This is a genomic window from Burkholderia sp. Bp9140, assembly GCF_003853425.1.
GTDB lineage: Bacteria > Pseudomonadota > Gammaproteobacteria > Burkholderiales > Burkholderiaceae > Burkholderia.
This window is the reverse complement of sequence record NZ_QTPQ01000026.1, coordinates 54,453-112,123: the sequence shown is the minus strand read 5'-3', so window position 1 is coordinate 112,123 and position 57,671 is coordinate 54,453. Positions and strand designations below refer to the sequence as shown.

General features: G+C 65.8%; 48 protein-coding genes (1 of these 48 only partly in view). 10 read left to right on the top strand and 38 right to left on the bottom strand.

Features of this window, described 5'->3' with window-relative positions; genetic code table 11:
* The 3 genes in view from DIE21_RS22035 to DIE21_RS22025 are tightly spaced (at most 4 nt apart) and all read left to right on the top strand, a layout consistent with a single transcriptional unit that may run on beyond the window.
* On the top strand, nt 1-87 hold the 3' end of the coding sequence (locus DIE21_RS22035; RefSeq protein ID WP_124499700.1) for a hypothetical protein. Its footprint begins 459 nt before the window's first position; 87 of the gene's 546 nt are visible here — the last part of the coding sequence; its start codon lies beyond the left edge, outside the window; it ends in the stop codon at nt 85-87.
* Nucleotides 88-91: 4 nt separating this feature from the next.
* A complete protein-coding gene (locus DIE21_RS22030) occupies nt 92-760 on the top strand; it encodes a M35 family metallo-endopeptidase (RefSeq protein WP_124499699.1) in 669 nt (222 codons plus the stop codon).
* Nucleotides 753-1,163 carry a hypothetical protein gene (locus tag DIE21_RS22025; protein ID WP_124499698.1) on the top strand — a complete coding sequence of 137 codons (411 nt, stop codon included), beginning with the start codon at nt 753-755 and terminating at the stop codon, nt 1,161-1,163. The genes DIE21_RS22030 and DIE21_RS22025 overlap by 8 nt, the downstream gene beginning before the upstream one ends.
* 208 nt (nt 1,164-1,371) lie before the next feature.
* On the opposite strand, the gene DIE21_RS22020 is transcribed toward DIE21_RS22025, so the two are convergent.
* The 4 genes from DIE21_RS22020 to hemE all read right to left on the bottom strand — a co-directional run bounded on the left by DIE21_RS22020 (nt 1,372) and on the right by hemE (nt 10,713).
* Nucleotides 1,372-2,511, bottom strand: coding sequence for a branched-chain amino acid ABC transporter substrate-binding protein (locus DIE21_RS22020; RefSeq protein ID WP_124499697.1), 1,140 nt, complete (start codon nt 2,509-2,511; stop codon nt 1,372-1,374).
* Between the two features lie 84 nt (nt 2,512-2,595).
* A complete protein-coding gene (gene putA / locus DIE21_RS22015; protein ID WP_124499696.1) occupies nt 2,596-6,528 on the bottom strand; it encodes a trifunctional transcriptional regulator/proline dehydrogenase/L-glutamate gamma-semialdehyde dehydrogenase in 3,933 nt (1,310 codons plus the stop codon).
* 380 nt (nt 6,529-6,908) lie between these two features.
* Complete coding sequence (locus DIE21_RS22010) at nt 6,909-9,170, bottom strand: primosomal protein N' (RefSeq protein ID WP_124499695.1); 2,262 nt, start codon at nt 9,168-9,170, stop codon at nt 6,909-6,911.
* Nucleotides 9,171-9,618: 448 nt separating this feature from the next.
* On the bottom strand, nt 9,619-10,713 hold the full coding sequence (hemE, locus tag DIE21_RS22000) for a uroporphyrinogen decarboxylase (RefSeq protein ID WP_311767461.1): 1,095 nt from the start codon (nt 10,711-10,713) through the stop codon (nt 9,619-9,621).
* A gap of 149 nt (nt 10,714-10,862) precedes the next feature.
* Here hemE and DIE21_RS21995 point away from each other — a divergent pair, with 149 nt between their 5' ends.
* Entirely contained in the window at nt 10,863-11,663 is an 801-nt protein-coding gene (locus DIE21_RS21995) for a transporter substrate-binding domain-containing protein (RefSeq protein ID WP_124499693.1), read from the top strand.
* A gap of 726 nt (nt 11,664-12,389) precedes the next feature.
* Here the strand turns inward: DIE21_RS21995 and DIE21_RS21985 are convergent.
* From DIE21_RS21985 to DIE21_RS21860, 25 genes are all read right to left on the bottom strand, one after another.
* On the bottom strand, nt 12,390-14,117 hold the full coding sequence (locus DIE21_RS21985) for an AMP-binding protein (protein ID WP_124499692.1): 1,728 nt from the start codon (nt 14,115-14,117) through the stop codon (nt 12,390-12,392).
* Nucleotides 14,118-14,376: 259 nt separating this feature from the next.
* The gene (locus tag DIE21_RS21980; protein ID WP_006477288.1) at nt 14,377-14,802 is read right to left on the bottom strand and encodes a F0F1 ATP synthase subunit epsilon; all 426 of its coding nucleotides are present in this window, start codon (nt 14,800-14,802) and stop codon (nt 14,377-14,379) included.
* Between the two features lie 242 nt (nt 14,803-15,044).
* Nucleotides 15,045-16,439, bottom strand: coding sequence for a F0F1 ATP synthase subunit beta (gene atpD / locus DIE21_RS21975; RefSeq protein ID WP_021160446.1), 1,395 nt, complete (start codon nt 16,437-16,439; stop codon nt 15,045-15,047).
* A 66-nt stretch (nt 16,440-16,505) separates the two neighbouring features.
* Nucleotides 16,506-17,381, bottom strand: coding sequence for a F0F1 ATP synthase subunit gamma (gene atpG / locus DIE21_RS21970; protein WP_124499691.1), 876 nt, complete (start codon nt 17,379-17,381; stop codon nt 16,506-16,508).
* Nucleotides 17,382-17,450: 69 nt separating this feature from the next.
* Nucleotides 17,451-18,992 carry a F0F1 ATP synthase subunit alpha gene (atpA, locus tag DIE21_RS21965; protein WP_006756467.1) on the bottom strand — a complete coding sequence of 514 codons (1,542 nt, stop codon included), beginning with the start codon at nt 18,990-18,992 and terminating at the stop codon, nt 17,451-17,453.
* Between the two features lie 44 nt (nt 18,993-19,036).
* The gene (locus tag DIE21_RS21960) at nt 19,037-19,576 is read right to left on the bottom strand and encodes a F0F1 ATP synthase subunit delta (RefSeq protein ID WP_014895498.1); all 540 of its coding nucleotides are present in this window, start codon (nt 19,574-19,576) and stop codon (nt 19,037-19,039) included.
* 2 nt (nt 19,577-19,578) lie between these two features.
* On the bottom strand, nt 19,579-20,049 hold the full coding sequence (locus tag DIE21_RS21955; RefSeq protein ID WP_006751767.1) for a F0F1 ATP synthase subunit B: 471 nt from the start codon (nt 20,047-20,049) through the stop codon (nt 19,579-19,581).
* Nucleotides 20,050-20,178: 129 nt separating this feature from the next.
* Nucleotides 20,179-20,451, bottom strand: coding sequence for a F0F1 ATP synthase subunit C (atpE, locus tag DIE21_RS21950; RefSeq protein ID WP_021160442.1), 273 nt, complete (start codon nt 20,449-20,451; stop codon nt 20,179-20,181).
* 75 nt (nt 20,452-20,526) lie between these two features.
* The gene (gene atpB, locus DIE21_RS21945) at nt 20,527-21,378 is read right to left on the bottom strand and encodes a F0F1 ATP synthase subunit A (protein ID WP_124499690.1); all 852 of its coding nucleotides are present in this window, start codon (nt 21,376-21,378) and stop codon (nt 20,527-20,529) included.
* A 110-nt stretch (nt 21,379-21,488) separates the two neighbouring features.
* A complete protein-coding gene (locus DIE21_RS21940; RefSeq protein WP_124499689.1) occupies nt 21,489-22,016 on the bottom strand; it encodes an ATP synthase subunit I in 528 nt (175 codons plus the stop codon).
* Nucleotides 22,017-22,589: 573 nt separating this feature from the next.
* On the bottom strand, nt 22,590-23,720 hold the full coding sequence (locus DIE21_RS21935) for an SLC13 family permease (protein WP_124499688.1): 1,131 nt from the start codon (nt 23,718-23,720) through the stop codon (nt 22,590-22,592).
* Nucleotides 23,721-23,733: 13 nt separating this feature from the next.
* Entirely contained in the window at nt 23,734-24,627 is an 894-nt protein-coding gene (locus DIE21_RS21930; RefSeq protein ID WP_124499687.1) for a ParB/RepB/Spo0J family partition protein, read from the bottom strand.
* A gap of 31 nt (nt 24,628-24,658) precedes the next feature.
* Entirely contained in the window at nt 24,659-25,438 is a 780-nt protein-coding gene (locus DIE21_RS21925) for a ParA family protein (protein ID WP_124499686.1), read from the bottom strand.
* Between the two features lie 51 nt (nt 25,439-25,489).
* Nucleotides 25,490-26,176 carry a 16S rRNA (guanine(527)-N(7))-methyltransferase RsmG gene (rsmG, locus tag DIE21_RS21920; RefSeq protein WP_124499685.1) on the bottom strand — a complete coding sequence of 229 codons (687 nt, stop codon included), beginning with the start codon at nt 26,174-26,176 and terminating at the stop codon, nt 25,490-25,492.
* Nucleotides 26,173-28,143 carry a tRNA uridine-5-carboxymethylaminomethyl(34) synthesis enzyme MnmG gene (gene mnmG, locus DIE21_RS21915; RefSeq protein WP_124499684.1) on the bottom strand — a complete coding sequence of 657 codons (1,971 nt, stop codon included), beginning with the start codon at nt 28,141-28,143 and terminating at the stop codon, nt 26,173-26,175. Before mnmG ends, rsmG begins: the two co-directional genes overlap by 4 nt.
* A gap of 522 nt (nt 28,144-28,665) precedes the next feature.
* Complete coding sequence (locus tag DIE21_RS21910) at nt 28,666-29,421, bottom strand: ABC transporter ATP-binding protein (RefSeq protein WP_124499683.1); 756 nt, start codon at nt 29,419-29,421, stop codon at nt 28,666-28,668.
* Nucleotides 29,421-31,205 (bottom strand): ATP-binding cassette domain-containing protein, encoded by a 1,785-nt coding sequence (locus tag DIE21_RS21905; RefSeq protein WP_124499682.1) that lies wholly within the window; start codon nt 31,203-31,205, stop codon nt 29,421-29,423. The genes DIE21_RS21910 and DIE21_RS21905 overlap by 1 nt, the downstream gene beginning before the upstream one ends.
* A 4-nt stretch (nt 31,206-31,209) precedes the next feature.
* A complete protein-coding gene (locus DIE21_RS21900) occupies nt 31,210-32,265 on the bottom strand; it encodes a branched-chain amino acid ABC transporter permease (protein ID WP_124499681.1) in 1,056 nt (351 codons plus the stop codon).
* 198 nt (nt 32,266-32,463) lie between these two features.
* Nucleotides 32,464-33,621 (bottom strand): ABC transporter substrate-binding protein, encoded by a 1,158-nt coding sequence (locus DIE21_RS21895; RefSeq protein WP_124499680.1) that lies wholly within the window; start codon nt 33,619-33,621, stop codon nt 32,464-32,466.
* Nucleotides 33,622-34,757: 1,136 nt separating this feature from the next.
* On the bottom strand, nt 34,758-35,732 hold the full coding sequence (locus DIE21_RS21885) for a branched-chain amino acid ABC transporter permease (protein ID WP_185640665.1): 975 nt from the start codon (nt 35,730-35,732) through the stop codon (nt 34,758-34,760).
* On the bottom strand, nt 35,732-36,616 hold the full coding sequence (locus DIE21_RS21880; protein WP_124499677.1) for a branched-chain amino acid ABC transporter permease: 885 nt from the start codon (nt 36,614-36,616) through the stop codon (nt 35,732-35,734). The genes DIE21_RS21885 and DIE21_RS21880 overlap by 1 nt, the downstream gene beginning before the upstream one ends.
* 133 nt (nt 36,617-36,749) lie before the next feature.
* Entirely contained in the window at nt 36,750-37,949 is a 1,200-nt protein-coding gene (locus DIE21_RS21875; RefSeq protein ID WP_124499676.1) for an ABC transporter substrate-binding protein, read from the bottom strand.
* Nucleotides 37,950-38,025: 76 nt separating this feature from the next.
* Complete coding sequence (locus DIE21_RS21870) at nt 38,026-38,781, bottom strand: ABC transporter ATP-binding protein (protein ID WP_124499675.1); 756 nt, start codon at nt 38,779-38,781, stop codon at nt 38,026-38,028.
* On the bottom strand, nt 38,778-39,557 hold the full coding sequence (locus DIE21_RS21865) for an ABC transporter ATP-binding protein (protein WP_040142748.1): 780 nt from the start codon (nt 39,555-39,557) through the stop codon (nt 38,778-38,780). The genes DIE21_RS21870 and DIE21_RS21865 overlap by 4 nt, the downstream gene beginning before the upstream one ends.
* Before the next feature lie 495 nt (nt 39,558-40,052).
* The gene (locus DIE21_RS21860) at nt 40,053-41,738 is read right to left on the bottom strand and encodes a GMC family oxidoreductase (RefSeq protein WP_124499674.1); all 1,686 of its coding nucleotides are present in this window, start codon (nt 41,736-41,738) and stop codon (nt 40,053-40,055) included.
* Nucleotides 41,739-42,007: 269 nt separating this feature from the next.
* On the opposite strand from DIE21_RS21860, the gene DIE21_RS21855 reads away from it, so the two are divergent.
* Both DIE21_RS21855 and DIE21_RS21850 read left to right on the top strand, forming a co-directional pair.
* Nucleotides 42,008-42,907, top strand: coding sequence for a LysR family transcriptional regulator (locus DIE21_RS21855; RefSeq protein WP_124499673.1), 900 nt, complete (start codon nt 42,008-42,010; stop codon nt 42,905-42,907).
* A gap of 108 nt (nt 42,908-43,015) precedes the next feature.
* A complete protein-coding gene (locus tag DIE21_RS21850; protein WP_124499672.1) occupies nt 43,016-43,549 on the top strand; it encodes a class IV adenylate cyclase in 534 nt (177 codons plus the stop codon).
* Between the two features lie 42 nt (nt 43,550-43,591).
* On the opposite strand, the gene DIE21_RS21845 is transcribed toward DIE21_RS21850, so the two are convergent.
* The gene (locus DIE21_RS21845; RefSeq protein ID WP_006408082.1) at nt 43,592-44,077 is read right to left on the bottom strand and encodes an Lrp/AsnC family transcriptional regulator; all 486 of its coding nucleotides are present in this window, start codon (nt 44,075-44,077) and stop codon (nt 43,592-43,594) included.
* 106 nt (nt 44,078-44,183) lie between these two features.
* On the opposite strand from DIE21_RS21845, the gene phhA reads away from it, so the two are divergent.
* Together phhA and DIE21_RS21835 are read left to right on the top strand one after the other, a co-directional pair.
* Nucleotides 44,184-45,110, top strand: a complete 927-nt coding sequence (gene phhA, locus DIE21_RS21840; protein WP_124499671.1) for a phenylalanine 4-monooxygenase — start codon at nt 44,184-44,186, stop codon at nt 45,108-45,110.
* A gap of 157 nt (nt 45,111-45,267) precedes the next feature.
* Nucleotides 45,268-45,576, top strand: a complete 309-nt coding sequence (locus DIE21_RS21835; RefSeq protein WP_124499670.1) for a 4a-hydroxytetrahydrobiopterin dehydratase — start codon at nt 45,268-45,270, stop codon at nt 45,574-45,576.
* A gap of 92 nt (nt 45,577-45,668) precedes the next feature.
* Here DIE21_RS21835 and DIE21_RS21830 read toward each other — a convergent pair whose 3' ends face one another.
* On the bottom strand, nt 45,669-45,899 hold the full coding sequence (locus DIE21_RS21830; RefSeq protein ID WP_059682648.1) for a DUF3717 domain-containing protein: 231 nt from the start codon (nt 45,897-45,899) through the stop codon (nt 45,669-45,671).
* A gap of 122 nt (nt 45,900-46,021) precedes the next feature.
* On the opposite strand from DIE21_RS21830, the gene DIE21_RS21825 reads away from it, so the two are divergent.
* Together DIE21_RS21825 and DIE21_RS21820 are read left to right on the top strand one after the other, a co-directional pair.
* Nucleotides 46,022-46,714, top strand: a complete 693-nt coding sequence (locus tag DIE21_RS21825; RefSeq protein ID WP_006401494.1) for a response regulator transcription factor — start codon at nt 46,022-46,024, stop codon at nt 46,712-46,714.
* Between the two features lie 105 nt (nt 46,715-46,819).
* The gene (locus DIE21_RS21820) at nt 46,820-48,304 is read left to right on the top strand and encodes a sensor histidine kinase (protein WP_124499669.1); all 1,485 of its coding nucleotides are present in this window, start codon (nt 46,820-46,822) and stop codon (nt 48,302-48,304) included.
* A 107-nt stretch (nt 48,305-48,411) separates the two neighbouring features.
* Here DIE21_RS21820 and DIE21_RS21815 read toward each other — a convergent pair whose 3' ends face one another.
* From DIE21_RS21815 to mnmC, 7 genes are all read right to left on the bottom strand, one after another.
* Nucleotides 48,412-48,933: an SET domain-containing protein gene (locus DIE21_RS21815; protein WP_124499668.1), complete on the bottom strand. Its 522-nt coding sequence runs from the start codon at nt 48,931-48,933 to the stop codon at nt 48,412-48,414.
* A gap of 180 nt (nt 48,934-49,113) precedes the next feature.
* On the bottom strand, nt 49,114-50,226 hold the full coding sequence (locus DIE21_RS21810; RefSeq protein ID WP_124499667.1) for an NADH:flavin oxidoreductase/NADH oxidase: 1,113 nt from the start codon (nt 50,224-50,226) through the stop codon (nt 49,114-49,116).
* Between the two features lie 208 nt (nt 50,227-50,434).
* A complete protein-coding gene (locus tag DIE21_RS21805) occupies nt 50,435-51,145 on the bottom strand; it encodes a glutamine amidotransferase (RefSeq protein ID WP_124499718.1) in 711 nt (236 codons plus the stop codon).
* Nucleotides 51,146-51,173: 28 nt separating this feature from the next.
* Nucleotides 51,174-51,812, bottom strand: a complete 639-nt coding sequence (locus tag DIE21_RS21800; protein WP_124499666.1) for a MarR family winged helix-turn-helix transcriptional regulator — start codon at nt 51,810-51,812, stop codon at nt 51,174-51,176.
* Between the two features lie 505 nt (nt 51,813-52,317).
* Nucleotides 52,318-53,433 (bottom strand): YbdK family carboxylate-amine ligase, encoded by a 1,116-nt coding sequence (locus tag DIE21_RS21790; protein ID WP_124499665.1) that lies wholly within the window; start codon nt 53,431-53,433, stop codon nt 52,318-52,320.
* Between the two features lie 14 nt (nt 53,434-53,447).
* Entirely contained in the window at nt 53,448-54,662 is a 1,215-nt protein-coding gene (locus DIE21_RS21785; protein ID WP_124499664.1) for a cation:proton antiporter, read from the bottom strand.
* A gap of 674 nt (nt 54,663-55,336) precedes the next feature.
* Complete coding sequence (mnmC, locus tag DIE21_RS21770; RefSeq protein WP_124499662.1) at nt 55,337-57,295, bottom strand: bifunctional tRNA (5-methylaminomethyl-2-thiouridine)(34)-methyltransferase MnmD/FAD-dependent 5-carboxymethylaminomethyl-2-thiouridine(34) oxidoreductase MnmC; 1,959 nt, start codon at nt 57,293-57,295, stop codon at nt 55,337-55,339.
* Nucleotides 57,296-57,671: the final 376 nt, after the last annotated feature.

Below are 57,671 nucleotides of genomic sequence, written 5' to 3'. Positions count from 1 at the left end.
ACGGGCACCACGGACGCGGCCGGGCAAACACATCGAATCGCCACCGACGCCTCGGCAACCCTGAAAATCTATACGACGGAACATTGAGGCAATGAAAAATTTTGATATGAATGACGGCGGAGAATGGTTCCTCGTACACTCAGGCGCAGTCACCAATACCAATCCTGGGTCGATGGTGGAAGTAACGATCAATACCGAAAAAATATGTCACAACATGACAAACAAGGAATTTCGAGAAATGGTCTTGAGTAAGCGCGATCGGGCCGTTTCTCTCGTCGAAAAAAGAATCGAGGATTTGCACCGCTGGTCCTATGCTGATAAGGCACGCGTATTACAATGGTTCGGCAGAACCGATGACGGCACTCGCATAGCGCTATCAACAGGCCTGACTGCAATCGCTCGAGTACTAAAGTCACTCACAGGCTACAATTTCACGCGATGGGATAGCGAGCGATTCAAACACATTGGATGCGTGCCAAATCCAAACAGATCGGGAGTCGCAGCATCAGTGTGCTCACCCGATACCGCAACTCATACGATTGCAATACATCCTGATTTTTGCACAATGCGAGATTTCTCATGGGAAAAGGATTCCGTGGTTTCCACGCTGATTCATGAGGTGAGTCATTTCGACGACACAATGGGCACCAAGGATCACCGATATTTCATGGAGGAGTGTTTGACGTTGGGATCCGAAAGCCCGAATCAAGCAATCAACAATGCCGACAGTATTGCGGGATACGTCATCTACAATGCTTAAGTTTATTCTTGGCCTAAGCCTTCTTACCTCCAATCCGGTATTCGCATGCATTGCCAGCGAGAACGTCGACATCTACTTTTCGAGAGATAGCGCGTACATATCGAATTCGGAGATCGTCCGCATTGCAAAATGGGTAGCCGACCAAAAACTCAATTATGCAAATCACCTGACCAAAGAAACGACACTGATCAGCGGTCATGCCGAGGAAAGTGAACCGACAGCACTGGCCCTTGCGCAATCAAGATTGCAAGCCGCGTATGTGCTGTTGGAGCAACTCGGCTTTTTACGCGGCATCGTCAAGAAGAGCGCCCGCGTCTATTCGCATGGCGACGTGGACAATGGGCGGCGTGTGGAAATTTCCTTCCTGCCCGATTGCCCTAACAAGTGCTGCGACGGCAAGTAACGTCACACCGCCGCCGATCATGGCGATGCGGTCTCGACATACGCACGCGGCGCCCCTGCTGCCCCCCGCCTGCAAGATCCCTATGCCCTGCTGGCCGTGTCCCACCAAAGAAAAAACCACCGGACCCGACGGACCCGGTGGCTTTTTTTGCGTGAGGCGCGGGACGACGCATCGCGCCGCCGCCCGCTCTCCACGTCACATCAGGCTCTTACTTGCCGCCGATGCTCTTCAGCGGCTTCCACTCGCCCTTCTCGACCTTGTACATCGTGATGCCGCCGTTCCTCAGGTCGCCCTTCGCGTCATACGCGACGTGCGACGACGTGACGCCGGCCATGTCGGTCTTCGCGAGCACCGGCAGGTACTTCGCCGGATCGGTCGAATCAGCCTTCTTCATCGCGTTGAGCAACGCCATCGCGCCGTCGTACGCATACGGCGAGTAGGTCTGCACGTCCTCGCCGAAGCGCTTCTTGTACTTGTCCGCATAGGTCTTGCCGCCCGGCATTTCTTCCAGCGGGAGGCCTGCCAGCGATGCGATCGTGCCGTCGGCCGCGTTGCCCGCGATCTTCAGGAACGTCGGCGTCTTCACCATTTCGCCGCTCATCAGCGGTGCGGTGATGCCGAGCGTCTTCATCTGCTTGACCATCGGCGCTGCCTGCGAATCCGCGCCGCCGTAGTAGACGAGGTCCGGCTTCGCCGCCTTCAGCTTGGTCAGGATCGCCTTGAAGTCGACGGCCTTGTCGTTCGTGAATTCACGGTCGACGATCGTCGCGCCGCCGGCCTTCGCGGCCTTCTCGAACTGGTCGGCGAGGCCCTGGCCGTAGGCCGTGCGGTCGTCGACGATCGCGATCTTCTTCATGCCGAGATCCTTCGACGCGAAGGTGCCCGCCACCGAGCCCTGCTGCGTGTCGGACGTCATCATGCGGAAGGTCGTCTTGTAACCCTGCTGCGTATATTCCGGTGCCGTCGCCATCGCGATCTGCGGAATGCCGGCGTTCGCGTAGATGCGCGAGGCCGGGATCGTCGTGCCCGAGTTGAAGTGGCCGAGCATGCCCTTGATGCCGTCGTCGACGAGCTTCTGCGCGACCGTCGTGCCGGTGCGCGGGTCAGCCTGGTCGTCCTGCGTCTCGAGCACGAACTTCACCGGCTTGCCGCCGATCTTCGGGTTGGTCGCGTTGAAGTCTTCCAGCGCGAGCGCGATCCCGTTCTGCATATCCTTGCCGTAGTGAGCCTGAGCGCCCGTCATCGGCCCCGCGTAACCGATCTTCACGTCGTCCGCATGAGCCGTCCCCGCCAGCGACATGACAGCGACGAACGTCGCGCCTGCCAGCTTTTTCATCGTGTGTTGCATAGCATCTCCTTGGTACCAGGGTAAATGGAGCGGCTTCGGGATCGCCTTGCCGCTTCCTTTGTTTGATCCGAACGGCAAGGATGGTCAGCCGATCGTCATCAAATTCGCATTGCCGCCCGCCGCGGCCGTGTTCACGCTCACCGAGCGCTCGGTCAGCAGCCGCTCGAGCGCGTAATCTTCCGCGTCGCCGTTCTCGAACGCGCCCGCCGACACGCCCTGCACCGACACGATCGGGCCCGGCCGCTGCGCGACGTCCTTCACGAGCGTCTGCAGTTCGTCGCTGTCGCCTTCGAACAGCACCGCGTCGAACGGCGCGTCGGCCTGCTTGCGCACGGCCGCATGCGCCTTCAGCGCAGCCGGCAGCGCCGCGACCAGCGCCTCGCCCGCCGCACCGGCGAACAAGGCGCGGTTGCCCGTCGCCAGCACCGCCGCGAACTGCGCGCGCGCACCGCCCGGCGTCGCCGCGACACACAGCACCGTGCCGCGCGGGCCGAGTGTATACGTGTTTCGCTCGCCCGTCGGCCCGGTCAGCACCGCGGTCGCACCGGCCGGCACCTGCGCCAGATAGCCGTCGCAGCGTGCGGCCAGCGCCGGCTCGCGCTGCTCGATCAGCCAGTCGCGCAGCGCGGTGAGCGCCGCCGCCGGCTTGCCGTGCTGTTCGCCTTCGACCGCGCCATCCGGAATCAGCGTCTGCGCGAGCGAACGCGGCAGGCCCGACGGACGCGTCGCGAGCAGGCGCTGCAGGTACAGCGCGCCGCCGGCCTTCGGGCCCGTGCCCGACAGCCCTTCGCCGCCGAACGGCTGCACGCCGACCACCGCGCCGATCACGTTGCGGTTCACGTAGATGTTGCCGACGTGCGCGTTCGAGATCACGTGCGCGATCGTCTCGTCGATCCGCGTATGGATCCCGAGCGTCAGGCCGTAGCCCGTCGCGCGGATCTGCTCGAGCAGCTTGTCGAGCTGGCTGCGGCGGTAGCGCACGACGTGCAGCACGGGGCCGAACACTTCACGCTTGAGCTCGTCGATGCTGCCGATCTCGACCAGCGTCGGCGGCACGAACGTGCCGTGCGCACAGGCTTCCGGCGACGGCAGCTGCGTGACCGTGTGGCCCTTGTCCTTCATCGTCGCGACGTGCGTGTCGATCGTCTGCTTCGCTTCGGCGTCGATCACCGGGCCGACGTCGGTCGACAGGCGGTCCGGGTTGCCGAGCGCCAGCTCGTGCATCGCCCCCTTGAGCATCGTCAGCGTGCGGTCCGCGACATCGTCCTGCAGACACAGAACGCGCAGCGCCGAACAGCGTTGACCGGCCGAGTCGAACGACGACTGCATCACGTCCGCGACCACCTGCTCCGCGAGCGCCGACGAGTCGACGATCATCGCGTTCTGGCCGCCCGTTTCGGCGATCAGCGGGATCGGCTTGCCGTCCGGGTCGAGGCGCGCGGACAGCGTCTTGTTGATCAGGCGCGCGACTTCCGTCGAGCCGGTGAACATCACCGCACGCGTGCGCGGATCGGCGACCAGCGCCGCACCGACGGTCTCGCCGGTGCCCGGCAGCAGTTGCACCGCGCCGGCCGGCACGCCGGCCTCGCGCAGCAGGCGCACGGCCTGCGCGGCGATCAGCGGCGTCTGTTCGGCCGGTTTCGCGAGCACCGTGTTGCCGGCCGCCAGGGCGGCTGCCACCTGGCCCATGAAGATCGCGAGCGGGAAGTTCCACGGGCTGATGCAGACCACGGGGCCAAGCGGACGGTGCGTGTCGTTCGAGAATTCGTCGCGGATCTGCGCCGCGTAGTAGCGCAGGAAGTCGACGGCTTCGCGGATTTCGGCGATCGCGTTCGGCAGCGACTTGCCGGCTTCGCGCACGATCAGGCCCATCAGCGTGTGCATCTGCGCTTCGAGCAGGTCGGCCGCGCGCACCAGGCAGTCGGCGCGCGCATCGACCGGCGTCGCCTGCCAGATCGGCGCGGCAGCCACCGCGTGCGCGAGCGCCGCGCTCACGTGTTCGGCCGTCGCCTCGCTGACCGTGCCGACCACGTCGCGCTGGTCCGCCGGGTTGCGCACGTCGCGCACCGGGGCATCGGCGAGCGCGTCGTCGGCGAGCATCGGCGCCGCGCGCCACGGATGATGCGCGCTCGCGAGCAGCGCGGACGACAGCGACGCGAGACGGTGTTCGTTCGACAGGTCGAGGCCCATCGAGTTGGGACGCTCGTCGCCGTACAGGTTGCGCGGCAGCGGGATCTTCGCGTGCGGCGCGCCGAGCGGCACGACCTTCGACGCTTCGTCGACCGGATCGGCGACCAGCTCCTTCACCGACACGGTTTTATCGGCGATGCGGTTCACGAACGACGTGTTCGCGCCGTTTTCCAGCAGGCGGCGCACGAGGTACGCGAGCAGCGTTTCATGCGTGCCGACCGGCGCATACACGCGGCACGGACGGTTCAGCTTGTCGCGGCCCGTGACTTCCTCGTACAGCGGCTCGCCCATCCCGTGCAGGCACTGGAATTCGTACTGGCCCGGGTAGTAGTTCTGGCCGGCCAGGTGATAGATCGCGGCCAGCGTGTACGCGTTGTGCGTCGCGAACTGCGGGTAGACGGCGTCGGGCGCCGCGAGCAGCTTCTTCGCGCACGCGAGGTACGACACGTCCGTGTAGATCTTGCGCGTGTAGACCGGATAGCCTTCGAGGCCGTCGACCTGCGCACGCTTGATTTCGGTGTCCCAGTACGCGCCCTTGACCAGGCGGATCATCAGGCGGTGGCGGCTGCGGCGCGCGAGGTCGATCAGGTAGTCGATCACGAACGGGCAGCGCTTCTGGTAGCCCTGCACGACGAAGCCGATGCCGTTCCAGCCCGCGAGCTCCGGATCGAAGCACAGCGCCTCGAGCAGGTCGAGCGACAGTTCGAGACGGTCGGCTTCTTCCGCGTCGATGTTCAGGCCGATGTCGTAGCGGCGCGCGAGCAGCGCCAGCGCGCGCACGCGCGGCAGCAGCTCGCTCATCGTGCGGTCCTGCTGCGAGCGCGAGTAGCGCGCGTGCAGTGCCGACAGCTTGATCGAGATGCCCGGGCCTTCGTAGATGCCGCGGCCGCCGGCCGCCTTGCCGATCGCGTTGATCGCCTGCTCGTACGACGCGTAGTAGCGCTGCGCGTCCTCTTCGGTCGTCGCCGCTTCGCCGAGCATGTCGTACGAGTAGCGGAAGCCGCGCGCTTCGTACTTGCGGCTGTTCGCGAGCGCTTCGGAAATCGTCTCGCCGGTGACGAACTGCTCGCCCATCAGGCGCATCGCCATGTCGACGCCCTTGCGGATCAGCGGCTCGCCGCCGCGGCCGATCAGGCGCGTGAGCGCCGACGACAGGCCCGCTTCGCTGTTGGTCGTCACGAGCTTGCCGGTGATCATCAGCCCCCAGGTCGCCGCGTTCACGAACAGCGACGGCGCGTGGCCGACGTGCGAGCGCCAGTCGCCCTTGCTGATCTTGTCGCGGATCAGCGCGTCGCGCGTCGCGCGATCGGGAATGCGCAGCAGCGCTTCGGCGAGGCACATCAGCGCGACGCCTTCCTGGCTCGACAGCGAGAACTCGTGGATCAGCCCTTCGACGCCGCCGCCCGAGCTCTTCTCGCGCAGCGCCTCGACGAGCGTCGTCGCGAGCGTTTGCGCGTCGGCCTGCAGGTTCGCCGGCAGGCGCGCCTGGCCCAGCAGGAACGGCACGCACTCCGGCTCGGGGCGGCGATACGCGGCCGTGATCGCCGCGCGCAGCACCGACTGCGGCTGCACGTTCTGCGCGAACTCGAGGAACGGATGCGGCGAGTTGTCGTCGTCGCCATCCGCCGCCTGGCCGTCGGCGAGCTCCGTCACACCGCTGCTGCCCGACAGCTCGGGCGGCAGCTGGCCGTGCTCGATCCGCTCGAGATACGCGAAGATCGCCTGCTTGATCAGCCAGTGGGGAGTGCGCTCGAGACGCGCGGCCGCGTCTTTCAGGCGCGAGCGGAGAAGGTCGTCGACTTTGACGCCGAGAGTCGTGCTTGCCATGGTGGGTTCGTGCGCCGGTGCGAGCCCGGCAATGTGGTGTGAGAGGATGCGCGAAATCCTACGGCACGCAATAAAAAGGTGCAACCGAATTACGAGATTGGTTGCACCCTCAAGTTAGTCAATATAATCAGCCACTTAGATGGTTGCAACCTAGGGGTTGCCCGTGGTCCGCAGATCGGTGTTTTCCCTGATCGGACCGATTCGGCGCTCGTGTGCAACCCTCGGCGTGCAGGACGGAGGGGGAAAAGCGGGTTGCACTGGGCAGGCTGGCGGGTGCCGCAGACAGGTGCGGAACGGGCCCCGCCAGCGAGGATCGCGCGCGGCCCGGCGGGCTCGAAGCCAGGCAGCGGCGCACGGCACGACGACCGGGCCCGCGCCGCTCAGATATCCAGCGGATCGACCTCGACGCTCCACCGGAGCACGCCCTTCAGCGCGCGCAGCTCCGGCTGCCATGCGCGCAGCGCATGCTGCAGTGCCGCCCGCGACGCGCTTTCGAGCAACAGCTGCGCGCGGTGGACGTTCGCGACCTTCACGATCGTCATCGGCACCGCGTCGTAGACGGTCACGCGATCGGCGCCCGGCAGCCCCGGCAATGCGGCCGCGGCCTGCAGCAGGAACGCGAGCGCCGCATCGAGCGTGCGTCCTTCGGCGCGCAGCAGCGCCTGGTAGACGAACGGCGGCAGGTGCGCGTCGCGGCGCTCGCCGAGCGTCGAATTCGCGAAGCCGACGTAATCCTGCCGGCCGAGCGCGTGATACAGCGCGTGACGCGGATAACGCGTCTGCACGAGCACCTCCCCCGGCAGCCCGGCGCGCCCCGCACGGCCGCTCACCTGCATGAGCTGCGCGAACAGCCGCTCGCTCGCGCGGAAATCGTGCGAGAACAGCGCGGTGTCGGCATTGAGCACGCCGACGAGCGACACGCGCTGGAAGTCGTGCCCCTTCGCGATCATCTGCGTGCCGACCAGGACGTCGACCTCGCCGGCGTGCACGTCCGAGAACAGCGCCTGCGCGCTGCCCTTGCGCCGCGTGCTGTCCGCGTCGATACGCAGTATCCGTGCGCCGGGCACGGCCTCGGCGAGCGCCTCCTCGATGCGCTGCGTGCCGCGCCCGAGCGGCGCGATATCGACGTTCCCGCATTCCGGGCACGACCGCGGAATGCGTGCTTCCCAGCCGCAGTGATGGCAGCGCAGCGCATGCTCGGGCTTGTGCAGCACGACATAGGCGCTGCAGCGCGGGCATCCGGCGACCCAGCCGCACGCGTCGCAGGCGAGCTGTGGCGCGTAACCACGCCGGTTCAGGAACACGAGGCTCTGTTCGCCGCGCTCGAGCCGCGCCTTCAGCGCCGCGACGAGCGGCCCCGACAGCCCGCCCAGCGACGCGCGCCCGCGCCGCCGCTCCTCCTCGAGATCGATCAGCCGCACGGTCGGCAGCGTCGCGTCGGCCACCGCGCGGCGCGACAGCGTGAGCCGCGTGTAGCGCCCCTGCTCGGCCTGCCACCAGCTCTCGAGCGACGGCGTCGCCGAACCGAGCACGACCGGAATGCCGAGATGCTTCGCGCGCCACACCGCGAGATCGCGTGCCGAATAGCGCAGCCCTTCCTGCTGCTTGTACGCGGGCTCGTGTTCCTCGTCGACGACGATCAGCGCGAGCGCCGGCAGCGACGCGAGCACCGCGAGCCGCGTGCCGAGCACGATCCGCGCGCGGCCCGTATGCGCGGCGAGCCAGTTGCGCGCACGCTCGCCCTCGGCGAGTCCGCTGTGCAGCGTGACGATCGCGTCGTCGGCGAGCGTGCCCGCGAAGCGCGCGCGAAACGCGGCCTCGAACTGCGGCGTCAGGTTGATTTCGGGCACGAGCACGAGCGCCTGCGCGTCGGGCCGCGCATCGAGCAGCGCGGCGAGCGCATGCAGATAGACCTCGGTCTTGCCGCTGCCCGTCACGCCGTGCAGCAGGAACGGCGCGAAACCCTGCGCGGCGCGGATCGCGTCGAATGCCTCGGCCTGCTGGTCAGTGAGCGCCGGCGGCACAGCTCGTCCACCGGTTGTCGACAGGTTATCCACAGCTTTGGGCACAGGCGCATCGGCCCAGCCGATTTCCTCGACGGCGGCCCAGCCGCGCGCCGCCCAATCGTCGAGCGTGGCGGCCGCCTTCGGGTGCAGCGCGCGCGCATCGGACAACGCCAGCGAATCGGTGCCGGCGAGCGCCTGCGCGAGCCGCCGCAGCGCGGCCCCGCGCGCGGGCAGTGCGTCGGGAAGCGCGGCGCGGCCGGCTTCGCTCAGCCGGTAGCGCACCTCCGGCGCCAGCAGACGCCCCCAGCGCGGCGCGTCGCGCAGCGCCTGCGGCAGCGCCGGCAGCGCGACTTCGCCGCGACCGCGCTGGTAGTAGTCAGCCGCGAACGACACGAGTGCCAGCCAGTCCGGCGCCAGCGGCGGCAGTTCGGTACAGATTGCGTCGATCGCCCGCAACCGGGACGGCGGCACGTCGGTGTGAGTCGTTACTTCGCAGACGAGCCCGACGACCTGCCGCTTGCCGAACGGCACCTGGACGAGCGTGCCGGGCGCCGGCGCCGGCTGGACGTCGCAGCGGTAGTCGAACAGGGTGGCGAGCGGATGGTCGAGCGCGACGCGCAGGTAGGTATCGCCCATCACCGCGCTCCGGCGGCGGCGCGGGCCGCGCGAACGGCTGGCACCCGCGTCCGCGTCAAGGTGGCGAACTTAAAGTAAAACTTCAGATTCGGCGCTAAGTTTTGGATTCGCATTAGGAATCGCCGTATACCCTGACCAGCCTGTGGATAACTTTGTTGAGAACTCGGCGTTCAACCGCCGCAAAGCGCGCGGGGCCGTGCTTTCCGCTGATTTTGCCGGCCGCCCACCGCGCCCCGCGGAGCCTTATTCCATAAGGCTGCTATTCAAATTCCCGAACCATAGCGAGACAATTCGACCGATACAGGGCTCTACCGCGCTGCAACGTGGAAAATGTGCATAAGTCAAGTCTTGACAAGCCATGAATCGGCAACCGGTGCGGGGTTGCGCCCTGTTTAGCACCGACAGCGAAACACTGTCACCCCGCAGTGCAGCATGACAGCGCTGGCGCTCAGCCCGCCGCTCCGCTACGGATCTTGCGGCTGTGGCTGTGCACTTCGTCGACGAGTTCGGCGACGTGGTCAGGCGACGTGAACTGCGAAATGCCGTGGCCGAGATTGAATACGTGGCCCGGATGATTGCCGTAGCTGTCGAGTACCGCGCGTGCCTGCTCGCGCACCGCGGCCGGCGGCGCAAACAGGATCGTCGGGTCGAGGTTGCCCTGCAGCGCGACGCGCCCCGCGACGCGCTCGCGCGCAACGCCGAGGTTGACGGTCCAGTCGAGCCCGACCGCGTCGACGCCGGTCGCGGCGATTTCCTCGAGCCACAGCCCGCCGCCCTTCGTGAACGTGATCACCGGCACGCGCTCGCCGTCGTGCTCGCGCTTGAGCTGCGCGACCACGCGGCGGATGTAGTCCAGCGAGAAGCGCTGGTACGCGCCGTCCGCCAGCGCGCCGCCCCATGTGTCGAAGATCATCACGGCCTGCGCGCCGGCTTCGATCTGCGCGTTCAGGTACGCGGCCACGGCCTGCGCGTTCACGTCGAGGATCCGGTGCATCAGGTCGGGGCGCGAATACGCCATCGACTTCACCGTGCGGAAATCGTCCGATCCGCCGCCTTCGACCATGTAGCACGCGAGTGTCCACGGGCTGCCCGAGAAGCCGATCAGCGGCACGCGCTGGCGGCCCTGCCCGTCGGTCAGCGCACGGCGGATCTCGCGCACGGCGCCCGTCACGTAGCCGAGCGTCGCGTCGATGTCCGGCACCGCGAGCTTCGCGACGTCGGCCTCGGTGCGCACCGGATGCGCGAACTTCGGCCCTTCGCCGACCTGGAAGTCGAGGCCAAGGCCCATTGCGTCGGGAATCGTCAGGATGTCCGAGAACAGGATCGCGGCGTCGAGCGGGAAGCGCTCGAGCGGTTGCAGCGTCACCTCGGTCGCGTAGTCGGGATGCTTCGCGAGGCCGAGGAAGCTGCCGGCGCGCGCGCGCGTCGCGTTGTATTCGGGCAGGTAGCGGCCGGCCTGGCGCATCAGCCAGATCGGCGTGTAGTCGGTCGGCTCGCGCAGAAGCGCACGCAGGAAGGTGTCGTTGAGCAGATTATGGGCCACGGTAGGAGCGACGATGCGAAGGCAAAGCGGCATTTTACCGGAGCGGGGCCGCACGGCTGCGTATCCCGATGCGATGGCGGCCATATGACGCGCGCGATGGCTCCGTTATGATCGGACGCTGATATCAAACCGAACGAAGGAGGAGACCGATGAAGACATTCGCCACGCTGGCCGCGCTCGCCACCGCCACCATGCTTTGCTGCGCTGCCGCGCACGCGCAGACCGCTGCGACCTCGACCGCCGCCGCCGGCTCGCGGCTCGACGACGTGCTCGCCCGCGGCACGCTGCGCGTGTGCACGACGGGCGACTACAAGCCGTATTCGTACCACCGGACGGACGGCCGCTTCGAGGGCATCGACATCGACATGGCCGAATCGCTCGCGAAATCGCTCGGCGTGAAGGCCGACTTCGTGAAAACGAGCTGGCCGAACCTCACCAACGACTTCGTTGCGAAGTGCGATATCGCGGCGGGCGGCGTATCGACGACGCTCGAGCGCCAGAAGCGCGTGTTCTTCACGCAGCCGTACGTGGTCGACGGCAAGACGCCGATCGTGCGCTGCGCGGACGCCGACAAGTACCAGACCGTCGCGCAGATCGACCGGCCCGAGACCCGCGTGATCGTGAACCCGGGCGGCACCAACGAACGCTTTGCGAAGCAGTTCTTCACGCACGCGAACCTGACCGTCTATCCCGACAACGTGACGATCTTCAAGCAGATCCTCGCGGGCAAGGCGGACGTGATGGTGACGGATGCGTCCGAGACGCTGCTGCAGCAAAAGCTGAATCCGGGCCTGTGCTCGGTGCATCCGGACAAGCCGTTCCAGTTCGGCGAAAAGGCGTACATGGTGCCGCGCGGCGACGTCGCGTTCCAGCAATACGTCGACCAGTGGCTGCACCTCGCGCTGTCGACCGGCGAATACCAGGCGATCGCCGACAAATGGCTGAAGTGAGCGCGATCGTGCGCGGCAACGGCGGCCGATGACGGGCACGGCCCCCGTTATCGCGGCCACCGGACGCGATGCCGGCGACGCTGTCCGGCGGCCGGCCGCCGCGCCGTTACACATCGGCGCGGCACGCGGCGGGGGCGAAACGGTGAAAACTGGCCGAATGGCCGACTATCGCGCCCCACGATCACGTTTCAAAATCTTTCCGACGAATGAATCGTCATACGCGGTATCTGCCGCGCGATGCACATTCCCGCGTGTAAATCGGCAATTCAGCGATGCCGCAGCGCATGAAAAACGCATTGCGCGCATACGATGAAAACTCTGCGGAAAAGATAAGTAAATATGACCTTTTTCAGGACCCCGAAAACAGCAAAAAATCCCGGGAAGCCTTATCTGGCGGGCGTTACAACCTGAAACACTTTGTTACCGCGACGGGTCATTAATTCGCCCACAATGGCCTCAACGGTTTCAACACGGATGCGGTCTCGTGTGCCAAGTGTGAGCGGACGCGAAGCGCTGCGAGCCAGTCGGTCACGTACCGAAGCCCTTCCGAGGGGCATCCCTGTTGGAGTCGTTTCCGGCCCCCCGCCGGACTCGGTTTCATCTTTGGTCTCCTCGCGCTAACCCCGTAGCGTGTGGTTTTTAGCGGGCTAATAAGCCCGCTTTTTTTCGTCCATCGAAAATGCAACGGCCCGCAAGGCCGTCACGTTTTTCCGCCGCCGGGCCGCTTCAAGCGGTCTTCTGCACGTCGAGCTTCAGCTCCTCGATCATTCGTTCGCGCATCACGAACTTCTGCACCTTGCCCGTCACCGTCATCGGCAGCTCGTCGACGAAGCGGATGTAGCGCGGAATCTTGTAGTGGGCGATCTGGCCATGGCAGAACGCCCGCACGTCGTCCTCGGTCATCTGCTCGTTAGCGCGCAGCACGATCCACGCGCACAGCTCCTCGCCGTACTTCGCATCGGGCACGCCGAACACCTGCGCGCTCTGAATCTTCGGATGCCTGAACAGGAATTCCTCGATCTCGCGCGGATAGACGTTCTCGCCACCGCGGATCACCATGTCCTTCAGCCGGCCCACGATGTTGCAATAGCCATCTGCGTCGAGCGTCGCGAGGTCGCCCGTATGCATCCAGCCGTCGACCAGCACCTCGCGCGTCTTCGCGTCGTCGTCCCAGTAGCCGAGCATCACCGAATAGCCCTTCGTGCACAGCTCGCCCGTCGCGCCGACCGGCACGACGTCGCCGTTCGGATCGACGATCTTCACTTCCAGATGCGGCTGGATGCGGCCGACCGTCGTCGTGCGCTTCTCGAGCGGATCGTCGGTCGAGCTCTGGAACGACACGGGGCTCGTCTCCGTCATCCCGTACGCGATCGTGATCTCGGACAGATGCATCTGCGATACGACGCGCTTCATCGTCTCGATCGGGCACGGCGAGCCGGCCATGATCCCGGTGCGCAGCGTCGACAGATCGAATTTCCCGAACTCCGGATGATCGAGCTCGGCGATGAACATCGTCGGCACGCCATGCAGCGCGGTGCAGCGTTCGTCCGCGACGGCCGCGAGCGTCGCGACCGGGTCGAATGCCTCGCCGGGGAACACCATCGCCGCCCCCTTCGACACGCAAGCGAGCACGGCCAGCACCATCCCGAAGCAGTGATACAGCGGCACCGGGATGCAAAGCGAGTCCTGTTCGGTGAAGCGCATCGCCATCGCGATCGAGCGCGCATTGTTGACGACGTTGCGATGCGTGAGCGTCGCGCCCTTCGGGCTGCCGGTCGTGCCGCTCGTGAACTGGATATTGATCGGATCGGTGGCCGCAAGCGTCGCGCCGATCGCGTCGAGCCGCGCGACATCGAGCGTGTCGCGGCCGCGCGCCATCACGTCCGCGAAGCGGAACATGCCGGCCGGCGCGACCTCGCCCATCGATACGACCGTGCGCAGGCTCGGCACGCGCGCCGCATGCAGGTCACCCGACGTCGCGCTCGCGAGCTCCGGCGCGATCGCCTGCAGCATCTCGACGTACGCCGACGTCTTGAAGCGCTCGGCCGCGATCACGGCCTTGCAGCCGACCTTGTTCAGCGCGTATTCGAGCTCCGCGAGCCGGTAGGCCGGGTTGATGTTGACGAGGACCGCGCCGATGCGCGCGGTCGCGAACTGCGTGAGCAGCCATTCGCTGCGGTTCGGCGACCAGATGCCGACGCAATCGCCCTTCGCGATCCCGAGCGCGGCCAGGCCCGCCGCGAGCGCGTCGACCTCGTGCGTGAATTCGCGCCAGGTCCAGCGTACCTGCTGTTCGCGGAACACGACGGCCGGACGATCGGGAAAGCGATCGGCTGTGTCGAGCAGGAACCGGCTGATCGTCGCTTCGGATAGCGGCACGTCGGTCGCGCCGCGCACGTACGACAGTCCGTTTTCGGGCGCGATCAGCGCCCCCAAGCCAAGGTCTGCTGCCATCGATGTCTCCGTCCGTTTTTGTCTGATCGGCCCGGCACGCGACTGATGCGCGCGCCTGCTCCGCCGCGATCGCGGCGGGCAGCCTCTGCACGGATGATGCCGCGCTCCGCTGACGACACTCTGACAGTAAATCGCGGCGGCCGGATGAAATAGCACGACCGGACGATATGATCCGGCCCGCAAAAAACAGACGAAAACGACACACGAAAAAAAAAGCAGCCCGAAGGCTGCTTTCTTTCGCGGGATACGCGTGCGCGGCTCAGTGCCGGCTGCGAATCTTCGCCAGACGCTGGATCGCCTCGAGCTGCGCCATCGCGGTCGCGAGCTCGGATTGCGCCTTTGCGAGGTCGAGGTCCGACTTCGCGTTCTGCAGCGTTTCCTCGGCACGCTTGCGCGCTTCCTCGGCTTTCGCCGCGTCGAGGTCCTTGCCGCGGATCGCGGTATCGGCGAGCACCGTCACGGCGCCCGGCTGCACTTCGAGAATGCCGCCTGCGACGAACACGAATTCGTCGTTGCCGCCCTCGACTTCGATGCGCACCGCACCCGGACGAATCCGCGTGATCAGCGGCGTGTGACCCGGCAGAATACCCAGCTCACCCGTTTCGCCCGGCAGCGCGACGAATTTCGCCTCGCCCGAGAAGATCTGCTCTTCCGCGCTGACGACGTCTACTTTGATGGTTGCCATATCGACTCCTGCCGACGGGAGTTAGCGCTTTAGCGCTTACGCCCGTCCCATGCCGCGCTTGGAAAGAGTTGGCGCTTCGGCGCTTACTCTTTCCTCGCGGCGGTCGATCGGAGCGGGCACTTGCGCACCTGCGCCGATCCCATGCACGGCGGGTTGAGCGTGTTGCAGCGGCATGGCTGCCGGAATTATCAGTCGGACTTTTAATCCCGGTCGGACCACGCCAGCACGACTCACTCGAACCCTTACGAGATCTTCTTGGCCTTTTCGAAGGCTTCGTCGATCGTGCCGACCATGTAGAACGCCTGTTCCGGCAGGTGGTCGCACTCGCCGTCGACGATCATCTTGAAGCCACGGATCGTTTCCTTCAGCGGCACGTACTTGCCCGGCGAGCCCGTGAACACTTCAGCGACGTGGAACGGCTGCGACAGGAAACGCTGGATCTTACGTGCACGTGCGACCGACAGCTTGTCTTCCGGCGACAGTTCGTCCATGCCCAGAATCGCGATGATGTCGCGCAGTTCCTTGTAGCGCTGCAGCGTCTGCTGAACGCGACGGGTGATCGAGTAGTGCTCTTCACCGATCACGTTCGGGTCGATCTGGCGCGACGTCGAGTCGAGCGGGTCGACCGCCGGGTAGATACCCAGCGAAGCGATGTCACGCGACAGCACGACGGTTGCGTCCAGGTGGCCGAAGGTGGTCGCCGGCGACGGGTCGGTCAAGTCGTCCGCAGGGACGTACACGGCCTGAACCGACGTAATCGAGCCCTTCTTGGTCGACGTGATGCGTTCCTGCAGCTTGCCCATTTCTTCAGCCAGCGTCGGCTGATAGCCCACTGCCGACGGCATACGGCCGAGCAGTGCCGACACTTCGGTACCGGCCAGCGTGAAACGGTAGATGTTGTCGACGAAGAACAGCACGTCGAGGCCTTCGTCACGGAAGTGCTCGGCCATCGTCAGGCCGGTCAGCGCGACGCGCAGACGGTTGCCCGGCGGCTCGTTCATCTGGCCGTACACCAGCGCGACCTTGTCGAGAACGTTCGAGTCCTTCATTTCGTGGTAGAAGTCGTTCCCTTCACGGGTACGCTCGCCCACGCCCGCGAACACGGAGTAACCGCCGTGTTCCTTCGCGATGTTGTTGATGAGCTCCATCATGTTGACGGTCTTGCCCACGCCAGCACCGCCGAACAGGCCCACCTTGCCGCCCTTCGCGAACGGGCAGATCAGGTCGATGACCTTGATACCCGTTTCGAGCAGTTCGGTCGACGGCGACAGTTCGTCGAACGCCGGAGCCTTCTGGTGGATCGAACGCGTATGTTCGCTTTCGATCGGGCCGGCTTCGTCGATCGGACGGCCGAGCACGTCCATGATACGACCGAGGGTCGGCTTGCCGACCGGCACCGAAATCGGCTTGCTCGTGTTCTTCACGGTCAGGCCGCGGCGCAGGCCGTCGGATGCACCCAGACAAATGGTACGGACCACGCCGTCGCCCAGCTGCTGCTGGACTTCGAGCGTCAGTTCCGAGCCATCGAGAATGAGCGCGTCGTAGATCTTCGGCATGCTGTCGCGCGGGAATTCCACGTCGATAACGGCGCCGATGCACTGTACGATCTTGCCTTCTACCAAAGCAGCAGTACTCATCGCTTTTCCTTTAAATACCTGATTCTTTACTCGCGCAAAGGCGCAGTTGTCGTCCCGGGCGCGCGCTTAAACAGCGGCTGCGCCGCCGACGATCTCCGACAGTTCTTTCGTGATCGCGGCCTGGCGGCTCTTGTTGTATACGAGCTGCAGTTCGCTGATCACCGTCTTCGCGTTGTCGGACGCGGCCTTCATCGCGACCATCCGCGCCGATTGCTCGGACGCCATGTTCTCCGCGACGGCCTGGTACACCAGCGCCTCGACGTAACGCACGAGCAGTTCGTCGACGACTGCCTGCGCGTCCGGCTCGTAGATGTAGTCCCACGACGTGGCCGGCGTACCGTCATCGGCTTCGAAGTGTTCCGACGACAGCGGCAGCAGCTGCTCGATCACGGCTTCCTGCTTCATCGTGTTGACGAAGCGCGTGTAAGCGATATAGACCGCCGCCAGCTTGCCTTCCGAGTACAGGTCGAGCTGCGTCTTCACCGCGCCGATCAGCTTGTCCAGATGCGGGGTGTCGCCGAGGTGCACGACCTGCGACAGCACCTTCGCGCCGAAGCGGTTCAGGAACCCGAGGCCCTTGCTACCGATCGCGGTGGCTTCGACCTTCTGGCCCTTCTCTTCCAGCTCCTTGAACTTCTGCACCGTCGCACGCAGCACGTTGGTGTTCAGACCGCCGCACAGACCCTTGTCCGTCGTGACGAGGATGATGCCGGCCGTCTGCGCGCCTTCGTTCGCCACCATGAACGGGTGGCGGTACTCCGGGTTCGCGCGGCTCATGTGCGCGGCGATGGCACGGACCTTGTCCGCATACGGACGAGCGGCGCGCATGCGTTCCTGCGCGCGACGCATCTTCGATGCGGCCACCATCTCCATCGCCTTCGTGATCTTGCGCGTGTTCTGCACGCTCTTGATCTTGCCGCGAATTTCCTTCATTCCAGCCATAGCTTGCTCCTTGACCGAAGCGGCGCGGGCGCATCAGCACCCGCGCGGCCTCAGTGTGTCACTCGCGGATCAATAGGCACCGGACTTCTTGAAGGATTCGATCGCCGCGCGCAGCGCGCCTTCGTCGTCCTTCGAGAGATCCTTGGTGTCTTCGATGCGCTTGATGAGGTCAGCGTGGCTGGTCTTCAGGTTGTCGCGCAGGCCCTTCTCGAACGACAGCACTTGCTTGACGTCGAGATCGTCGAGGTAGCCGTTGTTCGCGGCGTACAGCGACACGGCCAGTTCCCACACCTGCAGCGGCTGGTACTGCGGCTGCTTCAGCAGTTCCGTCACGCGGCGGCCGCGCTCGAGCTGCTTGCGGGTCGCTTCGTCGAGGTCCGATGCGAACTGCGCGAATGCTGCCAGTTCACGGTACTGCGCGAGGTCGGTACGGATACCGCCCGACAGCTTCTTCACGACCTTCGTCTGCGCGGCGCCACCGACGCGCGACACCGACACGCCGGCGTTGATTGCCGGGCGGATGCCTGCGTTGAACAGGTCGGTTTCCAGGAAGATCTGGCCGTCGGTAATCGAGATCACGTTCGTCGGAACGAACGCGGTCACGTCGCCAGCCTGCGTTTCGATGACCGGCAGTGCCGTCAGCGAGCCGCTCTTGCCCTTCACTTCGCCGTTCGTGAACTTCTCGACGTACTCTTCCGACACGCGAGCAGCACGCTCGAGCAGACGCGAGTGCAGATAGAACACGTCGCCCGGGTACGCTTCACGGCCCGGCGGGCGGCGCAGCAGCAGCGAGATCTGACGGTATGCCCAAGCCTGCTTGGTCAAGTCGTCATAGATGATCAGCGCGTCCTGGCCGCGGTCGCGGAAGTATTCGCCCATCGTGCAGCCGGCGTACGGTGCCAGGTACTGCATTGCGGCGGAATCCGATGCCGAAGCGGCGACGACGATCGTGTATTCCATCGCGCCCGTTTCTTCGAGCTTGCGCACCACGTTCATGATCGACGAAGCCTTCTGGCCGATCGCGACGTAGATACAGATCAGGTCCTTGCCCTTCTGGTTGATGATCGCGTCGAGCGCCACCGCGGTCTTGCCGCACTGACGGTCGCCGATGATCAGCTCACGCTGGCCACGGCCGATCGGCACCATCGCGTCGATCGACTTGATGCCCGTCTGCACCGGCTGCGACACCGACTTGCGCCAGATCACGCCCGGGGCGATCTTTTCGATCGCGTCGGTCAGCTTCGCGTTGACCGGGCCCTTGCCGTCGATCGGGTTGCCGAGCGCATCGACCACGCGGCCGACGAGTTCCGGACCAACCGGGACTTCCAGAATGCGGCCCGTCGTCTTGACGATGTCGCCTTCCGAGATGTGTTCGTATTCGCCGAGAATCACCGCGCCGACCGAGTCGCGCTCGAGGTTCAGCGCGAGGCCGAACGTGTTGCCCGGAAACTCGAGCATTTCGCCCTGCATCACGTCCGACAGGCCGTGGATGCGCACGATACCGTCGGTCACGGAGATCACGGTGCCCTGGTTGCGAACGTCTGCGCTCGCTTCAAGGCCCTGGATCCGGCTCTTGATCAGCTCGCTGATCTCAGAGGGATTGAGTTGCATTATTCGCTCCTGATAGTCAATTCTGTTGCGTGCCGGCGTGGCGCTCAGGCGGTCAAGGCAGCCTGCATCGATGCGAGGCGCGCGCGAACCGAGGTGTCGAGCACTTCGTCGCCGACCGTCACGCGCACGCCGCCGATCAGCGACGAATCGACTTCGACCGTCGGCTTCAGCTTGCGCTTGAACTTGCGTTCGAGGCCAGAGACGAGACTTTCGAGATCCGCGCCGTTCAGCGGGAATGCGCTCACGATCTCGGCGTCGGCTGCACCTTCACGCTCGTTCTTGAGCGCCTCGAACTGCTCGGCGATTTCCGGCAGCAGCGCGATGCGATGATTGTCGACCAGCATCTGCACGAAGTTCTTCGCTTCGGCGCCGGCCGCGACCGGCGACTTCACCGCAGCAAGCAGCAGCTCGGCCACTTGCGTGCGCGTCACCTTCGGGCTCGACGCGACCGACAGCACTTCCGGCAGACGCGCAACCTGGGCCAGCTCTTGCACGAGCGTGGACCAGGCGGCGATGTCACCTCCCTCGGCCACGCGGAACAGCGCTTCTGCGTAAGGGCGGGCGATGGTTGCAAGTTCGGCCATGATCAGAGCTCGGCTTTCAGTTGATTCAGCAGTTGGGCGTGGGCCGTTTGATCGACTTCGCGCTTCAGGATCTGCTCGGCGCCCTTCACGGCCAGCGAGGCGACTTCGCCACGCAGCGCTTCGCGCGCCTTCACGATTTGCTGTTCTGCTTCCGCTTTCGCCTGGGCGACGATGCGGGCGGCTTCAGCCTGGGCGTTGGCCTTGATTTCCTCGGCGACCGCCTGGGCACGCTTTTCGGCGTCGGCGATGCGCTGCTGGCCGTCGTTGCGGGCCTGCGCGAGTTCCTGGTCCACGCGCTTGTGCGCTGCGTCGAGTTCCGCCTTGCCCTTCTCCGCGGCTGCGAGGCCGTCGGCGATCTTCTTCGAACGTTCGTCGAGGGCGTTGATCAACGGCGGCCACACGAACTTCATCGTGAACCACGCGAGGACCAGGAACACGACCATTTGCGCAAACAGAGTTGCGTTGAGATTCACGGTGTTTCCTTATCTGCTATTCCGGAAAAATGAAACGGTAAGGCGCTCATCGAGTTGCATTCGATCAGCGCCCCAAGTCTCCGTTCCGCCCTGCGCCGGCTTGCGCCGGACGCATATTTCCGAGGAACCTTAGCCTGCGACGAGCTTCGACAGGAGCGGGTTCGCGAACGCGAACAGCATTGCGACACCAACACCGATCAGGAATGCAGCGTCGATCAGGCCGGCCAGCAGGAACATCTTCGTTTGCAGCGGGTTGATGAGTTCCGGCTGACGCGCGCAGGCTTCGATGTACTTGCCACCCATCAGCGCGATACCGATACAGGCGCCGATTGCACCCAGGCCGATGATGATGCCGATACCGATGGCGGTCAGACCCTGGATGTTGGCGATGTAAGCTTGCATGATCACTCCTTTGTGAAAAGACTTGGAACTGAGATTTAAAAAACTAAAACGGAAACTCTTTTTTGCACGCCGCGCTTAGTGCTTGTCGTGCGCCTGGCCGAGATACACCAGCGTCAGCATCATGAAAATGAATGCCTGCAACAGAACAATCAGGATGTGGAAGATTGCCCAGACGCTACCCGCGATCACATGACCAACGAAGCCGAGGAACGTTGCGTCGCCACCGAAGCTCCACATGCTGCCGAGCAGGGCGATCAACAGGAACAACAGCTCACCCGCGTACATGTTGCCGAACAGCCGCATGCCGAGGGAGACGGTCTTCGCGAGATATTCGACGATGTTCAGCGCGAGGTTCGGGATCCACAGCAGCGGGTGGGCGCCAAACGGGGCCGACAGCAGCTCATGCACAAAGCCGCCCGCGCCCTTGATCTTGATGCTGTAGTAGATCATCAGGACGAACACGCCGAGCGCGATGCCGAGCGTGCCGTTCAGGTCGGCCGTCGGGACGATGCGATGGTGGGAAATCATGTCCGACAGACCGAGCAGGCCGATCACGCGGCCCGGCAGGTCGACGGGGAGAAAGTCGAGGGCGTTCATCAGCGCGACCCACACGAACACCGTGAGGGCGAGCGGAGCGATGAAGGTGCGGTTGCCGTGGACGATGGCCTTCGATTGGTCTTCGACCATTTCGACGAGCATCTCGATCGCGCACTGGAAGCGGCCCGGCACGCCCGAGGTCGCCTTGCGGGCGGCCAGACGCAGCAGGAGGATCGTCACGATGCCGCACACGATCGACCAGAACAGCGTGTCGAGGTTCCAGACGTGGATGTCGAAAATCGACGTCTGATGCGAGGTGGAGAAATTCTGCAAGTGGTGCGCAATGTACTCGGACGGATCCGGACCGCGCGTGCCTTCGCTAGCTGCCATATCGTTAATGCCACCCAAATTGTCGAAAATCGTTTTGCCCCGTTCCGCAATACGCTATTGCGGGAACGGGCCGGTGCGGTTCGTTGTCGAAACCGCACGCTGCTTGTTGCTTACCGCCAGGCCAGCGCGATCCAGTACGTCTTCAGCACGACGAGGTAGGTGACGAGGAGTGCCGGCCAGTGCACGCCGGCATAGCCGTACGCCACTGCGGCGAACATCCCGACCGTCACGCCGAGCTTCAGGGCTTCGCCCATCACCCAGCTCATCACGGTGGCCGAGCCACCTGCCTTCAGTCGTGCCACGAACAACGCGCTTGGCACCCAGCCGATCGCCCCGCCCAGAAACGCGGATTGCGCAGCGGCGCCCGGCGACTTTGAAAACAGCCACCACGCCAGCGTTGCAACCAGGGACAAGACCACCTGCGCGATCACCACCTTGTAGGGGGTTACGCGCGACGGCTTGCTCACGTTCGGCCCGAACAGCCTCTCGGCTTCCGTCCGCGTGAGCGGAACGATGTTGTTATCTTGTTGCTCGGCATCCCAGTCGTCACCATCGGACTCGCGCCGCTCGCCGGCCGCTGAAGCGGTGCGTTGCGCTCGGTGATCATCGTGCCCGTCGTTCGGCGCCTGACCCGCCATCGCAATCTTCCGCAAAATCCTTGAACCCGGCCCCAAGCTTTCCGAAAGCTTTCAGGGGTGCCTAGCTAACAAATCCGGGCGATTGTAAGCGATAGTTGCAAGTGATTCAAGGCTTTAGACGCGACAAAAACCTGCGTAAAACGACGCCTCATCATGTGAAAAACACGCGAATCTACGACGTCCGATAACAGTTGTAAGGTCGGTTCTTTGCAGCCGTATTTCTTGCGCGAAAAAGTCCGGCGGCGAGGCAACGACGCGACATCGATGCCTGGTGCGGGTGCCACCGCCGCGACGCGGTTGCAGCAGGAATTCTGCTGTGGCTCGGCCACGGGAAATGACTCGACGCATCGATGCGGGACAGGCCAAATACTGTGACCACCCCCTCGAACGCGATGCGCGAAATACGCTCGGCTGCGCGCGAGCCGATGGTCGCAATCAGTTGTTGTGCCGCCACAGAAGATCGACTGTGAATCGACGCACTTATCAACAGCCCGCGTTTCGCCATGACCGCCGACGCCGTGCGCCCTCCCCGCCAAGCTCGCAGCCCGCCCGCACCGCACTTGTCCGAATCGCTCAGCCGTGAACGAGCAACCACGCACCCAGTGCCGCGCTCACCAGCGCGAACGGAATCGACACGAGGTGAAACGGCAGCCACATGCGCGGCTCCTTCGCGAGACGCACCGCGATCAGGTTCGCGAGCGAGCCGATCGCGAAACCGAAGCCGCCGACCGATACGCCGAATGCGAGCGCACGCCAGTCGTGCGTGAATTCCGACAGCAGGATCGCCGCCGGCACGTTGCTGATGCCCTGTGACAGCACCGCGCCTGCCGCGAACACGCGCAGCGGCGAATCGAGATGGGTCCGCGCGATCGCGTCGTGGACGACGGGCAGCGCGGCCGCGCTGCGCAGCACGACGAACATCAGCACGAAGATCAGCAGCAGCAACCAGTCGATCTTCAGGACTGCATCGCGTTTTGCCACCAGCAACGCGATCACGACGGCAATCAGGCCCGGCACCGGACGGTGCGCGTCGGCGAGCAGCACGAACGCACCGAACAGCACCGCCGCAAGCAGCGCATGCGTGCGCTGCACGGGAACGACCTCGACATCTCCGGACAGGTCGAGCGGCTGTGCGCGAAACGCGCACGCCGTCAGCACGAGCAGCAAGGCCATCAGCGCGAGGGCAAGCGGCCCGAGCTCGACGACGAAGCGGCCGAACGACATGCCGCTCAATTGCCACAGGAACAGGTTCTGGGGATTGCCGAGCGGCGTCGCGACGGACCCGGCATTGACGGCAAGCGCAACCACGATCACGAGCCGGCGGAACGGCAACGGCGTCAGCGCGCGCAGCGACACCATCAGCGGCACGACGACGAACAGCGCGACATCGTTGGTGAGCCACATTGCGAGCACCGCCGCAAACACGACGAGCAGCATCGCGAGCCCGCGCTCCGAATGCACGTGATGCACGATGCGATGTGCGAGCCACATCAGGCACCCGGACAACTCGAGCGCCTTGGTCAGCATCAGCAAACCCGCGAGCGTCGCAACAGTCTGCCAGTCGACGCGATCGACCAGTGCGGCGATTGGTTGCGGACGCAACCATTGCAGAATAATCAGTGCAAGCGCCAGCACCGACAGCACCGGCTCCTGCAACAGCCAGCCAAGCCACCGGCGCGGCGCTACCGCGCCCGTGTTCACCATCGATCCCGCCTCGTCATTCTTCAGTTGCGACGTTGCCGCGCAGGCGCATGAGGATGCCCTCGAGCGCATCGAGGTTGCCGAAGTCGATCATCACCTGCCCTCGCCCGCGGCGGCCGAGCTTGATTTTCACCGTCGACGCGAGCAGGTCGGACAACTCTTCCTCAAGACGGCGCGTGTCGCGGCCGCCGTCATCCTTCGCGCGCGCCTTCACGGCCGGCACTTCCTTGGTCGTGTGCGCAACCAGCTTCTCGGTCTCGCGCACCGACATGCGCTTGTTGACGACCTGGTGCGCGAGCGTGATCTGCGTCGCCGCGTCGACCGCGAGCAGCGCACGCGCATGGCCCATGTCGAGATCACCGGCCAGCAGCATCGTTTGCACCGGCGACGCGAGGTTCAGCAGGCGCAGCAGGTTCGACACGGCGCTGCGCGAACGGCCGACCGATTCGGCCGCCTGCTCGTGCGTGAAACCGAATTCGTCGAGCAGGCGCTGGATACCGTGCGCCTCTTCCAGCGGGTTCAGATCCTCGCGCTGGATGTTCTCGATCAGCGCCATCGCGGCGGCGGCCTGATCCGACACGTCCTTCACGAGCACCGGCACTTCGTCGAGACCGGCCAGGCGTGCCGCGCGGAAACGGCGCTCGCCGGCGATGATCTCGTATTTGTCAGACGAAATGGGCCGTACCAGGATCGGCTGCATCACGCCTTGCGCGCGGATGCTGGCCGCCAGCTCCTGCAGGCTGCCTTCATCCATCCGCGTCCGCGGCTGGTACTTGCCGGCCTGCAGCTTGCCGAGCGCGAGCGTGTTCGGTGCCCCTTCGATCTTCACCGCTTCGGTGATGTCCGCACTGCCGCCGAGCAGCGCTTCGAGGCCACGTCCCAAGCCCTTCTTCTTTGGTACCGCGTTCATGTCTTTCTTCCTCGCTTCGCTCATGTCCGGATCACGACACCTCGAACGCGCGCACGCGGTCGATCATCTCGGCACCGAACTGGAGATACGCCTGCGCACCGCGCGAGTTGCGGTCGAACACGACGCCCGGCAACCCGTAACTCGGCGCTTCCGCCAGGCGCACGTTGCGCGGAATCACCACGTCGAACACCTTGTCGCCGAAGTGCGCTTTCAGTTGATCGGAGACTTGCTGCTGCAGCGTGATGCGCGGATCGAACATCACGCGCAGCAAGCCGATGATCTTCAGGTCGCGGTTCATGTTCGCGTGAACCTGCTTGATCGTGTTGACGAGATCCGACAGCCCTTCCAGCGCGAAGTACTCGCACTGCATCGGGATCACGACGCCGTGCGCGGCGCACAGTCCGTTCAACGTCAGCAGCGACAGCGTCGGCGGGCAATCGATCAGCACGAAGTCGTAGTCGTCGGCCACGTGTTCGAGCGCGGCTTTCAACCGACGCTCGCGATTGTCGATGCTGATCAGCTCGATCTCGGCACCGGACAGCTCGCGGTTGGCCGGCAGTACGTCGTATGTGACGCCTTCCGGACGCACCCGCGCGTCCGTCACCGATACGCCGTCGACCAGCACTTCGTACACGGTCGACTCGCAGGCGGCCTTGTCGATCCCGCTGCCCATCGTGGCGTTGCCCTGCGGGTCGAGATCGATCAGCAGGACTCGTTGCTCCTGCGCTGCAAGGCTTGCGGCGAGATTGACCGATGTCGTCGTCTTGCCGACGCCCCCCTTCTGGTTCGCAACGCAGAAGATCTTTGCCATCGTTGGTGTGTTCCCTTTACCTTCAAACAAACGGCGCGCTACCGCGCGCCTTCAATTCGCCACGTCGACGGCAACCTCGATCAGATGCCGTTCGGCATCGAGCATCGGTACCGCCAACCGTATCGTCTGCTTTACGCGACTGCCTTCCGGCAGCCGTGCAATTTCGTCATCCGGGTGGACACCCTTCATTGCCCAGATCGATCCGCCGGGCGCGACGAGATGTCGAGCAAGTTTAACGAAGTCGGATAGATCCGCGAAGGCGCGGGATACGATGATGTCGAATTTTTCCGGCACTTCGACACCCGGCTGCAGCGATTCGACCCGCCCGGTGACGACCGACAGGTTCGCGAGCTTCAGCTCCGCGCGCATCTGCGTCTGGAATGCAGACTTCTTCTGCACGATATCGTTCAGCGTCACCTGCCAGTCCGGCTGGACGATCGCCAGCACGATACCGGGCAACCCGCCGCCCGAACCGACGTCGAGCACGCGTGCCGATGCACGGTCACGTAGATGCGGAACGATGGAGAGCGAATCGAGAATGTGCTGGATCAGCATCTGCTTCGGGTCGCGGATCGCGGTCAGGTTGTAGACCGCGTTCCACTTGCCGAGCAGCGCGACATAGTCGAGCAGCTGGTTGCGTTGTGCATCCGTCAATGCGATGTCGAGCGCGGCCGTGCCGTCGACGAGCATCCCTTCGAGTACATCCCGATTAACCGCCGGCGCGCGACGCGCCGTCATTGTTGCGTCGGGACGGTGCCGTCCCCCTGCTCGGTCGCCTCTGCGGCGGTGCCGTTACGACGGCCGAGGCCACGGCGCTTCAGGTGCACCATCAGCAGCGAGATCGCGGCCGGCGTGACGCCCGAGATCCGCGATGCCTGCCCGATCGTTTCAGGCCGGAACTCATTGAGCTTCTGGCTCACTTCGAACGACAGGCCGCGAACCTCGCGGTAATCGATACCGTCCGGCAGGCGCGTGTTCTCATTCGCATCATTGCGTTCGATCTCGCTCGCCTGACGCTCGATATAGCCCTGATATTTGATGCCGATTTCCACCTGCTCCTTGATCTGCTCGAGCAGCACCGGATCGTCGGCAAGCGGCTCCGCCGGCGCCCATTCGCCACCCTTCAGGCCGCAGACGCCGTCGTAGCTAACGCCCGGGCGGCGCAGCAGCTCGGCGAGGCTGTACTCGTGATCGATCGCCTTGCCGAGCAACGCGGTCGCCTCTTCCGGCGGCAGCGTCTTCGGCGTGACCCACGTCGACTTCAGTCGTTCGGTTTCACGTGAAACAGCGTCGCGCTTCCGGCTGAATGCGTCCCAGCGCGCGTCGTCGACGAGGCCCAGTTCGCGGCCAAGCTCGGTCAGTCGCATGTCCGCATTATCTTCACGCAGGCTCAGGCGGTACTCCGCACGGCTCGTGAACATCCGGTACGGCTCGGCCACACCGCGCGTGACGAGGTCATCGACCAGCACGCCAAGGTAGGCCTGGTCGCGACGCGGGCACCATGCGTCCTTCTCCTGCACGTAGCGGCCGGCGTTCAGGCCAGCCAGCAGGCCTTGCGCGGCCGCTTCTTCGTAGCCGGTCGTGCCGTTGATCTGGCCCGCAAAGAACAGCCCGTTGATCGCCTTCGTCTCGAGCGACGCCTTCAGCGCGCGCGGGTCGAAGTAGTCGTACTCGATCGCGTAGCCAGGGCGCAGGATGTGCGCGTTCTCGAGGCCGCGCATCGAGTGCACGAGCTCAAGCTGCACGTCGAACGGCAAACTCGTCGAAATCCCGTTCGGGTAGAACTCGTTGGTCGTCAGCCCTTCCGGTTCGAGGAAGATCTGATGCGATTCCTTCGACGCGAACCGGTGGATCTTGTCCTCGATTGACGGGCAGTAACGCGGTCCGACGCCTTCGATCACGCCTGTATACATAGGCGAACGGTCGAGCCCGCCGCGAATGATGTCGTGCGTGCGCTCGTTCGTATGCGTGACCCAGCACGGCAGCTGCTGCGGATGCTGCTCCGCGCGGCCCAGGAACGAGAACACCGGAATCGGATCGAGATCGCCGGGCTGCTCGTCCAGCTTCGAAAAGTCGATCGAGCGGCCGTCGATACGCGGCGGCGTACCCGTCTTCAGGCGGCCCTGCGGCAGCTTCAGCTCCTTCAGGCGCGCCGACAGCGACACGGCCGCCGGATCGCCGGCGCGACCGCCGGTGTAGTTGTTCAGGCCGACGTGGATCTTGCCGTCGAGGAACGTACCGGCCGTCAGCACGACCGCACGTGCGCGGAAGCGGATGCCGATCTGCGTGACGGCGCCGACCACGCGGTCGCCCTCGACCATCAGGTCGTCGACGGCCTGCTGGAACAGCCACAGGTTCGGCTGATTCTCCAGCCGATGGCGGATCGCAGCCTTGTACAGGATGCGGTCAGCCTGCGCACGCGTCGCACGCACCGCCGGGCCCTTCGACGAATTGAGGATCCGGAACTGAATACCGCTCTCGTCCGTCGCGGCAGCCATCGCGCCGCCGAGCGCATCGACTTCCTTGACCAGATGACCCTTGCCAATGCCGCCGATCGACGGATTGCAGCTCATCTGGCCGAGCGTTTCGATGTTATGGGTCAGCAGCAGCGTCTTCGCACCCATACGGGCCGATGCCAACGCGGCTTCCGTGCCGGCGTGCCCGCCACCGACGACGATGACGTCAAATTCTGTGGGAAAAAGCATGGTGGATTCCGTACGCAGGACTGCGCACGAACCTATCTGAGAAATGTATGGGCCGAATTATAGCGGGTTCGCTTTTCACCCGAAGGCCATCCGAATGGTAGGGCCTGTTCATTTGACCGTTTTTTTGACCGATCGGCCAAGCTGTGCCGCCCACCCCCGCCCCCGCGCCTGCAACGCCAGCCTGACCTCGACGCACATCATCAAGCTGTGCAAAACCGGGCATCGGGCAGCGGCTCGCGAAACCCGACATCACCGCACCGTCACAGTATTTCCGATCGATAGCCTGGTACTTGTCCCCTGTGCAGTTCGTCTCGCGGCAATAACGAGCTGTCGCGCATGCACCGCTCGTTACCCTGTGCGCCCCGGCGCGATGGGCACCCGCTCCCATCACAGCACTTCCGCTTGTTGTTCCGGCACTTATCCCCAACCCTGGTTCACCGACGCATCGCCCTGCTCCCGGAAACAAAAACGGCGTGTTTCACGTGAAACACGCCGCCGATCTCCCGCCAACCGCCCCGACCATCAAGCCGTTTTTTTCGCCAGCCCGAGGTAGGTTTCGATCACCCGCGGATTCTGTGCCAGCTCAGCCGCCGGCCCTTCCAGCGCAAACTCTCCCGTCTCCAGTACATAGCCGTAGTCCGAGATCTGCAGTGCCGCCCGCGCGTTCTGCTCGATCAGCAGCGTCGCGACGCCTGTGCCGCGCAACGCGCTGATGATATGAAAAATCTCCTTCACGATCAGCGGCGCCAGCCCGAGGCTCGGCTCATCGAGCATCAGCAGGTCGGGCTTGCCCATCAGCGCGCGACCCACCGCAAGCATCTGCCGCTCACCGCCCGACAGCGTACCGGCTGCCTGCTTGCGTCGCTCCTTGAGCCGCGGAAACAGCGTGAACACGTGGTCGAGCTGGTCGAGGAAGTTCGATTCCCCCGCCAGCTTGCGGCGGTATGCGCCCAGCACGAGGTTGTCCTCCACGCTCATCGTGCTGAACAGCTCGCGCTTTTCCGGCACGAGACACATCCCGCGCGCGACGCGCTGCTCGACCGGCAGCGCACCCACGTCGTTGCCGCGGTACACCACCGCGCCCGACGCATGCCCGGTCACGGGCAATGCGCCCATGATCGCGTTCAGCAGCGTCGACTTGCCGGCCCCGTTCGGGCCGATCACGCTGACGATCTGCCCAGCGCCGACCTTGATCGCCGCACCGTGCAGCGCCTCGACCTTCCCGTACCGCACCGCCAGTCCCCGCACCTCGAGAATCGGCATCGTCGTGTCCGCCATCACTCCACCCCGCCCAGATACGCTTCGAGCACCGCCGGGTCCTGCTGCACGTCCTGCGGCAGCCCTTCCGCGATCCGCGTGCCGAATTCCATCACCACCAGCCGGTCGGTAAGGTTCATCACGAAATCCATGTCATGTTCCACGAGCAACACGCTCATTCCTTCGGCCTTCAAGCGCCGCAGCAGATCGGCGAGCTGCTGCTTCTCCTGGTAGCGCAGCCCGGCGGCCGGCTCGTCGAGCAGCAGCAGCGTCGGATCGCAGCACAGCGCGCGCGCGATCTCGAGAATCCGCTGCTGGCCGAGCGCGAGGCTGCCCGCTTCGTCGTACATGTGCCTTTCGAGCCCGACGCGGCGGATCTGCCGCGCCGCTTCGGCCAGCAACTGCGCTTCCTCGTGCGCATTGAGGCGCGCAACGCTGCGCCAGACGCCCGTATGGCCGCGCAGATGCGCGCCGATCGCGACGTTCTCGAGCACCGTCATCGTCGGCAGCAGCTTCACGTGCTGGAACGTGCGGCCGATCCCGCGCCGGACGATCTGGCGCGACGTGAGCCCGTCGATCCGCTCGCCGCGGAACGTGATCGTGCCGCCGGTCGGCTGCAGCACGCCGGTCACGAGGTTGAACGTGGTCGACTTGCCGGCGCCGTTCGGGCCGATCAGGCCGATGATCTGCCCCGCCTTCACGTCGAAACTGACGTCGTTGACGGCCACCAGCCCGCCGAACTGCTTGCGCGCGTTGTCGACGACGAGCAGCGGCTCGCCCGCCACGGGCTTCGCACGCTGCGGCAACGGATCGGCATGGTCGGGCACATGCGCGCGCGGCCCGCGCGGAAACAGCTTCGCGACGAACGGCCACACGCCCTGGCGCGCGTACTGCAGCAACAGCACCATCAGCACGCCGAACACGATGATCTCGAAGTTGCCTTCCGAGCCGAGCAGCTTCGGCAACAGCGTCTGCAGGTAGTCCTGCAGCACGGTGAGGATCGCTGCACCGAGCACCGCGCCCCATACATGCGACACGCCGCCGACGACGGCCATGAACAGGAATTCGATCCCATGGTTCAGCCCGAACGGGGTCGGATTCACCGCGCGCTGCAGATGCGCGTAGAGGAAGCCCGATACGGCCGCGAGCACGGCCGCGTAGATGAAGATCACGACGCGCATCCATGCGGTGTTCACGCCCATCGCCTCGGCCATCACGCCGCCGCCGCGCAGCGCGCGGATCGCGCGGCCGGGCCGGCTGTTGAGCAGGTTCTGCACCGAGACGATCGCCGCCAGCACGACGGCCCAGATCAGGAAGTACAGGCTGCGGCCGCTTCCGAGCTCGATGCCGAACAGGTTCAGCGCCGGTATCCCGTTGATCCCGTCGTACTTGCCGAGCAGCTCGAGGTTGCCGAACAGATAAAACAACGCGAGGCCCCATGCGATCGTGCCGAGCGGCAGGAAGTGCCCGGACAGGCGCATCGTGACCGCACCGAGCACGAACGCGACGAGCGCCGTCAGCACGACGCCGACGATCAACGCGAGCCACGGCGACACGCCGTATCGCGTGGTCAGGAACGCCGTCGCATACGCGCCGATGCCGACGAACGCAGCCTGCCCGAAGCTCGTCATCCCGCCGACCCCCGTCAGCAGCACGAGCCCGATCGCGACGATCGCGTAGAGGCCGATGTAGTTCAGCAGCGTGATCCAGTATTCGGGCACCTGCAGCGCGCCGGGCAGCACCGGCAGCGCGAACAGCACCACGAGAAACACCCAGAAGGTCTTGTTGCGTACCATCGTCTTCATCGCGTCACTCCTCTTCCTCTTCCGCGTGCGGCGTCGCGAAACTGCGCCACAGCAGCACCGGGATGATCAGCGTGAACACGATCACTTCCTTGTACGCGCTTGCCCAGAACGACGAATACGATTCGAGCACGCCGACCAGCAGCGAACCCGCGGCCGCGAGCGGATAGCTGACGAGCCCGCCGATGATCGCGCCGACGAAACCCTTCAGGCCGATCAGGAAGCCGGAGTCGTAATAGATCGTCGTCAGCGGACCGACGAGGATGCCGGACAGCACGCCGAGCCCTGCCGCCAGCGTGAACGCGAGCCGCCCTGCCTCGGTCGTGCCGATGCCGACGAGCCGCGCGCCGAGCCGGTTCACCGACGTCGCGCGCAGCGCCTTGCCGGCGATCGTGCGGCCGAAGTACACGTAGAGCGCACCGATCAGCACCAGCGCGGTCACGACCACGAGGACGCTCTGCACCGACACCGTCATGCTGCCGATCGCCAGCGACGCATCGGTGAATCCGTTGGTGCGCGAACCTTCCGCGCCGAACATCACGAGCCCGAGGCCGACCATCGCGAAATGGACGGCGACCGACACGATCAGCAGCAGCAGTGTCGTGCCTTCGGCGATCGGCTGATAGACGAGCCGGTAGACGAACGGCCCCATCGGCACGACGATCGCGAGCGTCAGTGCGATCTGCGCGAGCATCGGCATCGGCTGCGCGGCAAAGCTGCGCGTGATCGCGAACACCGCGAGCGGCAGCAGGACGTAGCGGCTGCCGAGCGTCGCGAGCGTGCGTCCGAGCTGATGGCGGCGTTCGCGATGCCGGATCATGCCGCCGACTTCGAGCAGGAAGCACGCGATGCCCATCACGAACAGCAGCCAGCAGGTGGCGGGAAATTTCTGCGCCTGCAACGCCGCAAGCGTGAGCGCACCATAGGCGACGAACTCGCCCTGGGGAATGAAGATCACCCGCGTGACGGAAAACACCAGCACGAGCGCCAGCGACAGCAATGCATAAATGGCGCCGGTCGTGATGCCGTCTTGCGCGAGGATCGCCGCAATCGAGAGATCCATACGTTTCGTGTATCGAGAATGCTGCGGAGAAACGGCGACGGGAACGACCCGCGCGCGGACGGCAAGACCGGGGGTCAGGCGTCGTGCGGCGGCGTCCCGGAAGTTCCATGCGGCGCGAGCACGAGCCGCCAGGCCCGCCGCGCCGCCGACGGCGCGCACGGCGCCGTTCGCGCCGCGCCCGCCGGTTTCACGTAATGCTTACTCGGCCTGCAGTTTCCACTTGCCGTCGACGATCTGCACCATCACGCGCGCACGCGTGTCGAAGCCGTTGTGGTCGGTCGACGTCATGTTGATCACGCCGTGCGACACGGGCAGATCCTTCACGCTCTCGAGCGACGCGCGCAGCGCCTCGCGGAACGCCTCGGTGCCCGGTTGGCCCTTCTTCAGCGCTTCCGGAATCGCTCGCTGCAGCAGCAGCCCCGCATCCCACGCATGGCCGCCGAAAGTCGCGAGCGAACCTGCGCCGTAGGCCTTCTCGTACGCGGCCTTGTAGCCGAGCGCCGGCTTCTTCACCGGACTCGAATCGGGCAGCTGGTCGGTCACGAGCACCGGGCCGGCCGGCAGGATCTCGCCTTCGCAATCCTTGCCGCACACGCGCAGGAAATCGTTGTTGGCGACGCCGTGCGTCTGGTACACCTTGCCCTTGTAGCCGCGCTCCTTCAGCGTCTTGGCCGGCAGCGCGGCCGGCGTGCCCGAACCGGCGATCAGCACCGCGTCCGGGTTCGAGCCCATCAGCTTCAGCACCTGCCCCATCACCGACGCGTCGGTGCGGTTGTAGCGCTCGTTCGACACGACCTTCAGCCCGTTCTTCGCGGCGGCCGCGTCGAACGTCTTGTACCAGCTGTCGCCGTACGCATCGGCGAAGCCGACGAAGCCGACCGTCTTCACGCCGTGCTTCGCCATGTAGCCGGCGATCGCATCGGCCATCAGCTGGTCGTTCTGCGGCACCTTGAACATCCATGCGCGCTTTGCGTCCATCGGCGCGATGATCTGCGCGCTCGCCGCAAGCGAGATCGTCGGCGTCTTGCCCTGCGACACCGGGTCGAGCATCGCGAGCGAGTTCGGCGTGACGGACGAACCGATGATGGCGTCGACGTGGTCCTCGTCGATCAGCTTGCGCACGTTCTGCACCGCGCGGCTCGTGTCGGACGCATCGTCGAGCACGATGTACTGGACGCTCTTGCCCGCGATTTCCTTCGGCAGCAGCGCGATCGTGTTCTTTTCCGGAATCCCGAGCGATGCGGCCGGCCCCGTCGCCGACAGCGTCACGCCGATCTTCACCTGTGCCGAGGCCGTCGCCGCCGCACACACGAGGCCCGCGGCAAGCAGAACCTCCATCCATCGATTCATCTTCATTGAGTTGTCTCCAAACGCTGCTCGAAAAATCCGCGGGTCGCTCGGGCGGCTCCCGGTCCTCAAACAAGTTAATAATTTAACTATCTCGCCGTGCCGCGCCTACGCTCGTTTTCCCGTGAAACGCCCGCACCGCGACCACGCCCCGGCGAGACCGCGTACGCGCGCGCCGCGGCGCGTTCCGAAGCGGTCGCTCGACCGCCACGATGCGCGGCAGCCATGTCGTCAGGATGAAGCAAGCGGAGCAATGCGGCTTGACGGGAACGGCGATCGATGCGGACGCAACGATCGCCGGAAGGTCGACCGGCCGGGCCGGGTCCGGCCACGCACACGGGCGGCGCAAGATCGGAAGACCGGCCGTTCATGCGAACGCGAGCGACGCGTCGGATGCGAACGCAACGACCGGAGAGACCGTCGTGCCGGCGAATCGCGCCAGAACGCGCATACCGGCCGCAGGACGGCTCGTGAAAGCCGGGGCATACCCGTGCGCCACCAACCCCGAACGAGCGGCGCCAACCGCCCCGCGTGCCCCGATCCATCGTCCTGCGCTTCTCATCCAACCGTACTCCCTCTTCTGCATTCTGCTTGTAGGAGAACTGCCGACCGATTTTCCCGACCGCACGGTCGGCGAAAGCTGAGTGTAACGGACGCTTTTTACGCACGCCAACCGGGTAAGCCCGGACGACATGCACGCGGCTGCGCGCCGGCCGCGATCGACTGGCGGGAATGGACGATAACGGGGGGACGGGGGGTGATGCGCGGGGTGATGCGAGGCGGAACACGGGCGCGCGAAACGCGGCGCCACTCGCCTGCACCATCGATGGAAATTCATGCACAACAAATGAAAAAGCGCTGTTGGATTCCGTCCAACAGCGCTTTGGGGTCCGGGCACTTTGTGCCTCGATTGTCTCCTCGTTCTCCACCTGCAAATTCGTTTCGCGGTGCATCAGAACTGAAACGAAGATTAAAGGACCTTTCACCCTGCGACAACTTAGCATTTACCCCTATGGTGCATCGCCGCACGAAAATGGGGCACCAGCCTTGCCGCGCGGCGCCGGCCCGAGGCCGCCGAGACGCCCTTCCCGGCCGCGCCGGATGGTGCTTCGCATCAACGGATCGCGATGCGCGACGGGATGCAATCAGGACGGCCTGAGCGTCTTGACCCGCGCGACCATCTCGCCGACGATCCCGCGCCGGAACGCAAGCACGCATGCGATGAAGATCAGGCCCGTGACGATCGTCGCGGATTCGCCGAGCGAGTGGAACCAGCCGATGCCCGTCAGCGATGCGAGCCATTCGCCGATGTCGCCGAGGCGGTCCTCCAGCGCGACGATCAGCGCCGCGCCGAGCAACGGCCCGAACAGCGTGCCCATCCCGCCGACGAGCGTCATCAGCACGACGAGGCCCGACATCGTCCAGTACGCGTCGGACAGCGTCTCGAAGCCGAGCACCAGCACCTTCATCGAACCGGCCAGCCCCGCGAGCCCGGCCGACAGGATGAACGCGAGCAGCTTGAAGCGGTCGGTGTCGTAGCCGAGCGAAATCGCACGCGCCTCGTTCTCCTTGATCGCGACGAGCACCTGGCCGAACGGCGAGTGCACGATCCGCACGATGAACGCGCACGCGGCGATGATCACCGCGAGCACGACGTAGTAGAGCGCGACGTCGTTCGACAGGTCGACCAGCCCGAACAGGTGCCCGCGCGGCACGCCCTGCAGCCCGTCCTCGCCGTGCGTGAACGGCGCCTGCAGGTAGATGAAGTAGACCATCTGCGCGAACGCGAGCGTGATCATCGCGAAGTAGATGCCCTGCCGGCGGATCGCGAACAGGCCGACCACGAGCCCGAGCAGCGTCGCGGCTGCGGTGCCGGCGAGCACGCCGAGCTCGGGCGTGAAGCCGAGCGTCTGGATGCCGTAGCCGGTCACGTAGCCGGCGGTCGCGAGGAACATCGCATGGCCGAACGACAGCAGCCCCGTATAGCCGATCAGCAGGTTGAACGCAGCCGCGAACAGCGCGAACGCGAGCACCTTCATCACGAACACCGGATACGCGCCGATGAACGGCGCGGCGAGCAGCGCGGCAAGCAGCACGCCGTAGAGCACTTTTCTCTGCATCATTTTTCCTTGCCGAACAGGCCCGCCGGGCGGATCAGCAGCACGATCGCCATGATCACGAACACGACGGTGGCCGATGCTTCCGGGTAGAACACGCGCGTGAAGCCCTCGATCACGCCGAGCAGCAGCCCCGTGATGATCGAGCCGAGAATCGAGCCCATCCCGCCGATCACGACCACCGCGAACACGGTGATGATCATCGGCTGGCCCATCAGCGGCGACACCTGGATCACCGGCGCGGCGAGCACGCCCGCGAATGCCGCGAGCGCGACGCCGAAGCCGTAGGTGAGCGTGATCATCATCGGCACGTTCACGCCGAACGCCTCGACCAGCTTCGGGTTCTCGGTACCGGCACGCAGATAGGCGCCGAGGCGCGTCTTCTCGATCACGAACCAGGTCGCGAGACACACCGCGAGCGATGCGACGACCACCCACGCGCGGTAGTTCGGCAGGAACATGAAGCCGAGATTGGTCGCGCCGGACAGCTGCGACGGCACGTCGTACGGCTGGCCGGACGCGCCGTAGATCGACCGGAACACGCCTTCGACGACGAGCGTGAGGCCGAACGTGAGCAACAGTCCGTACAGGTGATCGAGCTTGTACAGCCAGCGCAGCATCGAACGCTCGACCAGGATCCCGAACGCGCCGACGATCAGCGGCGCGAGCGCGAGCATCGCCCAGTACGGCAACCCGAAGTACGACAGCCCCATCCATGCGAGCATCGCGCCCAGCATGAACAGCGCGCCGTGCGCGAAGTTGATCACGTTGAGCAGCCCGAAGATCACCGCGAGCCCAAGGCTCAGGATCGCGTAGAACGAGCCGTTGACGAGCCCGAGCAGCAACTGGCTCAGCATCGCCGGCAACGGAATGCCAAAGATTTCCATCGACTTAGCCGTCAGAATGAGTTTCGTTGCGTGCGCAACGTTCATGCCGTCGCGCACGCGGTCGATGCAGCGGGCACATTGCTTCGGCCGCCGACGCGGCACGCCGAGGCGCGCCGCGACGCCGCGCCCACGCCTACTTCCATGCCGCGCAGCGCGTCTCCTGCTTGGTCGTGAACGCCTGCTCGCCCGGAATCGTCGCGAGCACCTTGTAGTAATCCCAGGGTTCCTTCGATTCCGACGGTTTCTTCACTTCCATCAGGTACATGTCGTGGATCATGCTGCCGTCCGCGCGAATGTAGCCCTTTGCATAGAAGTCGTTGATCTTCATCTTCTTCAGCTCGGCCATCACCTTGTCGGAGTCGGTCGTGCCGGCCGCCTGCACGGCCTTCAGGTACGTCGTCACCGACGAGTAGTCGGCCGCCTGCAGGCTCGACGGCATTTTCTTCATCTTGCCGAAGTAGCGCTGCGCCCACTGGCGCGCTGTCGCGTCGCGGTTCCAGTACCAGCTGTCGGTCAGCACGAGGCCCTGGGTCGTCTCGAGGCCGAGGCTGTGCACGTCGTTGATGAACATCAGCAGCGCGGCGATCTTCATCGTCTTCGTGATGCCGAACTCCTTCGCGGCCTTGATCGAGTTGATCGTGTCGCCGCCCGCGTTCGCGAGGCCGAGGATCTGCGCCTTCGACGACTGCGCCTGCAGCAGGAACGACGAGAAATCCGACGCGGACAGCGGATGACGCACCGTGCCGAGCACCTGGCCGCCGTTCGCCTTCACGACCTCCGCCGTGTTCTTCTCGAGCGCCTTGCCGAACGCATAGTCGGCGGTCAGGAAGAACCAGGACTTGCCGCCCTGCTTCACCACCGCCGAGCCGGTGCCCTTCGCGAGCGCCATCGTGTCGTATGCGTAGTGGACCGTGTACGGCGTGCACTGCTCGTTGGTCAGCGTGTCGGCGCCCGCGCCGATGTTGATGTAGACCTTCTTCTTCTCGGCCGCGACCTGGTTCATCGACAGCGCGGTCGCGGAGTTCGTGCCGCCGACCAGCAGGTCGAGCCCGCCGCGGTCCATCCATTCGCGCGCCTTCGACGCGGCGATGTCCGCCTTGTTCTGGTGATCGGCGTAGACGACCTCGATCGGCTTGCCGAGCACCTTGCCGCCGAAGTCGGCGACCGCCATCCGGATCGCCTCGAGGCCGCCCTGCCCGTCGATGTCCGCGTAAAGCCCCGACATGTCGGTGATGAAGCCGATCTTCACGCTATCCGCGGCGTGTGCGGCGCCGGTGGTCAACGCTGCGGTCGCGACCGCGAGACACGCGTGTGCGAGGGTCTTCATTTTCATTGACGTCTCCTGTTGTTCTGATGCGTTGTGGTTATTCGAGGCCGCCACGGCTAGCGGCAAGGGAAACGGGGCGGCGTCACACCCCGAGCAGGTCGTGAAGGATCGGCATCTTGCCTTCCAGTTCGGATGAGCGGAAATGCTCGACGATGCGGCCATGCTCCATCACGTAGAAGCGGTCGGCGAGCGGCGCGGCGAAGCGGAAATTCTGTTCGACCATCACGACCGTGTAGCCGCGAGCCTTCAGCGCGACGATCATCCGCGCGAGCGCCTGCACGATCACCGGCGCGAGGCCTTCGGATATCTCGTCGAGCAGCAGCAGGTTCGCGCCGGTGCGCAGGATTCGCGCCACCGCGAGCATCTGCTGCTCGCCGCCTGACAGCCGCGTGCCCTGGCTCTGCCGGCGCGACGCGAGATTCGGGAACATCGCGTAGATCTCGTCGAGCGACATCGCATGCTCGCTCGGTCCGATCGGCGGCGGCAGCATCAGGTTCTCCTCGCACGACAGGCTCGAGAAGATCCCGCGCTCCTCCGGGCAATAGCCGACGCCGAAATGCGCGATGCGGTGCGTCGCGAGGCCGATCGTCTCGTTGCCCGCGACCTTGATCGAGCCGCTGCGGCGGCCGGTGAGGCCCATGATCGCGCGCAGCGTCGTGGTGCGGCCCGCACCGTTGCGGCCGAGCAGCGTGACGACCTCGCCGCGATGCACGCTCAGGTCGACACCGTGCAATATGTGGGATTCCCCGTACCAGGCCTCGAGGCCCGTGATCTCCAGCGCGGGCGTGCCGCTTTCGACGCCGCTCAATTCGCGTTCCTCCCGTTCGCTGTGCTTCATGCGTGCGCCCCCGCGAGCGCCGCGTCGGCGCTGCCCATGTAAGCCTCGATCACGAGCGGATTCTTCGACACTTCCGCATACGAGCCTTCGGCCAGCACCTCGCCGCGCTGCAGGACGGTGATCGTGTCGGAGATGCCCGCGATCACGTTCATGTTGTGCTCAACCATCAGGATCGTGCGGCCGCTCGCGACCTTCTTGATCAGCGCGGTCACGCGGTCGACGTCCTCGTGGCCCATCCCCTGCGTGGGCTCGTCGAGCAGCATCAGTTCGGGTTCCATCGCGAGCGTCGTCGCGATCTCGAGCGCGCGTTTGCGGCCGTAGGCGAGCTCGACGGTCGGCACGTGCGCGAAATCGGTGAGGCCGACCTGCGTGAGCAGGTCCATCGCACGATCGTCGAGGCGCCGCAACGTGCGCTCGCTGCGCCAGAAATGGAATTCGGTGCCGAGCGCGCGCTGCAGGCCGATGCGCACGTTCTGCAGTGCGGTCAGGTGCGGGAATACCGCCGAGATCTGGAATGAACGGATGATGCCGCGGCGCGCGACCTGCGCGGGCCGCTCGTCGGTGATGTCGATCCCGTTGAAGACGATCTGACCGGCCGTCGGTGTCAGGAACTTGGTCAGCAGGTTGAAGCAGGTGGTCTTGCCCGCGCCGTTCGGTCCGATCAACGCATGGATCGCACCGCGGCGCACACGCAGGTTGACGCCGTTCACGGCGGTGAAGCCCCTGAACTCCTTCGTCAGTCCGCGTGTTTCCAGAATCGTGTCGCCGAGAATCATGTTCCCTTCCGTACGAAGTCAGGCAATGCACCGGGAAGATTCGCGCAAGCGACCGAGAACAGGTCTGCGGATGAGCGGGCTGCCCCGGACGCCATATTACGCATCGAGGGTGGTCTCCCGCGCCGACGCGTATGCACACTGCGCAACATTGTCGCCCTGTTGGTGCAGTGCAATCATCGGGATTTGCACTTATAGGGCTGGCCGCCGTATCGGACGTATCGGACGCGGCCGTGCGCGAATTGCCGGCGCGCCTTTTTTGACACGCGCATCATCGGCAGTCGCGCGTCCGCACGACCCGTGCCCGCTCGAACGCGGACATATTGCGCCGCGCGTCATGTCGCCGCGCAACAAAAAGGCCGCGTGAAATACGCGGCTTGCGGCGCAATCGCCGTTCACGTCGTCGATCCGCCGCGTTCCGCACGCGCCATCTTGTTTCGCATAGCGAATCAGCGGGCGCCCGGATGACGGCCCGCTGTCGAGCCTGTCAGCGTGGTGTCATGCCGCCGTCACCGCCGCGTCCGTGCGCACCTGCGTCGCTTCGTGCGCCGCGCGTCGATCGGCGCGGATCATGTCGCTCGCGCGCTCAGCGATCATCAGCGTTGGCGAATTCGTGTTGCCCGACGTGATGAACGGCATCACCGATGCATCGACGATGCGCAGCCCCGCGATGCCGCGCACGCGCAGCCGGCTGTCGACGACGGCGCGCTCGTCGTCCGCGCGCCCCATCCGGCACGTACCGACCGGATGGAAGATCGTGGTGCCGACCGCGCCCGCCGCTTCGATCAGTTCGGCTTCGGTCCGGTACTGCGTGCCCGGCAGGATTTCTTCCGGACGGTAGCGCGCGAGCGCCGGCGCGGATGCGATCCGGCGCGTGAGGCGCAGCGCGTTCGCGGCGACATGGCGATCGTGGTCGGTCGACAGGTAGTTCGGCGCGATCGACGGCGCCACGCCCGCATCGGGGCTCGCGACGTGCACGCTGCCGCGCGAGCTCGGCCGCAGATGGCAGACGGAGGCCGTAAAGGCGTTGAAGCGATGCAGCGGCTCGCCGAAGCGCTCGAGCGACAGCGGCTGCACGTGGTATTCGAGATCGGGGCGCGTGAGCGCGGGATCGTCCGGATCGGACTTCGCGAACGCGCCGAGTTGCGACGGCGCCATCGACATCGGCCCGCGCTGCAGCAGCGCATATTCGGCACCGATCATCAGCTTGCCCCACCAGTGCGCGGACAGGGTGTTGAGCGTGCGCACGCCATCGACGCGAAACGCCATCCGCAACTGCAGGTGGTCCTGCAGGTTCTCGCCGACGCCGGGCAGGTCCTGCACGACGTCGATGCCGAGCGCCTGCAGCCGCGCACCCGCACCGATGCCCGACAGTTCGAGCAGCTGCGGCGAATTCACCGCGCCGGAGGTCAGCAGGACTTCGGCGCGTGCACGCGCGACGTAATCGGTGCCGCCGCCGCGATACTCGACGCCGACTGCGCGCCGCCCGTCGAAGATCACGCGCTGCGCGTACGCGCCGGTGATCACCGTCAGGTTCGGGCGCGTCATCGCGGGCCGCAGGAACGCCTTCGACGTATTCCAGCGCACGCCGCGCTTCTGGTTCACCTCGAAATAGCCGACCCCCGAATTGTCGCCGCGGTTGAAATCGTCGGTCGCGGGAATGCCCGTCTGCTGCGCGGCCTGCGCGAACGATTCGAGGATCTCCCAGCGCAGCCGCTGCTTCTCGACACGCCAGTAGCCGCCCGCGCCGTGCGCATCGCTGGCGCCGGCATGGTGGTCCTCGCTGCGCTTGAAGATCGGCAGCACGCTGTCCCACGACCAGCCGGCGTCGCCGGTTTCCTGCGCCCAGCTGTCGTAATCCTCGCGCTGGCCGCGCATGTAGATCATCCCGTTGATCGACGAGCAGCCGCCGAGCACGCGCCCGCGCGGATACGACAGCGCGCGGCCGTTGAGCGCCGCCTCGGGCTGCGTCTTGTACAGCCAGTCGGTGCGCGGATTGCCGATGCAGTACAGATAGCCGACCGGGATGTGGATCCAGTGATAGTCGTCCTTGCCGCCCGCTTCGAGCAGCAGCACATGGATCTCGGGATCCTCGGTCAGGCGGTTGGCGAGCACGCAGCCCGCGGTGCCCGCGCCGACGATCACGTAATCGAATTCGCCCTCGAGCGTGCGTTGGGTACTCACGATATGTCTCCTCCCATGGCGTGGTTGGATGGTGTTGGCGCTTCAGCGCTGACTCCATCCCCACGGCGGTCGACCCGACTCAACGGCTTCAGCGCTGACTCGAGTCCGATGCAAAGCGCCTTGTCGTGCGCCGCGCGGCGCGATCCCGCGCGTCGTTTTCAGCATAGTGCGTCGCGGGCGACGCGATCGGAGAAGCGTACTCCGCCCGCCGGCCGCCGATCCAATGAGTTATGCTGAACTGCGTTATAAGCCGCACTCATATCACGACGATGGATCTCACCCTGCTCCGCGCGTTCGCGACGGTCGCCCGCGAAGGCAACCTGACGCGCGCCGCCGTGCAGCTGCACCTGACGCAGCCGGCCGTCAGCCTGCAGATCAAGCATCTGCAGGAAACGCTTGGCGTCACGCTGTTCACGCGCACGTCGCGCGGGCTCGCGCTCACGCGCGACGGCCAGACGCTGCTGCCGCACGCGGAGCGCGCGCTCGCCGCGGCCGCCGACGTGCAACGCGCCGCTGCCGCGCTGCGCCATGAAGTGCTCGGCCGGCTGCGGATCGGCACGATCCTCGATCCGGGCTTCCTGCGGCTCGGCGGCTTCCTGCGCGCGCTGGTCGAAACCCATCCGCAGATCGAGACCGCGCTGCGGCACGGGATGTCCGGCTGGGTACTCGAGCAGGTGCGTGCGCAGGCGCTCGACGTCGGCTATTACATCGGCCGGCCCGGCGAGGACGATCCGCGCGACGACGCGCTGTTCCACACGGTCACGCTCACGCGTTTCGAATACCGCGTGCTCGCGCCGGCCGGCTGGAAGGAGCGTGTACAGCGCGCACACGACTGGCGCGCGCTCGCCGCGCTGCCGTGGATCTGGACGCCGCCCGCGTCCGCCCATCACCGGCTGCTGTCGCGGCTGTTCGCGGCGGCCGGCGCGCAGCCGGTGAAAGTTGCCGAGGTCGACCAGGAGCAGTCGATGCTCGACCTCGTCAAATCCGGAATCGGGTTGACGCTCGCACGCGACTCGACCGCGCTGGCCGAAGCGCACGCGCATGCGCTGACGATCATCGAACGCGTGACGGTGCCGACCGAGCTGACCTTCGTGACGCTCGCCGAGCGGCGCGACGAACCGGCGATCGCGGCCGCGCTGCGGCTGATCGAGACCCAATGGACGATATGAGTGCTGCTGATGCCGATGAGCCGCGGTCTCTCGTCACGCCGCCATCGCAGGCTTTTTGCTAGATTGTGCGTTCGCACACCGCGAGACCCCTGATTGAAGGAGACCCGCATGGCCCGCAACATCGAGATCAAAGCCCGCGCACGCGAATTCGACCGGCTGCGCGAACAGGCGGCTACGCTCGCGACCGAAGCGCCGCTTTTCTACCGCCAGCAGGATTTCTTCTACGACGTGCCGCGCGGCCGGCTGAAGCTGCGCCGCTTCGAGGACGGCACGCCGGCCGAACTGATCTTCTACCAGCGCGACGACCGCGACGGCCCGAAGGCGTCGTACTACACGCGCAGCCCGGTGACCAACCCGGACGCGATGCATTCGCTGCTCGCGACCGCGCTGACCACGCGCGGGATCGTCACGAAGGAACGGCACGTGTACCTGGTCGGCCGCACGCGGATCCACCTCGACCGCGTCGACGGCCTCGGCGACTTCATCGAACTGGAAGTGGTGCTCGGCCCCGACGACGACGAAGCCGGCGGCGAAGCCGAGGCCCATGATGTGTTCGCGAAGCTCGGCGTCGCGCAGGACGATCTCGTCGCGGTCGCGTACGTCGACCTGCTGAACGCCGGCGCGCCATCCGACGCGACCTGATCGGGCCCTATCCGCGGCAGGGCCTCGCGCCCCGCCGCCGCATCACGCGGCGCCGGGCGCAAGGTGCGCGAGCGGCAGCGCGCCGTTGCGCTTGAAGGTCGTCAGCACGATGTTCGAGCGGACGCTGTCGACGCCCGGCACGCGCATCAGCTTCTTCATCACGAACTGCGACAGCGCGTTGAGATCCGGCGCGACGATCCGCAGCAGGTAGTCGGCATCGCCGACCACCGCATGGCATTCGAGCACCTCGGGCAACACGTCGATCTGCTGCTGGAACTGCTCGATGATCGAATCGCCGTGGTGCTTGAGCTTCAGGCTCGTGAACGCGGTGACGCCGAGCCCAAGCTTTTCGGGGCGCAGCATCACGCGATAGCCTTCGATCACGCCGGCCGCCTCGAGCCGCTGCAGCCGCCGGCCGATCTGCGACGGCGACAGCGGCACCTCCTCGCCGAGCTGCTGGTGCGTCGCGCGGCCGAAGCGCTGCAGCACGTCGAGAAGCGCGAGATCGAAGTGATCGAGTTCCAGCATGAGCATACTCCGCATTGATTCCGGTTTTGATGCGCGATTATCGCACCAACAGGCGAATCCACGCCATCTTTGCGCCCATTCCGCACATCACCCGCTCTACACTTGCATGGTTCCCAACCACAGCATGCAGAGCCCGATCATGTCCACCGTCGTCACCGCGAAACTGCAGGAGCAGTTCGACGCGGGCCTCGAAACCCGCGCCGATTTCACCATCGACCAGCCGCTCGAACGGTACGGCCAGGTCGACCACGCGGTGTGGCAGCAGCTCTATGCGCGCCAGTCGGCGCTGCTGCGCGGCCGCGCGTGCGATGCGTTCGTCACCGGGCTCGGGAAGATCGACCTGCCGGCCGGCCGCGTGCCGTCGTTCGCGGACGTGAACCGCCAGCTGAAGCCGGCAACCGGGTGGGAGATTGTCGCGGTGCCGGGCCTCGTGCCCGATCGTGTGTTCTTCGAGCACCTCGCGAACCGGCGGTTTCCGGTCACCTGGTGGATGCGCCGCCCGGACCAGCTCGACTACCTGCAGGAACCGGACTGTTTCCACGACCTGTTCGGCCACGTGCCGCTGCTGATCGAGCCGGTGTTCGCCGACTACATGCAGGCGTATGGCCGCACCGCGCTCGCGGTCGCGGACGACGAAGCGGCGCTCGCGCGGCTGGCGCGTCTCTATTGGTATACGGTGGAGTTCGGCCTGATCCGCGACCCGAACGGCACGAACGGGCTGTCGATCTACGGCGCCGGGATCGTGTCGAGCAAGGGCGAGAGTCTCTACAGCCTCGAAAGCGCGGCGCCGAACCGGCTCGGCTTCGACCTCGAACGCGTGATGCGCACCCAGTACCGGATCGACACGTTCCAGAAGACCTACTTCGTGATCGACGATTTCGCGCAGCTGTTCGCGCTCGCCGACGTCGACGGCCGTGCGCTGGCCGACCGGCTGGCCGTGCTGCCCGAATTCCCGGCCGGCGCGGTGCTCGATGGCGATCTGGTGCTGCATCGCGGCACGGGCGAAGGCTGGCCGGACGACGCGCACGCGTAAGGCTCCGGGTCACGCCGGCGCGATTCGGGGCGCCGGCGCCCGCCTCCCGACGGCCGTCCCCGGATGGCCATCCCACAACTATGAAACAATGATCGGTACCGGCTTTGCCGCGTGGCCTCTGCCCGCGGGCGGGCGCCGTTACCGAACGAGGTGCAACATGATCCACAAGCTCACATCGGAAGAACGCAAGACCCGGCTCGAAGGCCTGCCGCACTGGACGGCCGTGCCGGGCCGCGACGCGATCCAGCGCAGCCTGCGCTTCGCCGATTTCAACGAGGCCTTCGGCTTCATGACGCGTGTCGCGATCAAGGCGCAGGAGATGAACCACCATCCGGAATGGTTCAACGTATACAACCGCGTCGACGTGACGCTGTCGACCCACGACGCGGACGGCCTGACCGAGCGCGACATCACGCTCGCGCAGTTCATCGACCAGGTGTGCGCGCACACCGATCCGGCCGCCTGAGACCTGCCTCTACCGCCGCGCGTCCTTCGATGCGCGGCGCGTCAACTTTTCATTTCCATGAACGTTTTCTAGGATGTACTCAGCGAAAGCCTTCAGCTTTCCAAGCCATCCTTAAGGCGCACGTAAGTCTCGTACGCTTTCCGCGCCTTGGGGTCCAAACCTTCCAGTTGCAGCGCGCCTCCGCGCTGTACAATCAGCAGCGCATACGGCTTGGAGAGCGCGCTGGCCTCTTCGCAGAGTTTGAGTTCGTCGCCGCTCGACGGCGAGCGGGCGCGCCAGAAATTGATCGCGGCTTCGAGGTCGTGGATCGAGATATCGGACATGATTGGATTTGATCGTTCGCTGGCCGCCATGCTTGATGTCAGGCGATGCGGCGCCCCTGTGGAAACGGCGTCGTGCTGTCCGCGTGCCTGAACCGCCAACCCATTGTACTTGAGCGAACTTCATGCGACTCCTTCTGATCGAAGACGACCGCCCCATCGCACGCGGTATCCAGAGCAGCCTCGAGCAGGCTGGCTTCACCGTCGACATGGTGCATGACGGCATCTTTGCCGAACAGGCGCTGGCACAAAACCGCCACGAACTCGTGATCCTCGACCTCGGCCTGCCGGGCATCGACGGGATGACGCTGCTCACGCGTTTCCGCCAGACCAACCGCCATACGCCCGTCATCGTGCTGACCGCACGCGACGAACTGAACGACCGGATCCAGGGCCTGAACTCCGGCGCCGACGACTACATGCTCAAGCCGTTCGAGCCGGCCGAGCTCGAAGCGCGCATCCGCGCGGTGATGCGCCGCAGCGGCCCGCACAGCGACATGCCGCGTCCGGAAGTGTCGCTCGGCGGCGTCCGCCTGTCGGGCGTCGACCGCCGCATCTTCAACGACGACAAGCCGCTCGAATTGTCGCCGCGCGAATTCGCGGTGCTCGAAATGCTGCTGCTGCGCCACGGCCGCGTCGTCAGCAAGGCCCAACTGCAGGATCACCTCACGCACTTCGGCGGCGATCTCGGCGACACCGCGATCGAAGTCTACGTGCACCGCGTGCGCAAGAAACTCGAGCAGTGCCGTGTCGAGATCGTCACGGTGCGCGGCTTCGGCTACCTGCTGCAGGAAATCCGCCAGACCGCGAGCGTCTGAGCGGCGCCGCGCGCCGGCCGCCGGCGCGCCGCCCTGCCCGCGTCGCCGTCCGACGCACGACCGCGCCGCTCCCCGTGAGCGGCGCTTATCCATTTGCCCGTCGAAATGTCTCCTGATCCGGCTGTGACCACCAGCCTGCGCCGCTCGCTCCTCAGGCGCCTCGCCGCGCCGCTGTCGATGCTCGCGCTGATGAGCGGCCTGATTGCCTACTGGCTCGCGTGGCAATACACGCAACACGTGATCGACCGCTCGCTCGCCGATCTCGCGACCGCCATCTCCAAACAGATCCAGATCGCCGGCCCCGACGCGCCGTTCACGGTGCCGCCGCTCGCGCAGGCGATGTTCTCGGATCCGGCCGAGGCGCTGATCTACCGGATCAGCGACGGCGAGGAGGAGCTCGCCGGCGACCCGAAGCTGCCGCTGCGCGGCATCAACGTGCGCCGCATGCATCACGCGTACGTGTTCGAGGCCGAGTACGACAATCGCGCGGTGCGGGTCGCGCAGGTACGCGTCGACAACGTCGAGGGCGGCCGGCCGATGGTGGTCGAGGTCGCGCAGCCGGTGCGGCACCGCTACCGGATCGCGGCCGAATTCCTCGTCGCAATCATGATGCCGCTGCTGCTGCTGCTGCTCGCGGGCTGGGGCATCGTGTGGCGCGTCGTGAACCAGCAGCTCGGCCCGCTCACGCATCTCGCCGACTCGCTGAACCGGCAGACCCACACGTCGCTGGAGCCGGTCGACGAAACCGACGTGCCGCTCGAGATCCGGCCGCTGACGAGCGCGATGAACGCGCTGCTCGGCCGCCTGAAGACCGCGCTCGACGCGCAGCGCAAGTTCATCGCCGATGCCGCGCACCAGTTGCGCACGCCGCTCACGGCCGTGAAGCTGCATGCCGAGCAGGCGGCCGTCGCGCGCGACCCGCAGCAGACCTACGCCGCCGTGCGCGAACTGCGCGCGGCCGCCGACCGCGCGGTGCGGCTGTCGAACCAGCTGCTGTCGCTCGCGCGGGCGGAACCGGGCGAACAGGCCGCGCGTTTCGTCGACGTCGACCTGGCCGCGATGGCGTTCGAGACGGGCGCCGAATGGGTGCCGCGCGCGCTCGCATCGCATGTCGACCTCGGCTTCCAGCGCAGCGACGAGCCCGGCGAAGACGAAACGCTGAACGTGCGCGGCAATCCCGTGCTGCTGCGCGAGGTGATCGCGAACCTGCTCGACAATGCGCTGAAATACGTGCCGCTCGCCCGGCCGGACGGGGCGCGGATCACGGTGAACGTCGCGCGCGGCGCGCTCGAGGGCGGCCAGCCGGCCGCCGAGATCGTCGTCGAGGACAACGGCCCGGGCGTGCCGGCCAATCAGCAGGCCGACCTGTTCAAGCGCTTCTTCCGCGGCGATGCGCAAAGCGGCAACGGCGTCGAGACGGGCGCAGGCCTCGGGCTCGCGATCGTGCACGACATCATCGCGATGCACGGCGGCACGGTGTCGTACGAGGATGCGTCGGAAGGCGGCTCGCGCTTCGTGGTGCGGGTGCCGCTCGCCAAGCGTACCGAGAAGCCGGCGAGCGAAACGCCGGCCGCCGCGCCGACGCACTGAGTCGCGCGCGGCGGGCCCGTATCGGGCGGGACGGCCGGCCGCGCGAGCTCGGCGCGCGGCGGCCATCCGCTGGCGAAGCAGCCGCGCTCGAGGCGCGGCCGCGCCGGTCACTTCTTCTTTTTCTTGTCCTTCGCGCCGGACTCGGACTTGCCGTCCTTCTTCTTTTTCTTCTTGCCGTCGTCGTCCGGCGTGGCGAGCAGCGTGCCGCGGCACGCGGCCGCGCCGCAATGGCACGCGTATTCGCGCTTGAGCTTCTTCGTCAGCTTCTCGTCGATCACGAGGCCATAGTCGTAGAACAGCTCCTCCTCGGGCCCGATGTCGCGCAGCGCGTGGATGAACACGCGGCCCTTGATTTCCTCGGCCTCGCAGTTCGGCGCGCACGAATGGTTGATCCAGCGCGCGCTGTTGCCGTCGACCTTGCCGTCGATCACCCCGCCCTCTTCCAGTGCGAAGTAGAACGTATGGTTTGGCTCGCTCGGGTCGTGCGGATGGCGACGCAGCGCTTCCTTCCACGAAATTCGCTCGCCCTTGTATTCCACTACGCGCTCGCCGGCCTTGATCGGCTCCACCGCGAACACGCCCTTGCCGTGTATTCCCGAGCGGCGCACCGCGATCCTGCGTGAACTCATCGAACGAATCCTTGTGAAGACGACTTGAATGGAAGACGGCCGCGGTCACGGCCCTGCGTCGCGCAAAACGAAAACGCGGCACCGGTCGGTGCCGCGTCGGGGCATGCGGCGAATCACCCGCATCCTACACGTTCGCGATTGCTTCGTTCAACATCGCGCGCAATATCGCGTGCATGACGCTCAACGCTGGCCGAATGCGATGTCGCCGAACAATGCCTTGTGCTCGCGCGGCTGCGAACGCCAGTACTGCGACGGCGCCGATACCTGCGCGCCGAGCTCGGCGGCCGCATGCCACGGCCAGCGCGGGTCGTACAGCATCGCACGCGCCATCGCGACGAAATCGGCGTCGCCCGCCTCGATCAGCCGGTTCGCATGCGCGGGGTCGCTGATGAGGCCGACCGCGATCGTCGGCATCCCGACCGCGCGCTTCACGGCCTGCGCGAACGGCACCTGGTAGCCGGGCGACAGCGGAATCTTCTGCAGCGGCGACACGCCGCCGGACGACACGTCGATCCAGTCGCAGCCGCGCTGCTTCAGTTCGTGCGCGAACGCGATCGTGTCGTCGAGCTCCCAGCCGCCCTCGACCCAGTCGGTCGCCGACACACGCACGCCGACCGGCCGGTCCGCCGGAAACGCCGCGCGCACGGTCTCGAAGATCTCGAGCGGAAAGCGCATCCGGTTCTCGCGCGAGCCGCCGTATTCGTCGGTGCGCCGGTTCGCGATCGGCGACAGGAACTGATGCAGCAGGTAGCCGTGCGCCGCATGCACTTCGATCGCATCGATGCCGAGGCGCGCGGCACGCTTCGCGGCGGCCGCGAACGCTGCGCGGATCCGGTTCAGGCCGGCCACGTCGAGCGCGAGCGGCGGCGTTTCGCCATCCTTGTGCGGCACGGCCGACGGCGCATGCGGCAGCCAGCCGCCATCGGCGACGGACACGAGCTGGCCGCCCTTCCACGGCACCTCGCTCGACGCCTTGCGCCCCGCATGCGACAGCTGCATCGCGATGCGGACCGGCGAATGCTTGCGGATCGACGCCAGCACGGGCTTGAGCGCCGCTTCGGTCACGTCGTCCCACAGACCGAGGTCGCCGGCCGTGATGCGTCCGTCCGGTTCGACGGCGGTCGCCTCGATGCACAGCAGGCCCGCGCCGGACAGCGCGAGATGGCCGAGGTGGATCATGTGCCAGTCGGTCGCCTCGCCGCGCTCGGCCGAGTACTGGCACATCGGGGAGATCACGATCCGGTTCGGAAGGGTCACGCCGCGCAGCGTGAATGGAGAAAACAGCGCAGTCATGGATGCCGCTCGCCAGGAAGGGGAAAGAGCGGACGAGCGTAGCATGCGGGCTCGAAGCCTGCTGGCGGCCGGTTCGGCGGCAAGCGGTGGTCAGGCAGGGCCGGCGTGAAGCCGGCGGCAATGGCGGTGCCGCACGCACGCGGCATGCAGCAGGGCGCCGGCCACCCTTGCCTGCGGGCCGGTCACGCGCGGTGCCGCACGCCCGGGATCAAAGCCCGACGCTGTCGAGCCACTCCGCGAACATGCGTCGCGCGGCCGTCTCCAGCGCGGGACCGTGCTGCGTGGTGTCCGCGCGCAGCCGGCACGCGTCGATGCCGGGCGTCGACGCGATTTCGCCCGCGTTGCCGATCAGCCAGGGTTCGAAGCGGTCGGCGCGGATTTCGGGATGGCATTGCAGCGCCAGCACGTGCTGCCCCCACGCGAACGCCTGGTGGCGACATGCCGGTGTCGAGGCGAGATGGATCGCGCCGCCCGGCAGGTCGAAGGTATCGCCGTGCCAGTGCAGCATCGAGGTCGCCGCGCCGTCGAGATGGCGCATCGGCGACGCGCGGCCCGCGTCGGTGAGCGTCAGCGGCGCCCAGCCGAGTTCCTTCCGGGCGGCCGGATAGACGCGCGCACCGAGCGCGCGGGCGATGAACTGCGCACCCAGGCAGATGCCGAGGATCGGCAGTCCCGCGTCGATGCGCTGGCGCACGAGCGCCGCGAGCGGCGCGATCGACGGATACTGCGCGTCGTCGTACACGCTGAGCGGCCCGCCAAGCACCACGAGCAGCGACGGCTGGAGCGCGTCGAGCACCTCGACGCGCGACGATCCGACGTCGACGTAGCGCACCCGCCGCCCGCGCTCCCCGAGCACCTGCTCGAAGCTGCCGAGGTCCTCGAAATGCACGTGGCGGATCGCCACCACTTCAGCGTTCATCATCGGCCTCCCGGTCGATCGACGGACGTCAGCCGGCGAACACCTTCCAGGTCTTCTTTTGCGTCGCCGCGTCGGCTTCTTCTTGCACCGAACAGTCGAGACGCAGATCGCTGTCGGACATCGACAGGTCGAGCGCCGCACAGTAATGCACGGTCTTCTTCGACTGCTTGCCCGGCTGGAAATGCGCGCACGTCAGGCACATGCGCTGCGGCGGCGTCGCACCGGCCACCTGCAGTTCGCGCAGCGTCTTCAGCAGCGCGCGGTACAGCGCGCCCTGCTCGTCCGCGCCGAGCTTGCCGACCGCTTTCGTCAGGAATTCCGGCCATTGCAGCGCCTTCTTCGCCGCGGTACGGCCGCGGGCCGACAGGCGCACGGCGAGCGCACGGCCGTCGTCCAGTGCGCGGCGCTTCTCGACGAGCCCCTTCGTTTCGAGCGTGCTGACGGCATCGCTGGTGGTCGCGGCCGTGAGCTGCGTCTCACGCGCGATCTCGCCGAGCCGCATCGGGCCCTTGCGTTGCAGCAGCAGCACGAGGATCTCGCCCTGCGTCGGCGTGAGGCCTGCGCCTTCCGCCCAATCCCATGCCTGGCTTCGCATGGCCGTACTCAACCGCAGCAAGCTGTGGGTCACACGTCCCGAAGCCTGATTCCCGTAAACGCCTTCGCTCATAGTCTTTTCGCTTTGCCGCCGCCCGGATTGCCGAGCAGCCGTAGTGTGGAGATCGAATGTCTATCTCAAAACAGACGCCCGTGGAAGAGCGTCGACACGGCCGTCGCGAGGCACACGCGGCGGTCGCGTTCGCGGCGACCGGTGAGACACACGTCGTTCCGGTGTCCGCAAAGCCGACATTCTAAGCGAGAGCGGAAAATCGCACAGCTAAGTTATCCCCTTCATTCTGTGGAAAATCGCTGGATAACCGGATTTTTTCGTTGTGCCGGCAATCGCTGCCGGCCCCGCGGCGCCACGCGCAACCATTTTCCTGTTCGGATCAGCCATCGTGCCGACGACACCGGTCCACCGGGTTATCCATCCCGCAGAGCGTTGACTTTGAAGCGGAATATAGGGTTATCCACAGATTTTCAGGACGACTGGCGACGCGCCGCGCACGAATCGGCGTCGACCGGCGTTCAGCGAATCGCCGCGCGGTCGAGTCCGTAATCTGCAAAACATTTTTTCATTCACGCCAGCGCAGGCACTGCTGGCGAACCGTCTCGTTCAGCGATTTTTCCTGTTTGAAAACGGTTCTCAACCACGAAGCGTCGTTCACGCGCGCCTGCGCGAGCGCGCCGATCTCGTCGAGCGCCGCGCGCGAGCCGAGCGCGGCCGCATGCGGCGCGATCCGGTCGAGCGTGTCGAGGATGTCTTCCGCGATCGTGCGGCGCTCACCGGTCTGAGGATTGACGCAGGTGCCCTCGAGCCCGAAGCGGCACGCTTCGAAACGGTTGAACGTGTAGACGAGATAGTCGTCCTCCGACAGCTTCAGCGGCCGGTCGGTCAGCAGGTAGCGCGCGAGCGTCTGGATGTAGCACGCGATCGCGGCCGCGCGATCGACCGACAGCGGCGTGTCCATCACGCGCACCTCGATCGTCCCGTAGCCGGGCTTCGGCCGGATGTCCCAGTAAAAGTCCTTCATCGAGTTGACGACGCCGGTGTTGACCATCTTCGTGAAGTACTCCTCGAAGCTGTCCCAGGTCAGCACGAACGGCGCGCGGCCCGACAGCGGGAACGCGAACACCGAATTCAGGCGCGCCGAATGGAAGCCGGTGTCGACGTTCTGCACGAACGGCGACGACGCGGACAGCGCGATGAAGTGCGGAATGAAGCGCGACATCGAGTGCAGCAGGAACAGCGCGCTGTCCGGATCGGGACAGCCGATGTGCACGTGCTGGCCGAACACGGTGAACTGCTTCGCGAGATAGCCGTACAGCTCGGAGATGTACTGGAAGCGCGGCGCGTCGTAGATCTGCCGGTCGCTCCACTGCTGGAACGCGTGCGTGCCGCCGCCGCCCAGCCCGACGTTGAGCTGGTCGGCCGCCTTCACGAGCACGTCGCGGATCGCATGCAGCTCGGAGACTGCCTGCTCGTGCGTGTGGCAGATGCCGGTCGACAGCTCGATCATGCTCTCGGTGATTTCCGGCGTGATGTTGCCGGGGAAGGTCTCGCCCTGGATCAGCCGCATCAGGTCGGATGCCGCCTTGGTCAGGTCGTAGTTGTGCGTGTTGACGACCTGGATCTCCAGTTCGACGCCGAACGTGAACGGCTCGGAATTGACGAAGGTTTCGAGTGCCATGGCAGGTTCCGGAATCAGTTTCTGTCGCTGCGTTCGCTGACCGCCGACAGGCAGCGGTACACGACGAACGGGCTGACGAGCTGCAGGATCACGATCGTGCACATCACGATCGCGCGCAGGTGCGGGTCGAAATTCGGATAGAGCTGGTAGGTGTCGTCGACGAGCAGGTACGACAGCGCGGACATCGGTGTCAGCGCGATGCCGAGCGCGACGCCCTGCTTCATCCCGAGCCCGCTCGGCTTCGCGAACACGACGACGCCGGCCAGCTTCGCGGCGAGCCGCGTGACGATCAGCGCGATCGCGAGCAGGCCGCCGAGCGCGATGTCGCCCCACGTGAACGACGTGAGCGTCAGCACGAACAGGATCACCGTCAGCAGCCAGCCGGCCGTGCCGAAATGCTCGGGCCACAGCTGCGGCCGCGCTTCGAGGTTCTTCACGATGATGCCGGCGAGCAGCAGCGTGAGCAGCGTCGACAGCTTCAGCGCCTGCGCGACCGCGATCGCGAGCATCACGAGCCCGAACAGCGCGACGAACGAATGCTCGTCGCGCATCGTCGCGGTCATGTGACGAAACAGGTAATTGCACGCCCGCGCGACCAGGTACGCGACGATGAACGAACCGACAATCAGGTAGACGGGTTGCAGGATCGTCGCGAAAACGTTCCCGTACGCTTCCTGGTGGAGCCAGCTCGTGACGAGCTTGGTCAGCACGATCGCGTACACGCTGTTCAGCGCGGTCAGCGTGATGAGGCGCTGCGACACCTGCCCTTCCGCGCGCAGTTCGGTCTTGAGCTGGATCACCATCGACGGCGACGTCGCGATCGCGATCGCCGACAGCACCAGCGCGACCATGCCCGACACGCCGAGCGCGAGCATCACGAACAGCACGAGCACGAACGTCAGCGTCGCCTCCGCGAGGCTCGATGCGATGAGCCATGGATTACGGTGTATCCATTTCAGGTCGAGACGGCTGCCGAGCTCGAACAGCAGCAGGCCGAGCGCGACGTCGATCAAGAGCCGCGAGGTTTCGTCGGTGCTCGCGTCGATCACGCCGAATCCGAACGACCCGGCCACGAGACCGATCACCGCATAGCCGGTGATGCGCGGCAGCCGCCACGCGCGATAGCACAGCTCGCCGCACAGGCCAGCCGCGAACAACGCGAGCCCGGCCCAGAACACGGCATCCGGCGAGAGCGGCCAGTTGGGCAGGAATGAGAACGCCGACTTCATCGTGGTGACTTCTCCTTTGGAAGCAATCGCCAGCGGCGCGGGGTCAAGCGTCAGAAATGAGATGCGCGCCGGCTGGGTATCGCCCCGAATGTGATTGTTGTGGTCGACGACGGCGGGACATGGGATCCGCCTCTTCCGCCATCCGGCGGAACTGTCGTTCAGGCTGCCGATCTGGATTGTCGGCCTGGTGTGTGAACGGACTGCGCAGTCTCGAAGATTCAGATTCGAAATCGTGCCGACCGTTCCATTGAAGCATGTCCGGCGCTTGGCCGAACGAACGCGAAGGAAACCGATTGTGCCACAGCTTTTTCGCTCCGGAACCGATCGAATCGGCCCGCGGGGCTGTGAGGCACCGCAGGTCTTTGGTTTCAAAGGTTTATTTGTATATATACGTAGTAGAAGTTAACAAGGCGCCCACAGTTCTGTGGATAACTTCAGTTTACGCAACAAGATCAAGGTGTTGGCGCGGCCATAACCCGTTGTACAGGTTGTTCGCTCACAGAGGTTTGAGTTGAGTAACTTTGGGGCCGTTTCACGGCTGTGCCGGGTTGCCCAGTTTACGTCCACTGTGATTGCACAAGAAGTGCGCGCGGATTCCGCCGGGTTATCCACAGCGTCGCGTGGATAACCCGGTACAGGAAAATCGAAGAACTGTGAGGATTCGACTGACGAGATCAGCCGATCCGGCGGCCGCGCAGCGCGCGGATCAGGAATCGGGCCGGGTCGACGGCGTCGGCGAGTTCGCGCTCGAGCGGCAGCGGCTCGCCTTCGAGTTGCGACGCGATCAGCTCGGCGCCGAGCGCTGCCCATACGAGGCCGCGCGAGCCGTACCCGAATGCGCCGTAGAGACCCGCGGTGCGCGGCAGGTCGCGCGCCTTCGCGCCGCTCAGCGCGCGAGCGTTCGCGACCGCCTGCGCTTCGTCGGCGAGCGGGCCGATCACCGGCACGCGGTCGGCGACGACCCAGCGAAACGCGACACGCCCGCGCAGCGCATCGACGTCGGGCGGCTCGCCGATCAGGCCCGGCAGCAGATGCCGGATGCGCTCGAGGTTTTCGATATGTCCGGTGGTGCGCATCGCACGATCGACGTCGTCCGGTTCGAACGTCGCGCCGATCAGCAGCGTGCCGTCGTCGAGCGGCACCGCGTAGCCGTCGCCGATCGCGGGGCACGGCAGCGGCGCCGTGCTGCCGGGCGGCAGCAGCGTGAGCTGGCCGCGCACCGGTTGCAGCGCGACATGCCGCAGGCCCGCGAGACGAACCGCGTCGCCCGCGTTCGCGAGTACGACGACCGGCGCTTGGGCGAGCATCGCGCCTGCCGCATCGACGGCGCGCCACGTGTCGCCATCGCGCTCGAGCCGAGCGACTTCGGTGCCGGCCAGCAGTTTCACGCGCTCGCCGGCCGCCGCCAATTGTGCTGCACACACCCCGGCCGGCCATACGGCGCCGCCGTGCGGAAACAGCAGGCCGCCGTGTGCGACCGGCAGGTTCAGATGCGCGCGGGCGGCATCGGTGTCGAGCAGCGACACGTAGTCGGACGGTGCGCCGAGCGCGTCGAACGCATCGCGCATCCGCGCGAAATCGTCGGCCGATTCCGCGAGATGGATCATTCCGTTCGTGCTGCGTGCGAACGCATGGCCGGCATTTTCGAGCGCACGCCAGCGTGCGAGTGCATGCAGGAACCCGCTGCGCGTGAGGCGGCTCGCGACGTTGTCGTCGCGCGTCATCAATGGATGGAATACACCGGCCGGATTGCCTGATGCCTCGCTCGCGATCCGCGCGTGCCGCTCGATCAGCGTGATGTTCCAGCCGCGTGCGGCGAGCCGTTCGACCATCGCGCAGCCTGCCAGGCCGGCACCGATCACGATCGCTTCGCGCGCGGCGACCGGCAACGCGCGCGGCGGTTCGTGCCGGCGCATCCGCCAGCGCGGTGCGTATTCGCCGGCGCGCAATGCGGGCTCGCCCGCGCAATCGTCGACGTCGCGACTCGTGAAACCCGTTTCCTCGAGTGCACGTTTCACGGTGTCGTCGCGCGAATGCGTTGCATAGGTCGCACCCACGCCAGCAATGCGCGCGAGTGCGCGCACCACGTCGGCCGACAGCAAATCGCCGTGCGCGGCCGACGCGACATTGCCGAGATAGAACGCATCGGCGCGCGCGACGAGCCGTTGCAGCATGTCATGCGCATCGCCGAATGCAAGCGTGAGCACCACGCGCCCTGCGTCGAATTCGAGCCGATGCAGGCCGGGCACATGCATCGGCCATGCATCGACCAGTGCCTCGGCATTTTCCGATTTAGTTGCGTCCGCAACCATGTGGGAAACGGCACGGCGCAGATCCTCGCGCGCGAACGGATGTGGTTCGATCGCGACGAAATGCAGCCGCTCGCAGCGCGCGGGATCGTCGCGCCACGCGGCCCACGTCGCGAGAAAACGGCTGCCGGTGCCGAATCCCGTCTCGACGATCGTATACGTGCGGCGGCCCTGCCAGCGGGCCGGCAGCCCGTTGCCGGCGAGCATCCGGTTCGCGTGCGCGCGTGCACGCGACGCATCGCGAGGGAGCTCGCCGTACTCGGGCGAGACGAGAATGCCGTCGTCGCGGCGGGCGAGCGTGGCGGGAACGAGTCGGTCGGGCATGCGAAACAAAAAACGTGGCAGCCAAGCCTGGCAAGGGATTGCGCGGAGGGGTCCGGCGGGCCGTTGGCAAAAGCCAACGACGTTGCACGCGGGCGGACCCGGCTGCTCATCCTGTCCGGTTGGCGCAGGTCAAAAAACGGGCAATCGACGATTCATTCGGCGAAATACCGATGAAAATCTTTGAAACCCTTGTCGTTATTGGGTTTGCGCTGCGCTATCATAGCAACGCCGTACCGCGGGGTGGCCGCCGGCAAGCCGGACGGCACGTCGCGCGGGCCAGGATTCGGCGCTGTGTCGTCGGAGTCTGACTCTCGACGGCACGGTTCGCGCACGTATAATCGGCGCGTTCGCGCTGTTCGTGTCAAACCTAACCTGA

Bases quoted from the DNA above. Each gene is read 5' to 3' on its own strand.
- atpB (WP_124499690.1), bottom strand. From the start codon at position 21,378: ATGGCAGCTAGCGAAGGCACGCGCGGTCCGGATCCGTCCGAGTACATT.
- DIE21_RS22010 (WP_124499695.1), bottom strand. From the start codon at position 9,170: ATGGGCGATACCTACCTGCGCGTCGCGCTCGACCATCCGCTCGCCACC.
- DIE21_RS21880 (WP_124499677.1), bottom strand. From the start codon at position 36,616: ATGGAAATCTTTGGCATTCCGTTGCCGGCGATGCTGAGCCAGTTGCTG.
- DIE21_RS21825 (WP_006401494.1), top strand. From the start codon at position 46,022: ATGCGACTCCTTCTGATCGAAGACGACCGCCCCATCGCACGCGGTATC.
- DIE21_RS21875 (WP_124499676.1), bottom strand. From the start codon at position 37,949: ATGAAAATGAAGACCCTCGCACACGCGTGTCTCGCGGTCGCGACCGCA.
- DIE21_RS21845 (WP_006408082.1), bottom strand. From the start codon at position 44,077: ATGCTGGAACTCGATCACTTCGATCTCGCGCTTCTCGACGTGCTGCAG.
- atpA (WP_006756467.1), bottom strand. From the start codon at position 18,992: ATGCAACTCAATCCCTCTGAGATCAGCGAGCTGATCAAGAGCCGGATC.
- DIE21_RS21800 (WP_124499666.1), bottom strand. From the start codon at position 51,812: ATGAGCGAAGGCGTTTACGGGAATCAGGCTTCGGGACGTGTGACCCAC.
- DIE21_RS21905 (WP_124499682.1), bottom strand. From the start codon at position 31,205: ATGAAGACGATGGTACGCAACAAGACCTTCTGGGTGTTTCTCGTGGTG.
- DIE21_RS21865 (WP_040142748.1), bottom strand. From the start codon at position 39,557: ATGATTCTCGGCGACACGATTCTGGAAACACGCGGACTGACGAAGGAG.
- DIE21_RS21980 (WP_006477288.1), bottom strand. From the start codon at position 14,802: ATGGCAACCATCAAAGTAGACGTCGTCAGCGCGGAAGAGCAGATCTTC.
- putA (WP_124499696.1), bottom strand. From the start codon at position 6,528: ATGGCAAGCACGACTCTCGGCGTCAAAGTCGACGACCTTCTCCGCTCG.
- DIE21_RS21830 (WP_059682648.1), bottom strand. From the start codon at position 45,899: ATGTCCGATATCTCGATCCACGACCTCGAAGCCGCGATCAATTTCTGG.
- DIE21_RS21790 (WP_124499665.1), bottom strand. From the start codon at position 53,433: ATGGCACTCGAAACCTTCGTCAATTCCGAGCCGTTCACGTTCGGCGTC.
- atpG (WP_124499691.1), bottom strand. From the start codon at position 17,381: ATGGCTGGAATGAAGGAAATTCGCGGCAAGATCAAGAGCGTGCAGAAC.
- DIE21_RS21930 (WP_124499687.1), bottom strand. From the start codon at position 24,627: ATGAACGCGGTACCAAAGAAGAAGGGCTTGGGACGTGGCCTCGAAGCG.
- rsmG (WP_124499685.1), bottom strand. From the start codon at position 26,176: ATGACGGCGCGTCGCGCGCCGGCGGTTAATCGGGATGTACTCGAAGGG.
- DIE21_RS22025 (WP_124499698.1), top strand. From the start codon at position 753: ATGCTTAAGTTTATTCTTGGCCTAAGCCTTCTTACCTCCAATCCGGTA.
- DIE21_RS21855 (WP_124499673.1), top strand. From the start codon at position 42,008: ATGGATCTCACCCTGCTCCGCGCGTTCGCGACGGTCGCCCGCGAAGGC.
- DIE21_RS21820 (WP_124499669.1), top strand. From the start codon at position 46,820: ATGTCTCCTGATCCGGCTGTGACCACCAGCCTGCGCCGCTCGCTCCTC.
- DIE21_RS21985 (WP_124499692.1), bottom strand. From the start codon at position 14,117: ATGGCAGCAGACCTTGGCTTGGGGGCGCTGATCGCGCCCGAAAACGGA.
- atpE (WP_021160442.1), bottom strand. From the start codon at position 20,451: ATGCAAGCTTACATCGCCAACATCCAGGGTCTGACCGCCATCGGTATC.
- DIE21_RS21850 (WP_124499672.1), top strand. From the start codon at position 43,016: ATGGCCCGCAACATCGAGATCAAAGCCCGCGCACGCGAATTCGACCGG.
- DIE21_RS21925 (WP_124499686.1), bottom strand. From the start codon at position 25,438: ATGGCAAAGATCTTCTGCGTTGCGAACCAGAAGGGGGGCGTCGGCAAG.
- DIE21_RS21870 (WP_124499675.1), bottom strand. From the start codon at position 38,781: ATGAAGCACAGCGAACGGGAGGAACGCGAATTGAGCGGCGTCGAAAGC.
- DIE21_RS21815 (WP_124499668.1), bottom strand. From the start codon at position 48,933: ATGAGTTCACGCAGGATCGCGGTGCGCCGCTCGGGAATACACGGCAAG.
- DIE21_RS22030 (WP_124499699.1), top strand. From the start codon at position 92: ATGAAAAATTTTGATATGAATGACGGCGGAGAATGGTTCCTCGTACAC.
- DIE21_RS21785 (WP_124499664.1), bottom strand. From the start codon at position 54,662: ATGAAGTCGGCGTTCTCATTCCTGCCCAACTGGCCGCTCTCGCCGGAT.
- DIE21_RS21935 (WP_124499688.1), bottom strand. From the start codon at position 23,720: ATGGTGAACACGGGCGCGGTAGCGCCGCGCCGGTGGCTTGGCTGGCTG.
- DIE21_RS21900 (WP_124499681.1), bottom strand. From the start codon at position 32,265: ATGGATCTCTCGATTGCGGCGATCCTCGCGCAAGACGGCATCACGACC.
- DIE21_RS22020 (WP_124499697.1), bottom strand. From the start codon at position 2,511: ATGCAACACACGATGAAAAAGCTGGCAGGCGCGACGTTCGTCGCTGTC.
- DIE21_RS21960 (WP_014895498.1), bottom strand. From the start codon at position 19,576: ATGGCCGAACTTGCAACCATCGCCCGCCCTTACGCAGAAGCGCTGTTC.
- DIE21_RS21805 (WP_124499718.1), bottom strand. From the start codon at position 51,145: ATGAACGCTGAAGTGGTGGCGATCCGCCACGTGCATTTCGAGGACCTC.
- DIE21_RS21995 (WP_124499693.1), top strand. From the start codon at position 10,863: ATGAAGACATTCGCCACGCTGGCCGCGCTCGCCACCGCCACCATGCTT.
- DIE21_RS21810 (WP_124499667.1), bottom strand. From the start codon at position 50,226: ATGACTGCGCTGTTTTCTCCATTCACGCTGCGCGGCGTGACCCTTCCG.
- DIE21_RS21895 (WP_124499680.1), bottom strand. From the start codon at position 33,621: ATGAAGATGAATCGATGGATGGAGGTTCTGCTTGCCGCGGGCCTCGTG.
- DIE21_RS21835 (WP_124499670.1), top strand. From the start codon at position 45,268: ATGATCCACAAGCTCACATCGGAAGAACGCAAGACCCGGCTCGAAGGC.
- atpD (WP_021160446.1), bottom strand. From the start codon at position 16,439: ATGAGTACTGCTGCTTTGGTAGAAGGCAAGATCGTACAGTGCATCGGC.
- mnmC (WP_124499662.1), bottom strand. From the start codon at position 57,295: ATGCCCGACCGACTCGTTCCCGCCACGCTCGCCCGCCGCGACGACGGC.
- DIE21_RS21885 (WP_185640665.1), bottom strand. From the start codon at position 35,732: ATGCAGAGAAAAGTGCTCTACGGCGTGCTGCTTGCCGCGCTGCTCGCC.
- DIE21_RS21910 (WP_124499683.1), bottom strand. From the start codon at position 29,421: ATGGCGGACACGACGATGCCGATTCTCGAGGTGCGGGGACTGGCGGTG.
- DIE21_RS21940 (WP_124499689.1), bottom strand. From the start codon at position 22,016: ATGGCGGGTCAGGCGCCGAACGACGGGCACGATGATCACCGAGCGCAA.
- phhA (WP_124499671.1), top strand. From the start codon at position 44,184: ATGGTTCCCAACCACAGCATGCAGAGCCCGATCATGTCCACCGTCGTC.
- mnmG (WP_124499684.1), bottom strand. From the start codon at position 28,143: ATGCTTTTTCCCACAGAATTTGACGTCATCGTCGTCGGTGGCGGGCAC.